General features: G+C 70.6%; 45 protein-coding genes and 1 pseudogene (1 of these 46 running past the window's edge). 21 read left to right on the top strand and 25 right to left on the bottom strand.

Annotated elements, in window-relative coordinates; genetic code table 11:
- From IH45_RS0116015 to IH45_RS0115995, 5 genes are all read right to left on the bottom strand, one after another.
- Positions 1–535 carry the 5' portion of an LLM class F420-dependent oxidoreductase gene (locus IH45_RS0116015; RefSeq protein WP_030667632.1) on the bottom strand. The gene continues 431 nt to the left of window position 1, outside the view, so 535 of the gene's 966 nt are visible here — the first part of the coding sequence; the start codon lies at positions 533–535; its stop codon lies beyond the left edge, outside the window.
- A gap of 166 nt (positions 536–701) precedes the next feature.
- Positions 702–1,460, bottom strand: coding sequence for a polyprenol monophosphomannose synthase (locus IH45_RS0116010; RefSeq protein ID WP_030667628.1), 759 nt, complete (start codon positions 1,458–1,460; stop codon positions 702–704).
- Positions 1,457–3,067 carry an apolipoprotein N-acyltransferase gene (gene lnt / locus IH45_RS0116005; RefSeq protein ID WP_032917557.1) on the bottom strand — a complete coding sequence of 537 codons (1,611 nt, stop codon included), beginning with the start codon at positions 3,065–3,067 and terminating at the stop codon, positions 1,457–1,459. The genes IH45_RS0116010 and lnt overlap by 4 nt, the downstream gene beginning before the upstream one ends.
- 647 nt (positions 3,068–3,714) lie before the next feature.
- Complete coding sequence (locus IH45_RS0116000) at positions 3,715–5,355, bottom strand: amidohydrolase (RefSeq protein ID WP_030667622.1); 1,641 nt, start codon at positions 5,353–5,355, stop codon at positions 3,715–3,717.
- 153 nt (positions 5,356–5,508) lie between these two features.
- Positions 5,509–5,949, bottom strand: coding sequence for an Lrp/AsnC family transcriptional regulator (locus tag IH45_RS0115995; protein WP_003984197.1), 441 nt, complete (start codon positions 5,947–5,949; stop codon positions 5,509–5,511).
- 217 nt (positions 5,950–6,166) lie between these two features.
- Between IH45_RS0115995 and IH45_RS0115990 the strand changes: the two genes are divergently transcribed.
- Complete coding sequence (locus IH45_RS0115990; protein ID WP_030667619.1) at positions 6,167–6,580, top strand: hypothetical protein; 414 nt, start codon at positions 6,167–6,169, stop codon at positions 6,578–6,580.
- Positions 6,581–6,666: 86 nt separating this feature from the next.
- On the opposite strand, the gene IH45_RS0115985 is transcribed toward IH45_RS0115990, so the two are convergent.
- Entirely contained in the window at positions 6,667–7,797 is a 1,131-nt protein-coding gene (locus IH45_RS0115985; protein WP_030667616.1) for a phosphotransferase family protein, read from the bottom strand.
- Positions 7,794–8,954, bottom strand: a complete 1,161-nt coding sequence (locus tag IH45_RS0115980; protein ID WP_030667613.1) for an Rv3169 family protein — start codon at positions 8,952–8,954, stop codon at positions 7,794–7,796. The genes IH45_RS0115985 and IH45_RS0115980 overlap by 4 nt, the downstream gene beginning before the upstream one ends.
- A 303-nt stretch (positions 8,955–9,257) precedes the next feature.
- Here IH45_RS0115980 and IH45_RS0115975 point away from each other — a divergent pair, with 303 nt between their 5' ends.
- Positions 9,258–10,451: a pyridoxal-phosphate dependent enzyme gene (locus tag IH45_RS0115975; protein WP_030667611.1), complete on the top strand. Its 1,194-nt coding sequence runs from the start codon at positions 9,258–9,260 to the stop codon at positions 10,449–10,451.
- 43 nt (positions 10,452–10,494) lie between these two features.
- On the opposite strand, the gene IH45_RS0115970 is transcribed toward IH45_RS0115975, so the two are convergent.
- Positions 10,495–11,667 (bottom strand): acyl-CoA dehydrogenase family protein, encoded by a 1,173-nt coding sequence (locus tag IH45_RS0115970; RefSeq protein ID WP_030667609.1) that lies wholly within the window; start codon positions 11,665–11,667, stop codon positions 10,495–10,497.
- A gap of 447 nt (positions 11,668–12,114) precedes the next feature.
- Between IH45_RS0115970 and IH45_RS0115965 the strand changes: the two genes are divergently transcribed.
- A complete protein-coding gene (locus tag IH45_RS0115965) occupies positions 12,115–13,386 on the top strand; it encodes a glycoside hydrolase family 18 protein (RefSeq protein WP_030667607.1) in 1,272 nt (423 codons plus the stop codon).
- 422 nt (positions 13,387–13,808) lie between these two features.
- Here the strand turns inward: IH45_RS0115965 and IH45_RS1000000151030 are convergent, their stop codons facing one another.
- A complete protein-coding gene (locus IH45_RS1000000151030; protein WP_158813101.1) occupies positions 13,809–14,018 on the bottom strand; it encodes a hypothetical protein in 210 nt (69 codons plus the stop codon).
- A 572-nt stretch (positions 14,019–14,590) separates the two neighbouring features.
- Positions 14,591–15,004, bottom strand: a complete 414-nt coding sequence (locus tag IH45_RS1000000145260; RefSeq protein WP_030667604.1) for a peptidoglycan-binding domain-containing protein — start codon at positions 15,002–15,004, stop codon at positions 14,591–14,593.
- A 307-nt stretch (positions 15,005–15,311) separates the two neighbouring features.
- Between IH45_RS1000000145260 and IH45_RS0115940 the strand changes: the two genes are divergently transcribed.
- Positions 15,312–19,064, top strand: a complete 3,753-nt coding sequence (locus IH45_RS0115940; RefSeq protein WP_050514894.1) for an nSTAND1 domain-containing NTPase — start codon at positions 15,312–15,314, stop codon at positions 19,062–19,064.
- 302 nt (positions 19,065–19,366) lie between these two features.
- Positions 19,367–19,876, top strand: a complete 510-nt coding sequence (locus tag IH45_RS1000000151025) for a transposase (RefSeq protein WP_158813099.1) — start codon at positions 19,367–19,369, stop codon at positions 19,874–19,876.
- A gap of 76 nt (positions 19,877–19,952) precedes the next feature.
- Here IH45_RS1000000151025 and IH45_RS0115930 read toward each other — a convergent pair whose 3' ends face one another.
- On the bottom strand, positions 19,953–20,801 hold the full coding sequence (locus IH45_RS0115930) for a DUF4394 domain-containing protein (protein ID WP_030667598.1): 849 nt from the start codon (positions 20,799–20,801) through the stop codon (positions 19,953–19,955).
- Between the two features lie 356 nt (positions 20,802–21,157).
- Between IH45_RS0115930 and IH45_RS0115925 the strand changes: the two genes are divergently transcribed.
- Positions 21,158–22,402, top strand: a complete 1,245-nt coding sequence (locus IH45_RS0115925) for a PucR family transcriptional regulator (RefSeq protein ID WP_030667596.1) — start codon at positions 21,158–21,160, stop codon at positions 22,400–22,402.
- 317 nt (positions 22,403–22,719) lie between these two features.
- Here the strand turns inward: IH45_RS0115925 and IH45_RS0115920 are convergent, their stop codons facing one another.
- From IH45_RS0115920 to IH45_RS0115910, 3 genes are all read right to left on the bottom strand, one after another.
- Positions 22,720–23,355, bottom strand: coding sequence for a DUF4386 domain-containing protein (locus tag IH45_RS0115920; protein ID WP_030667594.1), 636 nt, complete (start codon positions 23,353–23,355; stop codon positions 22,720–22,722).
- A gap of 207 nt (positions 23,356–23,562) precedes the next feature.
- Positions 23,563–24,213, bottom strand: coding sequence for a response regulator (locus tag IH45_RS0115915; RefSeq protein WP_030667592.1), 651 nt, complete (start codon positions 24,211–24,213; stop codon positions 23,563–23,565).
- Positions 24,210–25,361 (bottom strand): sensor histidine kinase, encoded by a 1,152-nt coding sequence (locus tag IH45_RS0115910; protein ID WP_030667589.1) that lies wholly within the window; start codon positions 25,359–25,361, stop codon positions 24,210–24,212. Before IH45_RS0115910 ends, IH45_RS0115915 begins: the two co-directional genes overlap by 4 nt.
- Positions 25,362–25,616: 255 nt before the next feature.
- Here IH45_RS0115910 and IH45_RS0115905 point away from each other — a divergent pair, with 255 nt between their 5' ends.
- Both IH45_RS0115905 and IH45_RS0115900 read left to right on the top strand, forming a co-directional pair.
- Positions 25,617–26,234 (top strand): hypothetical protein, encoded by a 618-nt coding sequence (locus tag IH45_RS0115905; RefSeq protein ID WP_107058651.1) that lies wholly within the window; start codon positions 25,617–25,619, stop codon positions 26,232–26,234.
- A 556-nt stretch (positions 26,235–26,790) separates the two neighbouring features.
- Positions 26,791–27,906 carry an EstA family serine hydrolase gene (locus tag IH45_RS0115900; protein WP_030667583.1) on the top strand — a complete coding sequence of 372 codons (1,116 nt, stop codon included), beginning with the start codon at positions 26,791–26,793 and terminating at the stop codon, positions 27,904–27,906.
- A 228-nt stretch (positions 27,907–28,134) separates the two neighbouring features.
- Here IH45_RS0115900 and IH45_RS0115895 read toward each other — a convergent pair whose 3' ends face one another.
- Complete coding sequence (locus IH45_RS0115895; protein ID WP_030667580.1) at positions 28,135–29,280, bottom strand: cellulase family glycosylhydrolase; 1,146 nt, start codon at positions 29,278–29,280, stop codon at positions 28,135–28,137.
- A 413-nt stretch (positions 29,281–29,693) separates the two neighbouring features.
- Between IH45_RS0115895 and IH45_RS0115890 the strand changes: the two genes are divergently transcribed.
- Positions 29,694–29,882 (top strand): hypothetical protein, encoded by a 189-nt coding sequence (locus IH45_RS0115890; RefSeq protein WP_030667577.1) that lies wholly within the window; start codon positions 29,694–29,696, stop codon positions 29,880–29,882.
- 25 nt (positions 29,883–29,907) lie between these two features.
- Here the strand turns inward: IH45_RS0115890 and IH45_RS0115885 are convergent, their stop codons facing one another.
- Positions 29,908–30,498 (bottom strand): TetR/AcrR family transcriptional regulator, encoded by a 591-nt coding sequence (locus tag IH45_RS0115885; protein ID WP_030667573.1) that lies wholly within the window; start codon positions 30,496–30,498, stop codon positions 29,908–29,910.
- A gap of 126 nt (positions 30,499–30,624) precedes the next feature.
- Between IH45_RS0115885 and IH45_RS0115880 the strand changes: the two genes are divergently transcribed.
- Complete coding sequence (locus tag IH45_RS0115880) at positions 30,625–31,359, top strand: SDR family oxidoreductase (RefSeq protein ID WP_030667570.1); 735 nt, start codon at positions 30,625–30,627, stop codon at positions 31,357–31,359.
- A gap of 141 nt (positions 31,360–31,500) precedes the next feature.
- Here IH45_RS0115880 and IH45_RS0115875 read toward each other — a convergent pair whose 3' ends face one another.
- Together IH45_RS0115875 and IH45_RS0115870 are read right to left on the bottom strand one after the other, a co-directional pair.
- Positions 31,501–32,535, bottom strand: a complete 1,035-nt coding sequence (locus tag IH45_RS0115875) for a LacI family DNA-binding transcriptional regulator (RefSeq protein ID WP_030667568.1) — start codon at positions 32,533–32,535, stop codon at positions 31,501–31,503.
- A complete protein-coding gene (locus tag IH45_RS0115870) occupies positions 32,532–34,952 on the bottom strand; it encodes a glycoside hydrolase family 2 protein (protein ID WP_030667565.1) in 2,421 nt (806 codons plus the stop codon). The genes IH45_RS0115875 and IH45_RS0115870 overlap by 4 nt, the downstream gene beginning before the upstream one ends.
- Before the next feature lie 268 nt (positions 34,953–35,220).
- Between IH45_RS0115870 and IH45_RS0115865 the strand changes: the two genes are divergently transcribed.
- The 3 genes from IH45_RS0115865 to IH45_RS0115855 all read left to right on the top strand — a co-directional run bounded on the left by IH45_RS0115865 (position 35,221) and on the right by IH45_RS0115855 (position 38,461).
- Positions 35,221–36,540: an ABC transporter substrate-binding protein gene (locus IH45_RS0115865; RefSeq protein ID WP_030667563.1), complete on the top strand. Its 1,320-nt coding sequence runs from the start codon at positions 35,221–35,223 to the stop codon at positions 36,538–36,540.
- Positions 36,541–36,626: 86 nt separating this feature from the next.
- Positions 36,627–37,598 carry a carbohydrate ABC transporter permease gene (locus IH45_RS0115860; RefSeq protein ID WP_030667560.1) on the top strand — a complete coding sequence of 324 codons (972 nt, stop codon included), beginning with the start codon at positions 36,627–36,629 and terminating at the stop codon, positions 37,596–37,598.
- Entirely contained in the window at positions 37,595–38,461 is an 867-nt protein-coding gene (locus tag IH45_RS0115855) for a carbohydrate ABC transporter permease (RefSeq protein ID WP_030667557.1), read from the top strand. Before IH45_RS0115860 ends, IH45_RS0115855 begins: the two co-directional genes overlap by 4 nt.
- Positions 38,462–38,535: 74 nt before the next feature.
- Here the strand turns inward: IH45_RS0115855 and IH45_RS0115850 are convergent, their stop codons facing one another.
- Genes IH45_RS0115850 through IH45_RS0115840 form a run of 3 tightly spaced genes read right to left on the bottom strand, consistent with a single transcriptional unit; the run spans position 38,536 to position 41,107 of the window.
- Positions 38,536–39,759, bottom strand: coding sequence for a beta-ketoacyl-[acyl-carrier-protein] synthase family protein (locus IH45_RS0115850; protein WP_030667556.1), 1,224 nt, complete (start codon positions 39,757–39,759; stop codon positions 38,536–38,538).
- Positions 39,756–40,022 (bottom strand): acyl carrier protein, encoded by a 267-nt coding sequence (locus IH45_RS01000000143675; protein ID WP_032917554.1) that lies wholly within the window; start codon positions 40,020–40,022, stop codon positions 39,756–39,758. The genes IH45_RS0115850 and IH45_RS01000000143675 overlap by 4 nt, the downstream gene beginning before the upstream one ends.
- A gap of 41 nt (positions 40,023–40,063) precedes the next feature.
- Positions 40,064–41,107, bottom strand: coding sequence for a 3-oxoacyl-ACP synthase III family protein (locus IH45_RS0115840; RefSeq protein ID WP_030667549.1), 1,044 nt, complete (start codon positions 41,105–41,107; stop codon positions 40,064–40,066).
- 188 nt (positions 41,108–41,295) lie between these two features.
- Here IH45_RS0115840 and IH45_RS0115835 point away from each other — a divergent pair, with 188 nt between their 5' ends.
- Together IH45_RS0115835 and IH45_RS0115830 are read left to right on the top strand one after the other, a co-directional pair.
- Positions 41,296–43,551: an MMPL family transporter gene (locus IH45_RS0115835; RefSeq protein ID WP_050514891.1), complete on the top strand. Its 2,256-nt coding sequence runs from the start codon at positions 41,296–41,298 to the stop codon at positions 43,549–43,551.
- On the top strand, positions 43,551–44,456 hold the full coding sequence (locus IH45_RS0115830; RefSeq protein WP_030667543.1) for an AurF N-oxygenase family protein: 906 nt from the start codon (positions 43,551–43,553) through the stop codon (positions 44,454–44,456). Before IH45_RS0115835 ends, IH45_RS0115830 begins: the two co-directional genes overlap by 1 nt.
- A gap of 17 nt (positions 44,457–44,473) precedes the next feature.
- Here the strand turns inward: IH45_RS0115830 and IH45_RS0115825 are convergent, their stop codons facing one another.
- A complete protein-coding gene (locus IH45_RS0115825; RefSeq protein ID WP_107058650.1) occupies positions 44,474–45,367 on the bottom strand; it encodes an SDR family NAD(P)-dependent oxidoreductase in 894 nt (297 codons plus the stop codon).
- 379 nt (positions 45,368–45,746) lie between these two features.
- Between IH45_RS0115825 and IH45_RS0115820 the strand changes: the two genes are divergently transcribed.
- Positions 45,747–47,441: a BCCT family transporter gene (locus tag IH45_RS0115820; RefSeq protein ID WP_078897596.1), complete on the top strand. Its 1,695-nt coding sequence runs from the start codon at positions 45,747–45,749 to the stop codon at positions 47,439–47,441.
- Between the two features lie 228 nt (positions 47,442–47,669).
- Here IH45_RS0115820 and eno read toward each other — a convergent pair whose 3' ends face one another.
- Positions 47,670–48,986 (bottom strand): phosphopyruvate hydratase, encoded by a 1,317-nt coding sequence (gene eno, locus IH45_RS0115815; protein ID WP_030667534.1) that lies wholly within the window; start codon positions 48,984–48,986, stop codon positions 47,670–47,672.
- Positions 48,987–49,214: 228 nt separating this feature from the next.
- Between eno and IH45_RS0115810 the strand changes: the two genes are divergently transcribed.
- A complete protein-coding gene (locus IH45_RS0115810) occupies positions 49,215–49,637 on the top strand; it encodes a MarR family winged helix-turn-helix transcriptional regulator (RefSeq protein ID WP_030371107.1) in 423 nt (140 codons plus the stop codon).
- A gap of 234 nt (positions 49,638–49,871) precedes the next feature.
- On the opposite strand, the pseudogene IH45_RS0115805 reads toward IH45_RS0115810, so the two are convergent.
- Together IH45_RS0115805 and IH45_RS0115800 are read right to left on the bottom strand one after the other, a co-directional pair.
- Positions 49,872–52,466, bottom strand: a pseudogene (locus IH45_RS0115805) (PA14 domain-containing protein); the annotation flags it as partial.
- Positions 52,467–52,805: 339 nt separating this feature from the next.
- On the bottom strand, positions 52,806–53,465 hold the full coding sequence (locus IH45_RS0115800; RefSeq protein ID WP_030667529.1) for a TetR/AcrR family transcriptional regulator: 660 nt from the start codon (positions 53,463–53,465) through the stop codon (positions 52,806–52,808).
- 165 nt (positions 53,466–53,630) lie between these two features.
- On the opposite strand from IH45_RS0115800, the gene IH45_RS0115795 reads away from it, so the two are divergent.
- From IH45_RS0115795 to IH45_RS0115780, 4 genes are all read left to right on the top strand, one after another.
- Positions 53,631–54,245 (top strand): DUF6230 family protein, encoded by a 615-nt coding sequence (locus IH45_RS0115795; RefSeq protein WP_030667526.1) that lies wholly within the window; start codon positions 53,631–53,633, stop codon positions 54,243–54,245.
- Between the two features lie 32 nt (positions 54,246–54,277).
- Positions 54,278–55,267: a DUF6114 domain-containing protein gene (locus IH45_RS0115790; protein ID WP_030667523.1), complete on the top strand. Its 990-nt coding sequence runs from the start codon at positions 54,278–54,280 to the stop codon at positions 55,265–55,267.
- Positions 55,264–56,187: a hypothetical protein gene (locus tag IH45_RS0115785; RefSeq protein ID WP_030667521.1), complete on the top strand. Its 924-nt coding sequence runs from the start codon at positions 55,264–55,266 to the stop codon at positions 56,185–56,187. Before IH45_RS0115790 ends, IH45_RS0115785 begins: the two co-directional genes overlap by 4 nt.
- Before the next feature lie 166 nt (positions 56,188–56,353).
- A complete protein-coding gene (locus tag IH45_RS0115780; RefSeq protein WP_030667518.1) occupies positions 56,354–57,613 on the top strand; it encodes a helix-turn-helix domain-containing protein in 1,260 nt (419 codons plus the stop codon).
- The last annotated feature ends 58 nt before the right edge of the window (positions 57,614–57,671 follow it).

Raw genomic sequence — 57,671 nt, 5'->3', positions numbered from 1 at the left:
CGCAGGACCGCTCCCCCGAGACGGCCACGCCGATCGGCGGAGCCTGGTCGGGCAGGTCCCAGAGCTTGGCGGCGTCCACCTCGAAGTGGTTGCCGTGGTAGGTGACCTTGCCGCCCTCGAACAGCGCCCGGATGATCTCCAGGGCCTCGGTGAGCATCTCGTGCCGGGTGTTCTTGCCCGGCCAGCCCTGCCCGACGACGTGCTCGTTCAGGTTCTCGCCCGCGCCCAGCCCGAGCCGGAAGCGGCCCTCGGAGAGCAGCTGCATCGTCGCGGCCTTCTGCGCGACGACCGCGGGGTGATAGCGCACGGTCGGGCAGGTCACATACGTCATCAGCGGGATGCGGGAGGTCGCCTGTGCCGCGGCGCCCAGGACGCTCCAGGCGTACGGGGCGTGGCCCTGGGAGGCCAGCCACGGCGCGTAGTGGTCGGAGGTCACCGAGAAGTCGAAGCCGGTTTCCTCGGCCCGGACGACGTGGTCGACAAGATCACGCGGGCCCGCTTGCTCAGTCATCATCGTGTAGCCGATTTGCACCATATGCCGCGAGTTTCCCGATCATGCGACCGCAAAACTCGGCCTCGCGACGATCACCGGCCGGGTCCGGGCACTCCGCCCGACCGGCCTAGCGCATGCGCTCGCGAACGGACCGCTGCCCTGCTTCCGGCCGCGACGGGCGGGGGCGCGACGGCCCCCGCCGCCCCGCTCAGCGTCCGCGGAGCTTGTTGACCCGGGAGCCGACACCCCAGCCGGTGACCCGCCACAGGGCCTCCACCACGATGTCCTTGCTCATCTTGCTGTCGCCGCGCTCGCGCTCGACGAAGGTGATGGGGACCTCCACGACGTGGAAGCCGCTCTCCACGGCGCGGCGGGCCAGGTCGACCTGGAAGCAGTAGCCCTGCGAGGCGACCTCCTCCAGGCCCAGCCCCTCCAGCGTCTCCTTGCGGAAGGCGCGGTAGCCGCCGGTGACGTCGCGCAGCGGCACGTCCAGCATGGCGCGGCAGTACGTGCTGCCGCCGCGGGAGAGGTACTCGCGGTGCTTGGGCCAGTTGACCACCCGGCCGCCGGGAACCCAGCGGGAGCCGAGCACGAGATCGGCGCCCTTGAGGGCGGTGAGCAGCCGCGGCAGCTCCTCGGGGCGGTGCGAGCCGTCCGCGTCCATCTCCACCAGAACACCGAAGCCGTGCTCGATGCCCCACTTGAAGCCCGCCAGGTAGGCGGCGCCGAGCCCTTCCTTGCCCTTGCGGTGCAGCACCCGGACATGGTCGTCCGCCGCTGCCAGCTCGTCGGCGATCTTGCCCGTGCCGTCCGGGCTGTTGTCGTCCGCGACGAGGATGTGCGCCTCCGGTACGGCGGACCGTACCCGCGAGACGATCGGCTTGATGTTCTCCGCCTCGTTGTACGTGGGAATGATCACCAAGGTGGTCCCGAGCGGACCGTACTTCCGCTGACCGCCGTCTGTCACTGCTGCCCCTTCTCGTCCTTGCCACGCCCGCGCCGGCCCACGACTGCCGCGGCGACGCAGGACAGAAGCCCCACGATAGCGAGCACCCACTCGGGAACGGCACCGACGCGGTCGGCCACGGTCTTTTCGTCACGCAGAGGGAGGCTCGCCTGCAGCACCCCTTGGGTGAACTCCGGGATCTTGTGGGTGACCGTACCGTCCGGGGCCACCACCGCGCTGATCCCGCTGGTGGCCGCCGTGACGACGGCACGGCCGTGTTCGACGGCGCGCAGCTTGGACATGGCCAGCTGCTGCTCCGGCTGTCCGGTGCGGCCGTAGGTGGCGTTGTTGGTCTGTACGACGAGCGCGCGGGCGCCCGCGTCCACCGTGTCGTGGACGATCTCGTCGTAGGCGACCTCGAAGCAGATGACGTCGCCGAGCCGGGCGGGACCGACGGCGAGCACCCCGGTGTGGTCACCGGGGTAGAAGTCGCGCGGCACCCGCTGGAACCGGGTGATGACCTTGCTGAGCTGCTCACGGAAGGGCACGTACTCGCCGAACGGCACCGGGTGCTGCTTCGCGTACGAGGCGCCGGGGCCCTTCACCGGGTCCCACACGATGCCCTGGTTGAAGACGTAGCCGGGCTTGTCCGGGTGGTCGACGAGGGCTCCGACGAGGACCGGCACCCCGATCGCCTTGACCGCCGCGTCGATGCGGTCGTACGCCTGCGGGTAGCGGAACGGGTCCAGGTCCGAGGCGTTCTCGGGCCAGATCACCAGGTCCGGCTTCTTCGCCTTGCCCGCCTTCACGTCGGCGGCCAGCTTCTCCGTCGCCGTGGCGTGGTTGTCCAGGATCTGCATCGGGCGGCCGAGGAAATCCATGCCGGGCCGCTGCACGTTGCCCTGGACGATGGCGATGTCGACGCGGTCGTCCGCGCCCGTGTGCACCGGCACCAGCAGCCCGGACACCGCCACCGCGGCGGCCAGGCCGACCGCCTCCACGGCGGGCAGCGCCGCCCGTACCGACCTTCCCTCCCCGCGCAGCCGCCACAGGACGACGGCCGCGGCGGCCAGCAGCGCGCCGCTGAGGGCGACGGCGAAGGTCACCAGCGGCGCGCCGCCCAGCGCCGCGAGCGGGGTGAAGGGCGAGCCGGTGTTGGCGAAGGCGAGCCGCCCCCACGGGAAACCGCCGAAGGGGACGCGGTCGCGCGCCCACTCCTCGGTGACCCACAGACAGGCGGCCCACAGCGGCCCGTACTTCAGGCGGGAGGTACGAGCGAGACCCGCGCCCAGTAGGGCCACGTACAGGGCCTGCACCAGAGCCAGCCCGAACACCGCGTCCCAGCCGACGACGTGCAGCCACTTCAGCAGCAGGAAGAAGAACGGCAGCCCGAAGGCGAAGCCGGTCCAGGCGCCCTGACGGGCCGTCCGGCCACGCGTCAGCAGACCGAGCGCCGCGACACCGACGAGGGACAGCGGCCACAGGTCGTACGGTGGGAAGGCCAGCGCGAGGGCCAGGCCGCTGAGGACGGCGAGTCCCGTCCTCGGCGCCTCGCGGCGCACCAGCGCCGCGAACCGGCGGCCGCGCCCGGGCCGCGCCGGCCCGTCGCTGTCGGAGCCCGATGGCACGGTCCCGGCCCTTCTTGCAGGTCGTGCGGTGGTGTCGGGCACGGTCGGCCTTCCTTGCAGGTCGTGCGGTGGTGTGCAGCAGACCGTACAACGGTGCCGTGGAATTGCGGACCGGGGGTGCGTGCGGGTATAAGCTCCGCCGCCACCTGTACGCGGCCGGAAGACGTGACGTGGGCGCGCGGCGCGGATGGGGGGCGCACCACCGTGCGCTACGGATCGGGGCCCGGCGCCCTTCGGGCCGACCTGGGACCCGCTGGCTGCGGGTCGACCGAAAGCCGTTGTCTACTGAGCTGCCGGGCCCCACCCGGGTCGCACCGTCCCCCTGGCTCTTGACGAGCAGGGAGGGACCCCCACCCGGCCGAAACCTTTCCGTCGTCCCCGTGCCGCAGGAGCTGGACCTGGCTCCCAGTGGCGGTGTGCCGGTGCGGCACCCCGTCCCATGGCCCAGTTGCGTTCGACGACCGCGCGGAGGTCTCCCGGTCTGACGTCCTGTGGTGGACCCGGCCGAACCTACCGGCCGCCGACCGTCTGCTGTCAACAGTTGCCCGGCCTGCGTGGTTTTCGCGTCGCCCCAGGCAGGCGCCCGCTCTCCCAGGTGGGGCGGGCGCCCGCGGGCGCGTTCCGACGCGGCACGCGCCCCCCGTAAGTCACTCGTTCGGCCGTCCGTACACCGTGCGACCGCCGACCACCGTCCACCGGCATACGGGCAGGTCCCGGCCGGGCGTGAGGTCGGGCAGGCCGGGGGTGCCGGAGCGGGGGTCGGTGGACCAGCGTTCGACGCGCTCGTCGGGGGCCTGGACGACGAGGTCGCCGGTGCGCCAGACCGCGTAGTCGGCGGGCGCGCCGGGCACCAGGACGCCCGCGTCGTCGCGGCCGATGGCGCGCCAGCCGCCGCGGGTGTGCGCGGTGAACGCGGCGCGCGCGGAGATGCCGTGCTCGCGGGTGCGGTGGAAGACCGCGGCGCGCAGGGTGCCCCACGGGTCCAGCGGGGTGACGGGGCTGTCGGAGCCGAGGGCGAGCGGCACGCCGGCGCGCAGCAGGGCGGCGTACGGGTTGAGGGTGCGAGCGCGTTCGGCGCCGAGGCGGGCGGCGTACATGCCGTCGTCACCGCCCCAGGCCGCGTCGAAGGCGGGCTGTACGGAGGCGGTCAGCGCGAATTCGGCGAACGCGGCGACGGTGGCCCCGGTGAGCATCTCGGCGTGCTCGACACGGTGCCGGGCGGCCCGGACACGGGCCAGGCCGACGCGGTCGGCGGCGGCCCGTACGCCGTCGGTGACGGCGGTCAGCGCGGCGTCGCCGATGGCGTGGAAGCCGGCCTGGAGCCCGGCCTCGGTGCAGGCGGCCACGTGCGCCGCGACGGCGTCGGCGTCCAAGTGGGCAGTTCCGGTGTGATCCGCGTCGGCGTACGGGGCGTGCAGGTGGGCGGTGTGCGAGCCGAGGGAGCCGTCGGCGAACAGGTCACCGGCCGCGCCGATGGCGCCGAGCGCCCTGATCCGGTCGGCGTCCTTTGCGTTGGCGACGGTTTCCGCCCAGTAGCCGACGACGCGCGGGCCGGGCTCGCGCGCGGCGCGGGCCAGCAGGGCGGTGAGGTCGTCCTCGCCGGAGATGTCGGGCCCGGCGCACTCGTGGAGGGTGCCGATGCCCCGGGAGGCCGCGTGCGCGAGGGTCGCGGCCTGGGCGGCGTCGCGCTGGGCGGGGGTGACGGTGGCGTGGGCGGCAGCCCGTACGGCGTGGTGCGCGGCGCCGGTCAGCGGTTGCTCGGCGTGGAATCCGGGCAGCTCGCGGATGCCGGGCACGAGGTCGAGGAGGGCGGTGGTGACGACCGCGGAGTGCACGTCGACCCGGGTCAGGTAGAGCGGCCGGCCGCCGGTGGCGGCGTCCAGTTCGGCGCGGGACGGCGGCCGGCCCTCGGGCCAGGCGGTGGCGTCCCAGCCGTGCCCCAGCAGGACCCGGTCCGCCGGGCGGGCCGCGGCGTGCTCCCGTACGCGGGCCAGCGCGTCGGGGAGCGTACGGGCTCCGGACAGGTCCAGACCGGTGAGCGCGAGGCCGGTGGCCGTGGTGTGCACATGTGCGTCCGTGAACGCCGGGGTGACGAGCGCGCCGTCGAGGTGGACGATCTCGTCCACGTCGTCGGCGAAGGAGTCGGCGGCGCCCTCCTCGCCGACCCAGGCGATGCTGTCGCCCTCGACCACCATGGCGGTGGCGAAGGGGTCGGCGGGGCTGTGCACCTCCCCGCCGCGCAGCAGGACGGTACGGGGCCGGGCCGGGTCGGGGGTGCGCTCACTCATAGCGGACAGTTTGGCCCCTGGGCGCGGCTGCTCCGCACGCGGGGTCGGGATCTTGCCGCGGGCGCGCCGGCGTACGGGAGCGGCGCGCGAGCGTACGGAAGTGGCGCGCGCCGCCTCCGTGCGCGCCAGGCCGCCCCCGCGCGCCGCGCCGCCTCAGATACGGGGCGGCCGGGCCTCGTACGGCGTGGACAGCACGACCGTGGTGCGCGTGGAGACCCCGGCCAGCGTGCGGATGCGGGTCAGCAGGTGCTCCAGCTCCAGGGGCGTGGCCACCCGCACCTTGAGGATGTAGTTCTCGTCGCCCGCGACGCTGTGGCACGCCTCCAGCTCGGGTACCTCGGCCAGGCGGTCGGCGATGTCGTCCGGCGCGCTGGGGTCGAAGGGTTTCACCGAGATGAAGGCGGTGAGCGGCAGCCCCACCGCCTCCGGGTCCACGATCGCGGCATAGCCGCGGATCACACCGCGCTGTTCCAGGCGGCGCACCCGCTGGTGCACCGCCGAGGTCGACAGGCCGGTGGCCTTGCCCAGGTCGGTGTAGCTCATCCGCCCGTCCTTGACGAGCAGCTCCACGATTTGTCGGTCCAGCTCCTCCACGCGATCAACCTACTGTGCTCGGGCGCATGTGCGCACCGTACGCCGGATCGTGGACGCTTCCGCGCCGGGCGTGTGACCAATGCCACACGCGTGACCCCGTATCCCTCAGGGCTCGGCGATTATGCGCGGGGCATGGGGGGAATTGCTGCTGTTGGCCGGAGCCGCCCGTCACAGGAAGCCGGCGGCCCGCACGGCCCACCCGAGGGGGAACAACATCATGCGACGTCAGAAGACCGATTCCGCGCCGCTCAGCAACGACGTCCAGGAGGGCGACAGTCTCGTCCTCGCCGTCGAGGACGAGCTCGACGACTCCTTCGAGACCATGGAGATCTTCCGGGTGACGTGCCCGGACTGCGCCCAGCCGATCGCGCTGCTCGCGGACGAGGACACGCTCCCCGAGCACGCGCTGTGCCCGACCCCGTGGAATCCCTTCTGCCTGACGGTGTGCGAGGGCTCCGGACGGCCGGTGGCCGACGCGCCCGCGACGGACGACTCGCTCCGGGCCCAGGAGCGGGACACCGCGGTGCTGCTCACCCTCCCGGAGGGCCTGGACTGGCGGCGGCAGCCGTTCTCGCACGTGGGCGGCCCGGGTACGCGTCCGACGCGGGTACCGCGGATGCGCCGGCCCTGAACCCCGGTGGCGCCAGGGCGTTCCTTCCGGACCATCCCGGCGCCGTCGCCCGGCCGTTCACCCGGAGCGCCCACCGGCGACGCCCTTCACCAGTAGCGGCCCTCGATCATCGCCTCCAGCGCGGCCCGATGCATGATCAGTGCGTCCGGGTCGGCCGGCGCGGGCATCTCGCCGAAGTGGACCTGCCGGTAGGCCACGCGCAGCATGACGACGGCGTGCCGCAGGGCCGCGTAGAGGGTGTGGAAGTCCATGGAGCGCGGCGTGTGGCCGGTGAGCCGGGCGTAGCGTTCCTCGACACGGTCGCGGCGCAGGAGGTCGGGCAGGCCCCGCTGCCCGCCGCTCATCGCCAGGTCCTGGAAGAACCGGTGCAGGTAGATCATCCAGCCGAGGTCGAGTTCGCGCGGCCCGGGGACGGCCATTTCCCAGTCCAGTACGGCCGCGGGCCTGAAGCCGTCGTAGACGATGTTGCCGATCCGGGCGTCGCCCCAGGTCAGCACGGTGCCGTCGGGGTCATCGGCGATGCCGTGGGGATCGTGGGGGCCGTCGGTCCCCGGCGGCCAGTGGTCCGCCAGCCAGGCGAAGCCGCGCTCGATCAGCGGTGACGGCTCGCGCCCCGCGACGACCCAGGCGTAGTACGCCCGTTGGGCCGCCACATGGCGCCGCAGCGCGCCTCCGTGGCCGGGCAGGTCGAGGAACCCCGTCTTCTCCGTGGGCACTTGGTCGTGGATCCGGGCGATGACCGAGACCGTGTCCGCCTCCAGCGCCGCGCGCTCCGCGTCGGTCGCGGCGTACAGCCAGCTCCCTTCGTACGTGTACGGCATGATGTCCGGCGGTACGCGGCCCTCCGCGCGCTCCATCACGAAGAACGGCGCGCCGAGCGGCGCCGGGTCCTCTTCGAGCCAGAGGGTGCGCGGCACCGGCACGTCCGTGTGTTCGGCGACCAGGCGCATCGTCCGGTACTGCCGGGCCATGTCATAGGTGGGGAATACCGTGTAAGCGGCGGGGTCGGCGGCGAGGCGCAGCGCGCAGGAGCGGACGGGCGGACGGGGGTGGTCGATGTCGAAGAGCAGGGTTTCGCTGGACATGCCGTTGGTGGCGGGGACGGTCGCGGCGACCGCCCGCGCACCGGGCAGGCGGGCGCTCAGCCAGGCGGACAGGCGCCGGGTGAGTTCCTCGGGGTCGCGGGTGGTGGTGCGGGGCCGGGGTGTGCTGCTCATGGCCGGTCCTCGCGCGGCTGCGGGCCGGCCGGCCGGGCCGGTGCCGGGTCGTCGTGGCCGGTGAAGCCGCTGAAGTCGTGGCGGCCGAAGCTGCCGTGCTCGAAGATTCCGTGGCCGGTGCGGCCGTCGAGGGTGAAGCGGGCCGCGTGGTCGGTGACGCCGTAGGCGGCGAGCGGGTGGGCGGCGGGGTCGCCGAGGTCGTAGGTGCGGCGGTCGGTCCAGCCGCGTCCGCGCCAGGTGCCGTGCTGCCAGTCGTCGGCGGGCGGGTAGCCCGCGCCGACGGCCAGGGGTGAGGAGGTGAGGATCTCGGCGGCGAGTTCGAGGGGCTTGCGGGCCGGGTCGGTGAGGTGCAGCACGGCCCGCTCGGGCTGCCGGGTGCCCGCCCGGTAGGTGATGTCGGCGTAGGGCCAGCCGAGTTGGACGTCGGGAGCGCCGTTGCGTACGAGCAGCGCCTCGTTGAGCGTACGGTGCCCGTCGGCGTCCTCCTGGACGATGACCATCATGAAGCGGTCGTCGAAGCGGACCGGGCACCAGATCCAGTGGAAGCCCTCGGGCCGTGCCTCCTCGGCGGCGCGCCCGCCGTCCTCGCCGGGGATCGGCCGCACCCCCCAGCTGCGGTCGCGGGTGCCGGTCCACTCCCCTGCCGTGACGGCCAGTTCCTCGCCGGCGGCCCGTACGGTGCCGGTGCAGGTGCCTGCCTGGACGAAGCGGCGTCCCTCCAGGGTGAGCCGCCCGCCGCGGTACTGCGTGTGGTGCGGTTCCCAGACGGCGGGGAAGTCCGCACGCCATTCGATGTCGTAGGAGAGGCCGCCGGGGTCGGCCGGGTCGGCGGCGCAGCGCAGCCGGAGCCGTTCCAGGGGCCGGTCGACGGTGATGGACAGCGGGCCGACGGCGAGCGCGAGGCGGTCGTCGCCCAGCGCGTCGGAGGCGCGTACGGCGTGCAGGCGGTCACCGAGCCGGAGGGTGGCATAGGCATCGATGACACCGGTGTTGGGGTAGACGCCGAGGCCGGCGATGAGCAGTGCGCGGCCGGTGTGGTCCATGACGTGGAAGATGCAGCGGTCGTAGGCGTTGCGGTCGCCGGTGGCGACGTGCCGCATGGACAGCGGCACTTGGTGGATCGGATATTCGTCGAGCGCGATCGGGCGGTCGGTCACGGGACACCTCCTGGGCGCGCGGGCGGCGACGGTCCGATGGCTACGGCGCGCGCGGACCCGCCGCCGTACGGCCGTTTCCACGAACGGATTTGACGGTACGTCAGGTATACGCGCGGGACCATAGCCGTACCCGCCCGGGGTCGGGAAGAACTCCGGCCGCACCCGGCACCACTCCCCCGGCCACCGCCGTGCGCGCGCACGGCGGCCCGGCTCCGCCGTACGGCGTACACGGCACCGTAGAGTGGGGCGCGAAGGTCATCACGGACGCCGGCGACGCGGCGGCGACGGAACGAGGGGGACACCATGACGACGGCAAGCTCCGTACCGGACCCGAGCGGCCTGCACTGTCTGCGCTGCGGCCTGGAGGTCAGGGGCTTCGCCGGCTGCCCCCGGTGCGCGGCGGACGGGATCGGCGTCAACGCGATGCCGCCGCTCGCCGACCTGGACGGCCTGGAACTGGCCGGTTACCCGGGCGGCCCGTGGGGCTGGCCGGAGACGCTGCCGGTCAGCGGCCCGCCGGTGACGCTCGGCGAGGGCGGCACACCGAACGTACGGCTGCGCACCGATCCGGCCGCGCTCGGCGACGGGCGCGCGCCCGAGTGCGGCAGCGAGTTGTGGGTCAAGTACGAGGGCGGCAATCCGACCGGCTCGCACAAGGACCGGGCGATGGCGGTGGGCGTGGCCGCGGCGGCCGAGACCGGCGCCGACACGGTGTGCGCCGCGTCGTCCGGCAACGCGGGCGCGGCGGCGGCCGCCTACGCGGGCCGGGCCGGGCTGCGGTGCGTGGTCTTCACCACCGGGAGCGTGCCGCCGGCGCTGGCCGCGCAGATCGATCTGCTGGGCGCCGAGCTGGTGCGGTGCGAGGGCGGCTTCCTGGAGCGGAACGCCGCGATGGCGCGCGCCGTCGCGGAACACGGCTGGTACCCCCTGACCAGCTACTCCGCGCCGTCGCCGGGCGGCAACCCGTACGCCAACGAGGGCTACAAGTCGGTCGCGTACGAGCTGGCGCGGGACTTCGCGGGGCGGCGGATCGGCGCGGTGGTCGTGCCGACCAGCCGCGCGGACCTGCTGTCCGGGATCGAGCGCGGCTTCCGCGAGCTGGCGGCGGCCGGTCTGGTCTCCGCGGCGCCGCGGATGATCGCCGCCGAACCCGCCGGGGCGGCCCCCTTCACCGCCGCGCTGCGCCACGCCGACCGTGCGGCCCAGGAGCGTACGCAGGTGGAGAATCGCCCCACCGCCGCCTTCTCGCTCGGCGAGAACAGCCCGTGCTGGCAGGGGCTGGACGCGCTGTGGCGGTCCGGCGGTACGGCCGTCGCGGTGGCGGAGAAGGAGTTCCTGGCCGAACAGCAGCGCCTCGCCCAGCAGGGCCTGCTGCTGGAGGCGTCGTCCGCCGTCGCGGTGTCCGTGGCCCGCCGCATGCTGCGCGAGCGGCCGGAGCTGGTCGTGGCGATCGGTACGGCGACGGGGATGAAGGGGCTCGGCCCGGCGACGGTCTGAGCTGCGGCGGCGGACGGCGTCCCGTCCGCCGCCCCGGTGCCCGTCAGCGGGACTCCGGTCCCGCCAGGTGACGCGCGATGACCATGCGCTGGATCTGGTTGGTGCCCTCGACGATCTGCAGGACCTTGGCCTCGCGCATGTAGCGCTCGGCCGGGAAGTCGAGGGTGTAGCCGTACCCGCCGAGGAGCTGCACGGCGTCGGTGGTGACCTGCATCGCGGTGTCGGTGCAGAACAGTTTGGCCATCGCCGCCTCCTTGGAGAACGACTGGCCCGCGTCCCGGAGACGGGCGGCGGTCAGGTACAGCGAGCGGCCCGCCTCGATCTGGGTCGCCATGTCGGCGATCATGAAGCGCAGTCCCTGGAAGTCGGCGATCGGGCGGCCGAACTGCTGCCGGGAGGCGGTGTACGCCAGCGCCTCGTCCAAGGCGGCCTGGGCGATGCCGATCGCGCAGGCGGCGATGCCGAGACGGCCCGAGTCCAGGGCGGACAGGGCGATGGCGAAGCCCTGGCCCTCCTCCCCGATCCGGCGGGCGTCGGGCACCCGTACGCCGTCGAAGTGCAGCTGGGCCGTGGGCGAGCCCTTCATGCCCATCTTGCGCTCGGGCGCCGCGGCGGTCAGGCCCTCCGCGTCGCCGGGCACCAGGAAGGCCGTGATGCCGCGGGGCCCCTTGTCTCCCGTACGGGCGAGCACGGTGTAGAAGTCCGCGACGCCGCCGTGGGTGATCCACGCCTTGGTGCCGTCCAGCGTCCAGACGTCCCCGTCCCGGACCGCGCGGGTGGTCAGCGAGGCGGCGTCGGAACCGGAGGAAGGCTCCGAGAGGCAGTAGGCGCCGAGCAGGCCGCCGCCGAGCATGGCGGGCAGGTGAGTGGCGCGCTGCTCCTTCGTGCCGAAAGCGGCCGTCGCGTGGCAGGCGAGGGTGTGCACGCTGACGCCGAGGCCCACGGTCAGCCGGGCCGCCGCCAGCTCCTCCAGCACCTGGAGGTAGACCTCGTAGGGCTGGTCGCCGCCGCCGAACTCCTCGCTGTACGGGAGGGAGAGCAGTCCGGACTCGGAGAGCAGCGTGAAAACCTGCCGGGGGAAGCGTCCCGCTTCCTCCTGCTCGGCGGCGGTCGGCTTGATCTCACGCTCGACGAGATCCCGCACCAGCGTCAGCAGATCGCGGGCCTCCTCCGTGGGCAGCCTGCGGTCCACCGGCCGGGGGCCGTACTCGGTCATGCGGCGCTCTCCTCCCTGTCGGGCGCTGCGGCGGCACGCGCCAGGGTTGAGGCGGCGCCGCCGGTTGATCACACAGTGCTCAGCAGATGATCGCGCACCGGGTCGCGGAAGGCGGTGACCTGCAGCTGTGGCGCTAGGAGTATGCCCGATCGACAGCGCTACGTCACGGGTTGACCTGCAAGCTCTTCGGAGGCTCACACCGGGCTTCATCGCCACCGGCACCGGACGCCCGGCCTCCGGCCTTCCGCTCCCCCGTACCCGCACCCCACCTGACACAACACCCGGGCCGTCGCGCCGACGGGAAGCTGAACAGGACGGGAAATTGGTCCAAACCATTGACCACACTGGTCTAGTCCTTCTACCTTCTCCCGCAACGCTCAACGCGTCCATGCCCATTCGGAACGCGTTGTCCGCTGCTCCACCTCGACCCCCCTCCGAGGAGACGACATGCCCAGACCGCTCCGTACGCGATCGCCGCGCCGGATGATCGCCGCCACCACCGCGCTGTGTACCGCGGCCCTGGCCGGCACCCTGTTCGCCGGCACGGCCGCCGCGGACCCCGCCGCCTCCGCCACCCCCACGGCCGCTTCCGCACCGGCCGGCGCCCAGGCCGCGGCCGGCAACAAGGTGGTCGGCTACTTCACCAACTGGGGCGTCTACGACCGCAATTACCACGTCAAGAACATCCAGACATCCGGCTCGGCCGACAAACTCACCCACATCAACTACGCCTTCGGCAACGTCCAGGGCGGCAAGTGCGCCATCGGCGACGCCTACGCCGACTACGACAAGGCCTACACCGCGGACCAGAGCGTCGACGGCAAGGCCGACACCTGGGACGCGGGCGCGCTGCGCGGCAACTTCAACCAGCTGCGCAAGCTCAAGAAGCTGCACCCGAACCTGAAGGTCATCTGGTCCTTCGGCGGCTGGACCTGGTCGGGCGGCTTCGCCGAGGCCGCCAAGAACCCGAACGCGTTCGCACAGTCCTGCCTGGACCTGGTCCAGGACAAGCGCTGGGCCGACGTCTTCGACGGCATCGACATCGACTGGGAGTACCCCAACGCCTGCGGCCTGACCTGCGACACCAGCGGCCGCGAAGCGCTCACCAACGTCCTCAAGGCGCTGCGCGGCAAGTTCGGCGGCAAGCTGGTGACGGCGGCCATCGCGGCCGACGCGTCGGCCGGCGGCAAACTGGACGCCGCCGACTACAAGGGCGCCTCCCAGTACGTCGACTGGTACAACCCGATGACGTACGACTACTTCGGCGCCTGGGACGCCAAGGGCCCGACCGCCCCGCACTCCCCGCTCACCTCGTACAACGGCATCCCGAAGGCCGGCTACAACACCGCCGACACCATCAAGAAGCTCAAGGGCATGGGCATCCCCGCCAACAAGCTCCTCCTCGGCATCGGCTTCTACGGCCGCGGCTGGCAGGGCGTGACCCAGAACGCCCCCGGCGGCACCGCGACGGGCGCCGCACCCGGCAAGTACGAGGCCGGCATCGAGGACTACAAGCTCCTCAAGACCCGCTGCCCCGCAACGGGCAAGGTAGGCGGCACGGCCTACGCCAAGTGCGGCAACCAGTGGTGGAGCTACGACACCCCGGAGACCATCGGCTCCAAGATGACGTACAAGAACCAGCAGGGGCTGGGCGGGACGTTCTTTTGGGAGCTGAGTGGTGATACGGCTGGTGGTGAGCTGATCAAGGCGATCAAGTAGCGGCTCTGCGGGCGTTACGGCGCTGCTCCGGCCGGTTCGGGCTGCGCGGCCTGTCCGTCACCGTTCGCGGGGCGGACAGGCCGCAGCACTTCAGAAGATGCCAGGTCACGGCGATACGGCAGCAGCGTACGCGCGCTCGCCGACGAAGCCCGGCCCGTACTTCGCGGGCCGGGCTTCGTCGGCGTACACCTGCACACGCACAGCAATTTCTCGCAGCTTCCGGCACCTACCGGTAGAAGTTCGCAGAGGTCTGCCGTGCCGCGTCCGTGTTTTCCAATACCTGTGGGGCACCGCATGGAGCTTCCACAAGGGCGGCGATTCCGCCGTCGAGGACCGGGTCGCCGCCCTGGCGCTGGAAAACCGTCACTATTGCGAGCGCATGTCTGCATCCGCTACTTCACCGCCAAAGTTCCCCGCCTCTGCTACGAGCGCACACTCACTGTGGACTGTCCCATCGCGACCGGAGTATCGAAGGCATCTGCCGTCACCTGATTGCCGACCGGCTCGACATCACCGGAGCCGGCTGGGGCCTTCCCGGCAACAAAGCCGTCCTGAAGCTCCGTGTGCTGATCAGTAACGGCGGTCTCGATGCCTATCGGCGCTACCACATCACCGAGATCACCGTCGTCCATCACATCCCTGATCAGGACGAATACACCCTGACAGCCTAATCAACGCAGTGCCTGCGACAGCAGCTGAACCCATCACAGTAGAGCACCTCATTTCGACTGACATCTCTAGTTGATGCATATACCGGCAATCGCCATCAATATCGTCCACGCCGTGCAGTGGTCTGCGGAACCGCCGTCCGTACTGATGGCCGCCGTACCGTTGATGCTGGTCTGGCCGATACCGCTCGCACCGGTGTCATCCATCTCGTGCGTGTGATCCAGCGTGTGGGTGTGGGACTGGTGCCGGCCGCCGGTCGTGCCGCCGCCCGGAACGCTGTGCGCATGGGTGTTGAATGCGCCGCCCGTTGTCCCCGACGTTCTGGCGATGGGCCGTGACGCTGTCAACGACCAGCCGCACGGGGACGTATGCTCCCTCGTCAACGCGCGGGTTCCCACACAGAGCAGTAGTCCGTCGATGTCCGGTCACTCCCCGGCGAAGCCGCCGGGGAGTGACCGACTTGCCCGCCACCTGTGCTACCGGCAGGCCGCCGATGCGGTTACCGGCGCACGGCGCGGGTTCGGCGTTCGTGGTGTCAGTTGTGGCCGCCTGCGCGCAGACAGCGCCAAGTCTTCGGCCCGACGATCCCGTCGGCCGCAATGTTGCACGCCTTCTGCTGCTCCCTGACGGCCTTTTCGGTCTTGCTCCCGAAGACGCCGTCAATCGGGCCGGGGTCAGAGCCCCAGTACTTGGCCAGGCACTGGATTTCGCGGACGCGGTCGCCGCTGGCGCCCGGGTAGACCGTGTCGTTCCAGGCCCAGCTGTACCCGGCGGTGTAGCCGTGGTAGTTCGTGCTGACCCGCCAGTGGACGTTGCAGGACGCGGCGACGGCCGGCGCCACGGGGGCGGTCGCCGGTGCGGCCGTGGTCGCAGGGGCAGCGGCGATCAGACTGCTGCCACCCAGCAGTACAGCACCGGCCAGCAGTGCTCCGCGCTTTCGTATCGACATGTCTTCTCCCTGGTGAGGGCCGGTCGTGACCGGCGGACGGCTCTTGGCCGCGCCCAGTCCGGCGGTGCCGGGCCGGCGCGCGGGACAGCGAGGCAACCTGTGCTTCCCAGACCACATGGTTGGTTCCTCGCGGCTCTCAGGTTTGGCCTGCCCTGCGTTGTATGGCTGCTGCCTTTCGACCGCCGGACAATGGCCGGACCACCCGGGTCAGGCCGTTCGGCCAGGAACGTTCTTGCCGCACGGTTAGGCGCTGCCTAGCCTGGCCGCCCCAAAAGCACCGGGCGGCGGCAGTTCGCGGGGAGGCTCGATGGCGGGACGCAAGGAGAAGCCGCTGGACCCGACAGCGGGCCCGGTCGAGCGGTTCGCGTATGAGTTACGCACGCTGCGCCGGGAAGCGGGCGGGCCGACCTACCGCGAGATGGTCAAGCGGGCGGGCTATTCGGTGGCGACGCTGGCCCAGGCCGCTTCGGGCGATCAGATACCGTCCCTGCCGGTCGTCTTGGCGTACGTGCGGGCCTGCGGCGGCGACACTACGGCGTGGACGGCACGCTGGCACCGCCTCACCGAAGAGACCGCGCCCCGGGACGAGGCGGAGGAGAGCGAGCCGCCCTACCGCGGCCTGGCCCGGTACGAACCGGGCGACCACACGAGATTCTTTGGCCGCACGCAACTCACCGACGACCTGCTGCGCCTGGCGGTCGGCCACCGGATCACCGTGGTCTTCGGCCCGTCCGGCAGCGGCAAGTCCTCCTTGCTGCGCGCCGGCCTCATACCGCGCCTGCGGACCGCCGACGACCCGGCCCTGCGCCCGGCGGCGATCCGCATCTTCACACCCGGCGCCCGCCCCCTGCACGAGCACGAACGACGGTTCGTCCCGGCCGACGGCGCCGGGGACACCTGGCTGGTGATCGACCAGTTCGAGGAGGTCTTCGCCCTGTGCACCGATCCGGCCGAGCGCACCCAGTTTCTGGAACGGCTGCTGGCCGCCCGGGGCGCGGGCAGTCGGGTGCGGGTGGTCCTGGGGGTGCGGGCCGATTTCTACGCCCGCTGCCTGGAGCACCGGGGCCTGGCGGTCGCGGTCCGTGAGGCGAGCCTGCCGGTCACCGTGATGACGCCGGCCGAGCTGCGCGAAGCGATCGTCAAACCGGCCGCCGCCGAGCGCCTGATCGTCGAACGTGCCCTGACCGCCCGCCTCATCGACGAGATGAGCGACGCACCCGGTGCCTTGCCCCTGCTCTCCCACGTCCTGCTGGAGACCTGGCGCCGCCGCCGCGGCCGCACCCTGGCCCTGGACAGCTACGAGGCTGCCGGCGGCCTGCGCGGCGCCATCGCCCGCACCGCCGAAACCCTCTACGCCCGCCTCAACCCGCCCCAGCAACAGGCCGCCCGCCGCATCCTGCTGCGCCTGATCACCCCGGGCCAAGGCACCCGCGACACCCGCCGCCCCGCGCCCCGGGGAGAGCTGGCCTACGACGAGACACAGGCCACCGACACGGTGCTGGCCCTGCTGGCCGCCGCACGTCTGATCACCCTGGACGCGGACACCGTCGACCTGGCCCATGAAGCACTGATCACCGGCTGGCCGCGGCTGCAGCAGTGGATCGAGGACGAGCGTGGACGCCTGGTGCTGCACCGCCGGCTGACCGAAGCCGCCACCGCCTGGCAGGAACTCGACCGCGACCCGGGAGCGCTGTATCGCGGCACCCGCCTGGCCGCAGCCGAGGAAGCCTTCACCTCCCCGGCCGCCCGTCGCGGCCTGACCGGACTCGAACGCGACTTCCTCACCGCCGGTATCACTGCCCGCGACCGCGAACAGCACGCCGCCGCCCGCACCACTCGCCGCCTGCGCCGCTCCACCGCCGCCCTGGCCACTCTGCTCGCCCTCGCCCTCACCGCCGGGCTGGTGGCCTACTTCCAATACCGCACCAGCGAACAACGACGCCGCCAAGCCCTGAGCGCCCAGCAGACCGCCGTGTCACGCCAGTTGGCCGCACAGTCGACCGGACTCTTGGCCGACAACCCCGACCTGGCCTCTTTGCTGGCCCTCTACGCCTACCAGGCCCGGCCCACCCCCGAGGCCGCGGCCAGCCTCCATGCCGCTGCCGCACTCCCCCTCAAACGCCGTATCACCGGTCATCGGGGCAGCGTCCGCACGGTGGCGTTCAGCCCCGACGGGCAGCTTCTGGCCGTCGCCGGCACCCAGGACAACACGGTGCAGCTCTGGAATGTCCCGGCCGGCACACTGCACGTCTCCCTCCCCGGACACACCGGTGGGGTGGGGGCGCTGGCCTTCAGCCCGGACGGGCGCACCCTGGCCAGCGGCGGCAGCGGCCACAGCGACCGCGACGACACCACCGTGCGCCTATGGGACGTCGCAACCGGCAAGACCCGCACGGCATTCCGGGACGTCTTCGGCCCGATCACTGCGCTGGCGTTCAGCCCTCACGGGCGAACCTTGGCCATCGGCAGTGAGTGGGGCGCCCTGGACCTGCGGGACGTATCCAGCGGCAAGCCCCATGAACTTACCCTTGAAGGACCCGGGTCTTCGATCGGCGGGGTGGGGGCGCTGGCCTTCACCCCGGACGGGCACACCTTGGCCATAGGAGCATCGGACGGCGCGGTGCGGCTGTGGGATCTGGAGAACGAGGAAGTCCGCACGATCATCGGCCGGCCTACCGCCGGCGCGACGACGTCTGTCGAGCACACGCGGCCCTTTGCGTTCAGCCCGGACGGCCGCTGGCTGGCGACCAGCCACAACGGGGTGCGATTGTGGGACGCGGCCACGGGGCAACCCCACGCGTCTTTCACCGGGTCCACCAAGAACGTGACATCGGTGATGTTCGCCCCTGGCGGGCGCAGCCTGGCCGGCGGCAGCGTGGACGGCACGGTGCGGCTGTGGAACGTGGCCTCCGGCAAGGTCCAGGCCACCCTCACCGGACACAGTGCGCGCGTCGGCACGGTGGTATTCAGCCCGGACGGCCAGACACTGGCCAGCGGCAGCGACGACACCACCGTACGGCTGTGGAACGTGACGACCCAAAACCTCCGGGCCACCCTCACCGGACACAGTGCGCGCGTGCGCACGGCGGCGTTCAGCCCGGACGGCCAGACGCTGGCCAGCGGCAGCGACGACACCACCGTACGGCTGTGGAACGTGACGGCCCACAACCTCCGGGCCACCCTCACCGGGCACACCGGACGGGTCGCATCCGTAGCGTTCGCCCCCAGCGGACGCACGCTGGCCAGCAGCAGCACCGACGGCACAGTACGACTGCACGACGCCACGACCCACCGGACGCAGGCCGTGCTGGCGGCTCCTACCGGCGTCGAGCGGACTCTCGCGGGGCCCATAGCCTTCAGTCCCGACGGAAAGACGCTTGCCACCGCAGGCACGGGGGACACCCCGGTGCAGCTGTGGGACATAGCCACCCGAAAAATCCGCGAGGTTACAACGGCCCCGGCCCAGTCGCTGGCCTTCAGCCCCGACGGGCACACCCTGGCCGGCGGCAGCAAGGACGGGACCATCCGGTTGTGGGACCCCGCCACCGGCAAAGCCCACAGCGAGTTCGAGGGCCCCACCGGGACCTCCGCGGCGCTGGCCTTCAGCCTGGACGGCCGCACCCTGACCAGCGGCAGCGTGGAAGGCAATGTGCAGCTGTGGGACCTGGCCACCAACAACGTGCGGGCCGCGTTCACCGGACACAGCCTCGGGCCCCTCGCGGCCGCAACCTTCACCCGCAGGGGAGAACTCCTGGTTGCCGGCGGACGCGAGGACGGCACGGTGCGCATCTGGGATGTCGCCACCGGCAAGAAGCGCACCACCCTCCCCGGACACATCGGCCCGGTGACCGCGGTAGCGTTCAGCCTCGACGGGAAGACCCTCGCCAGCGGCAGCGCGGACGGACGCCTGCAACTTTGGGACATCTCCCTGCCCAGCCCGGCCAAAGCGATCAGCACCATCCGCCATGCGGTCAACCGGGACCTGACACGCCAAGAACGCGAGGCGTACGTGACCGGCGAGCGATCAGCCTTCATCGAAGGAATCATTCCTGAGAAGTGAGCCGCACCCAGGCCCGGACGGCCACTCGTCAGGAACTGCCGACGCCTCTGGCCCTCAACTGGTGGCTGCGGCCAGGGCGCGGCTCATGTCCCGATGCGGCGTGAGCCCTGGAGACCCCGTGAAGATGCTGAGCTGCTGTTCCGGCCCTCGATCACGGGGTGGGGTCGGAATTGTGGGCATGATGGGGCGGACGTCCGAGGAGCCGGTCGGGCCCAAGGTCTTCTCCGTATGCCGGGAGTTGATTCCTGCCGCGAGTGTATTCGCGGTGCCGGCCGAGCACCGAGTTCTGCTGTTCCCAGGGGATGTTCGCAGGCACGTACCCGTCGTCGGACGGGCGTCCGTCGGTGCCGTCGGGCGAGCCCGCCTGCATTGTGGTGCTGCAGGTGCCACGCAGCATGTCGGACGTCGAAGCCGTTCAGCACCTACGGTATGACCTGCGATGGCAGGCCGCGTGTGGGCTGGGCCAGAACGATCCGGGGTCCGGTCCCTCACTGTCGGTGTACTTCCGGTGCCAACCGGCCTGCTCGACGCAGCCGGATCGGATCGCCGAGAAGGTGCGTGAGGTGGTAGCCGCCACCGGCGTACTCCAGGGCACCGCCAGCGCCTCGCCCCACACCGCCACCTTGCCGCTCCCGAAGGCCTGCATCCCGCCCCGGCCTGGCTCACCGCCGCAGCCAGCCGTCCACGACCAGCGGCCACGTCCATCCCGAAGCGTCTCCCCGGTAATCGCAACAGACGGCGTGATGTACGTCGTCACCGGAGTCGGCCCGCACCGCGAGCAGTGGCGGGACTACGTGCCGGATCTGCCGTAAGAAGCCCCGTGTCCGTAGCGGTGACACGCCGCGGTCCGGTGGTGGCCAGGCCGCGGCGAGGACAAGACCGACGGAATCAGGTGCCGGTGAGGGCGATGGCCAGGTCGGTGATGTTCAGCGGGAACTGGGCGATGGGGGTGGCCTGGCCGGTGAAGACGTTGATGCTGTAGAGCGACGGGGTGCCGGCGCCGTACGGGGTGAGGGAGGCGAAGGCGGCGTTGTCGACCGCCTTCCCGCCGGACAGCGTGCTGTAGATGTCCATGCCGGCGTTGAGCCCGGCGTCGATGCCGAGGCTGCCGGTCGGGGCGAGTGTGCCGTTGTTGGCCGGGGACTGGAGGACGACCTGGTCGCTGCTCGTGTTGATGTCGGCCAGCGCGGTCGCGGTGGCCGTGCTGAGATCGTTGTTCGTGTACGCGGCGGCGGTGACGCCCTTGGTCGTGCCCTCCGCCGGCGGGGTGGTGAGGTTCAGGTCCTGGATGGTCGTGTGGTCGTTGAGGTTGTGCCGCAGGTTCTGGCCGTTGTCGCTGATCACGCGGAGCCGGTCGGCCGCCGGGTTGAAGTCGACGCCGAACGCCGTACCGCGCAACTCGTACTGAAGCTGGGACACCTTGGTGACCACGACGTCCTCGGTGCCCTGCGGAGTCCTGATCGTGTAGATGCCGCCCTTGTTGCCGACGCCGTACAGGATTCCGTCCTGCACTCGGAAGTCGATCCCGACCAGGCTCGTGTCGCCGCTGAGGCCGGTGACGGCCCTGACCCAGTCGAGGACGTTCGGCCGGTCGGTCTTGAACGCGACCATCAGAGTGCCGTCGCCACTGATCCCGAACGCACGCAGGCCCGGGGTGGCGGCGGGCGCGGCGGAACCGGTGCCCGACGTGCCGAGCATGAGCGCCACGGACGTGACCGTGACCGTCACTGCCGCCATGATTCTCTTTCTCGTGCCTGCTCTCATCGGAGCCCCCTCCGGTTTGAGCGAGCGCCATTGCGCGGCGCCCGGCTGAGATTTTCCGTACGATCGCCCGTACTCATTACGGAGTCATGCCGGAGTCACGCCCAGAATGACTGCCACGGTGTTCCCTACGAGCGTGTACGCGGTTCTCATTAAGGCCGCTTCACGGCTCCTGCACAAGCGGAAGAGGTGACGAGAACGCCCCGATCCGGGAATTTTGCGCACTGTGACAAAAGCCTGGTCGCATGCTTGCCGCAGATTTATGCGCAGTGATGAACGCCGTCCGGAATTCACCTGTCGGCCAGTACGCCTGAAATGGCATGCTCGCATCCGTGGGGAGCCTCTTCGCCGAACTGGCCCGGCGGGCGTCGGCCAACGCCCGCCGGGAGGTCGAGGCGTACACGCGCGAGATCCCGGAGATCGGACTCCTGGACAGGAGCCCCCGGGCACGGGCCGCGACGCTGGAGCACTCGCTGTGGCTCCGGCGCCGGACCGTCGAACTGTCGCCGGACAACCAGGCGTTGACCGATGACGATCTCGACCACATCGCATCGATGGGCGAGCTGCGGGCCGGGGCGGGAATGTCGCTCGACGCACGGCAGCGGGTCCTGTGGCTGCACACCGCGCTCATGCTGCGCGAGATCAACGAGGCGACCGAGGCTCAGCGCGGCGGCGGTGTCGAGGAAATCATGCGCATGATGACCTGGTTCGCCCCACAGGGTGAACGTGGCATCGGCGCCTACTGCCAGGGATTCGTACGGGTACTGCGCCGCCGGACACAGTACGTCGAGCAGGTCGCCCTGTTGACCCGGTCACTGTTGAACGGCGATCCCATATCGGTGGAACTCGCTTCGGCCGTCGACATGGAACTGCCGGATCACTGGGCCGTGACGGTGTTCCGGATGCCGGACCGTCCCGGCGATGACCGTTTCCTGGAATACGAGATCGAGACGCTGGTGAAGAGCCACCGGGTGCCGGTCATGTGGGGTGCGGAGACCGGAGACGGCAGCGGTGAGCTGATCGCCCTGATTCCCCTGGGTTCCGGCGCGACGAAAGCGGAAACCGTAGCGCCGCACGCCGTTCTCGACCTCTTGCCCGATCTCGCCCCCGACCATTTCTCCGAGCTCGTACGGGACTTCGCCCGGGCCCTCGGTCAGCCCTGCGCCGTCGGCACCGCCACCGCGCCGCTGCCCGAACTGGCCGACGCCCTCGACCGGGCCCGGCGGATCAGCCGGGCGGCCCCGCTGCGCCGGGCGTCCGCCCGACTCCGGCCGCATACCCTGGCCGATGTTTTCGTCGAACTCGCCGTCGTGGATGTGCCGTTCGTTGACGCATGGCTGCGCGACGTGGCCCGACGGCTGGACTCCGGCCCGGACCTGCTCGTCACCCTCGACGCGTACTACCGCCACGACATGCACCGCGGCGCCACGGCGACCGCCCTCAACGTCCACATCCGCACCCTGGACTACCGCCTTCGCCGCGTACGGGAACTCACCGGCATCGACCCCGGCTCGGCGCGGGGCGTGCGCACGCTCAGCGCAGTCGTCACCCGGCGCCTGTCGGGAGCATGGCGCTGACCCCATCGGGCGCGCCGGACCGGAGTGGCCGCCGTCCCGCCCGTACTGCCGATCCGGCAGGCGGGGCGGTAGGCGAATCCAGCGGCTCCCAGCAACCGCCCCTCTCCCTGCTGCGCCGTACCCTCACCCCGAGCGGCATCCTGCTCCGCCTCGGCCGGCCGGACATCTTCGGTGAAAGGGGCTCGGCCGGACCTGCGCAACCGCGATCAGCCAAGCGATCTTGGGGCGCCCCGGGTTTGCATGCCCCACGCCTCCGGCACATTGGCGTCCTCACCGCGCCATGAGGGCGCCCATGACCGCGCCCATGGCAACAGATGTCACCTGTGAGGCCCGTCTGACGTGGCTCCCGGGCCACGGTCCTTCGTGCCGGCGCCCGGCTCGACGGAGCGCCAGCCCCTGAAGATCAACAACAGCGGAAACACCAGCTCGAACACGCCACCCGGAACGAGGAACGCGGTTCCGGCACCGGTATCGAGATCGGCTGCTCCCAACGCATCCGTCAGGACCCCCGCCAGCAGGGCGGCGTAGCCCACCACCCCCAGCAGCGACAGCCACCTGGCGATCAGCCCGGAACGCAGCAGCAGGTGGGACAGAATGAGTCCGCCGGTGCCGGACAGAGCGTAGACGAGCAGGTGGTAGTCCCCGAATTGCCGTCGGCTCGCCAGAAAACAGGCTCCCACGACGAGGATCGCCGTGCCCTCCGTGGTCCGGAGAACCAGATAGCTTTCTGACAGGCGCTTCCCGTGTGGCTTGAGTACGGGAAGCAGGGCGATGCCGATGGCAATGACCGCCAGAGCCGTGTACCACTCCATGAAGACCCCGCCGAGCAGCGTCCCGCTGCTCGGCTCCGCATCGGAGAAGTACGTTTGCACGAGGGAGCTGCCGACGGCAAAGGTGATGGTCGACGAGATGAAGAGCAACCCCACAAGAATGGCGGTCCTCCTGTGCGACATGCGTATTCTCCTCTGCGTCATGCTCGTGGAAACCGTGCCGGCGTGAGTTGGTGACCGGTACCGGCGTGCGTTCCCCGATGCGGGCCCAGTCCTTGGGCTGTCCCGCAAAATCCCTGTAGTAGCGCCGAGGGCCCCGAGCCCCGGCAGGCGTCGCCGGCATCCCGTGCGTCGGCCTGAGCCCCATTCGGCCGGTGCCGGGGCCGGCGTTCACAGCAGGCCCAGGTCCCGGGCGCGTAGTGCGGCCTGGGTGCGGTCGCGCAGGGCGAGGCGGCCGAGGATGCGGGAGATGTGGTTCTTCACGGTGCCCTCGCTGAGGTAGAGCTGCGTGGCGATCTCCCGGTTGGTCCTGCCCTGTGCCACCAGGCGCAGGATGTCGATCTCGCGCGGGCTGAGGGCGACGGCCGGCCCTGCCCCGGAGACCGGCGAGGGCAGGCAGGCGGCGAGGTGGCGGGTCACGGAGGCGTCGAGCTGGGTGACGCCCGCGTGCGCGAGGCGCACCGCGTGGGCGAGTTCGTCGGCCGGCAGGTCCTTGAGCAGGTAGCCGCAGGCGCCCGCGCGCAGCGCCTGGACGACGTACTCCTCGTCGTCGAACGTCGTCAGCATCACCGCCCGGCACTCCGGCGCCTCGCGGCACAGGACGGCGACCGCCTCGACACCGTCCATCCCCGGCATCCGGACATCCATCAGCACGATGTCCGGGCGCAGTTCGAGCACCTTCGCGACGGCTTCGCGGCCGTCCACCGCCGTGCCGACGACCGTGATGCCCGGCCGGAGGGACAGCAGCGAGGCGATGCCGTCCCGGATGAGCCGCTGATCGTCCACGACCAGTACGCGAACCGGCGTCGCCTCCTTGCTCATGTCACGCCGTCCCCGCCGCGGCCTCGCGGCACCGTCACCGTCAACCGGGTGCCCCGGCCAGGGCCGCTGTCGATGTGCACGCTCCCGCCCGCCAGGTGCACCCGCTCCCGCATCCCGAGCAGTCCGAATCCGGCGCCGGGCCCGCCCGGGGTGAAGCCGCGGCCGTCGTCGGACACCACAAGGCGCGCCGCGTGTTCTGTCAGGCGGACCGCCACCGTCACCCGCGAGGCCTGTGCGTGGCGTCGCGCGTTGGTCAGACCTTCCTGCGCGGCCCGGTAGAGCGCGGTCAGCGCCGCTGGACCGTAGCCGTCCTCGGATCCCTCCACCTGCACGGTGACCCGGGGGCGGGCCTCGCCGTCGCGCGCCAGCCCCGCGAGCATCGCCGTCAGCGACGCATGCCTCTCCTCGCCCCGCAGTGCCTGTACGGACTGCCGTACATCGCCCAGCGCGCGTTTCACCGACAGCCGCGCCTCATCGACCGCCCGCTGGGCGGAATCGGGTTCCGTGGCCCGGAACTCGGAGGCGATCTCCAACTGTACGCAGACGGCGGTGAGGTGGTGCCCGAGGCTGTCGTGGATGTCCCGCGCGAGACGGTTGCGCTCGGCCGTGGCGGACAACTCCGCAACCTGCGCGGCGTACTGCTCAAGGGCGCGCCGCACCCGTTGTTCACCGATGGCGACGGCCGCCGTGGAGAGCGCCAGGACCAGGCCGACGCAGAGCATCAGCAGGTCGGACACGTGCTCCGCGTCGCGGTACCAGCCAGGCGCGGACACCACGTACCTGGTGAGGAGCGCGGCCACGCACAGCACGGCCAGCGCGAATGCGGTGCAGCGTCCGAGAGCGAAGTAGGCGGTGAACGGCAGGAGCACGAAGAGGACCTGGGCCAGCCCGGACACGTCGAGGGCGGCCACCACCGCGATCAGGGCGCCCCGCGCGAGCAGCGGCAGGCACGCCCGGGCCAAGGTCCCACGCCGCTCCAAGGCTTCCACGGCGGCCAGCGCTACGAGCCCCGCGGCGAACCCGGCCGTGCGCCAGAGCGTTGGGCCGGGGCCGGGGGCGAGGCCTGCCAGCGTGTAGTAGAGGCCGCCCGCCAACACCGCGGCGTACAGCAGGGGCGACACCCACGGCACCGGTACGTACGCAGCCATGCGCCACCCCCTCCTGCGTGCCGCCCAGGCTAGGCGGGCCGCGGCCGGTGGGCGAGGGCGCGAAGCGGCTGCAGGCGGGTGTGGCCGTTCGGCACGTGCCGAACGGCCGTACGGCAGCGGTGAACCAGGTGACTCCCGGCGACGGGTCTCGCCGTTCTTCACCTGCCGCGGGCAGCCGACGGCTGTTTAACGTTCTCGGCCCCGGCCCGCGAGGCTCTGGGCCGGGCCGCCCTTCGACACCAAGGAGTGTCCCCCATGCCCACCACCCTGTCCGACCGGGCCGCCCGCATCGGCGCGCTGGCCGGTGCGCTGGCCGGCCTGCTCGTCGCCCTGCCCGCACTCGTCGAGACCTTCACCGGAGAGACCGCGGCGACCAGTTTCTTCCTCGCCCTGTCCCCCGCGTTCTCGCTGCCGCTGCTGACCGCGCTGCACCGGCGTCAGAGCGCGGTCACGGGTCACTTCGGGGAGACGGCCTACGTCGTCAACCTCATCGGCCTCGGTCTGTTCGGCGGCGCCGCGTTCACCTCGAACCTCGTGCTGTTCTACTTCGACGATACGGTCGTCGACAAGACCCTGACGGGCCCCACGGTCCCCACGCTGATCGGCTCCGCAGCCGTCTTCGCCGCAGGCTGCGCCCTGTTCGGGGCGGCAACGCTGCGCGCCCGGGTATTCCCGCGGCTCGCGTCATGGGCGTACGCGACCGTGCTTCCGCCCTTCGCGTTCCTGACCGCCCTGCCCGAGTCCGCGTTCACCAGGGCCCTGCACATCGTGGTCGGCGCCATCTTGGCCTGCCTCGCACGCGCCCTGTGGCGGTCCACCGGGACGGTGGTCCCACGGGCGGGCACCCTCACAGGTCACGTCGGCCGCAAGTGATTCCGGCGACGCCCGCCGCGGTGAGTCCTGGTTGAGACCCAGTCGGGTAGCTGCCGAGGTGCCCGGGTCAGGGCGGCAGGCGGCGGGGTGTCGCGCAGCCGGGGCCGCGGGTCAGCCGGAGCTGCGGGTCAGCCGGGGCCGGCACCCGTAGCAGCTTGGCGAGCCGGGGGACCTTCGTGAAGCGGCCGGTGTAGTACCGGTGTAGTGCATCCCGGCTTCGGTGCCCGAGCGGGATCGGCGCGCAGAGCCGGGCTGGGCCAAGCAGCGCGGGCAGGGTTGACGTTCGACGTCGCCGGCGCCACTCCCAACGGATCTCGGTGGGTCGCCATACTCGTAATGCTTTCACCGAGTTTCGCGAAATCGGGGCCCGGCTCCGGCCGAGCAGAATCGATTTCCAGAAGGGGTGCGTTCGGTCAAGCTGCTGCGGACCTCTTTTTCGATCTCCCGCCCGAAGAATTTCATCCATGAGAGGCACAGGACATATTGATCGGCATTCTGAATCTTCCGGTCGCAATTCGGTTGACCCGGGCAGTGGCCAGGTCCGAGACTTCCGCGCATGACTGAAATTCACGGAATGTGCGAGCCCCGGTTCGCCGGGGTACGGGAGGCTCTTGAAGCCTCACTCGGCAAGGATGACGTGGGCGCTTCGGCGGCCGTCCACATCGACGGCGAGCCAATGGTCGACATCTGGGGCGGGTACGTCGATGCGGCCCGTTCCATCAGGTGGGAGCGCGACACCATCACCGCAGTGATGTCGACGACCAAGACCATGACCGCCCTGTGCGCGCTGATCCTTGCCGACCGGGGCGAACTCGATCTGTCCGCGCCGGTCGTCACCTATTGGCCCGAGTTCGCAGCGTCCGGCAAGGAGGGCGTGCTGGTGCGGCATGTGCTGTCACACACCGCGGGACTGCCGGAGCTGTCCGGCGTGAAGACGGTCGATGAGATATACGACTGGGAGAGCACGACGGCGCGGCTGGCCGCACAAGCACTCGCATGGGAACCGGGATCGGCCGCCGGCTACCACTCGCTCACCTTCGGGTTCCTCGTCGGCGAGATCGTCCGCCGTGTCACCGGCCGCAGCCTCGGCGCATTCTTCGCCGAGGAAGTCGCCGAACCGCTGGGCGCGGACTTCCACATCGGCCTCTCCGCGGAGCACGACCCCCGCGTCGCGCCGCTCATTCCGCCACCTGGGCAGAGCGAGGAGTACGCTGCCGGCGCGCCGCCCGGATCGGACAGCGCGCCCCGGGAGAACTCCGCTGCCGCGGTCCGGGTCAAGGACGCGAACTCCGTGGCCTGGCGCCGTGCACAGATCCCCGCGGCGAACGGCTTCGGCAACGCGCGTTCCGTCAGCCTCGTCCAGTCGGTGCTGGCGAGCCACGGGGCGGTCGGTGGCGTGCGGCTGCTGTCGCCCCGGGGCTGCGAGCCGGCGTGGCAGGAAGTCTTCCGCGGTGACGACCGGGTCCTGGGGACGCGGATCTGCTACACGATGGGTTTCGGCGACTTCGGCAACACCTTCGGCTGGGGCGGCTGGGGCGGCTCGATGGTCGTCAGTGATCCTGGCCCGCGCATGACCGTGGCCTATGTCATGAACCAGATGATCGACCGGGGGCGGCAGGAGGACAACCGCGCCCTGGAGATCGTGATGGCCGCCTACGACGGATTGCGCTGACAGCGGGCGGCCTGTACCCGCGTACGGCCGCCCCCTCCGACAGCTTCATGCCCCTGCCGTCCCAGCTGTTCCAGCGCCACGTTGATCAGGACGGCTGGGTTGTTCTTCGACAAGGCCCCCGTCCGGAATTCCATACCCGGGACAGGCAAAATCAGATATCGGCGGTCGCCGGCAACGCACATCAGCCGCCACAGCCGATGTCCCGGCCTTCTGCCGCCCGAGAGTCCGTCAGCGGTCTGCGGCGCCGCCGCGGACCACACAGGACCGGCTGTTCTCCCAGCCCCAGCCGTCACCGTCAGGGTCCGAGGCGCCGCCGTGGACGCAGTAGGGGTATCCGTTGGGAGCTGTGCCACCTCCCGTGTTCCCGCCGTAGACGGTGGCCGGCTTGGACGTCGTCGAGATGCCGTTACTGCCGTAGAAGAAACGCCTGCCCCAGTTGGTCAGCGAGTTCGCGTCGAAACCGTTGACCATGTCCAAGTATTCGACGCCGCTGCCGTTACCGCTCCAGGACCAGCCCATGTAGCCCATCTTCAGGGATTGGGCGGTTTCCATGATGGCGTCCTCGTCCGGGTCGCCGTCGCTGTGCCGACTGCCGAACTCACCGACCACGATGGGAAGGTGCTTGTCGATGAAGTGGTTCAGGTAGTCCCGCACCTCGGCGGCGGTGTCGTAGACCCCGTACATGTGGACCGAGAAGACGGTGTTCCTGTCGGGATCCGCGTTGAAGACGGACGCGGCGTTGTCCCGCATGGTGTGCGACCAGTCCTGCCCCCAGTTGGGTGCGTCGACCATCAGGGCATGGTGGATACCCGCGTTGCGCAGCTTGCTGACTGCGTTCTTCGTGGCACCGGTCCAGGCGCCGTAGTTGGTGTTGCCGAACGGCTCGTTGCCGATGTTGATGACGACGTAGTTCTCCTGACCCTTCAGCGCGCCCTTTACGCTGATCCAGTAGTCCGCGGCTCTGCTCAGGGATGTGGCGGCGCCGTCCTCGCCGTAGCCGGTCGTGTCATGCACCTCCAGCACGCAGATGAGCTTGTTCGCTTTGCACCGGCCGATGAGCGAGGAGATCTCCGAGGCGCTCGTCCTGGGCCATCGGTCGCCACTGCCGAGGACGATGCGGACGGTATTGGCTCCCTTGGCCGCGATATGGGTGAGGGAGCTGGTCCGCTCCGGGTGCCAGGCGTGTGCGTGGCTGACACCACGTATGACGAACTCGTTCCCGTTGGCCTCGTACACGCGCCCGTTGCTGACACGGATACCGGTTGCCGCCGCGGCCTCGCCGACAGGACCGAGGACGGAGAGCAGGAGCCCGGTCACCCCGGCGACCACAGCGCCGGCTTTCGTGATGGCGACGCGTCCATGTGATGTGTCCATGCCACTCCTGAGGGGATAACGGGTGAAGCCCTGTCCGGTCTTGGTCCGGAGGCGGGCGGAGATCACCCTGGGTACAGCGCACTGACCGGTGTCGACCGGTGGCGCTTGCGACCGCGCACTGCGCGGCGGAGACGCTCTTGGTCGCCGTAGCACGAGGGATCGAAGCACTTACCCGGTTCAGCGTCAACGGTTCCGACCGAGCGCGTTTGCCTCCTGGTTGCCGCGAGTTGAGGCGGCCTGCAGTCGGAGGCTGCATGTATGTGCTAGTCAGAAGCGTGACACTTGGCGGTCATAAGTCGAGCGAAGTTCTTCCAGTTACTTACCCGGTTAAGTACCCATGGCGGCAACAGCGACGTCAAGCAGTCGGCGCTCGGCACGGACGGTTCGCCGGCCACAACCGGGAAGGAGCGCCTGTGGGGAGATGCCTCGACGAGGAGATCGAGCTGTACCGCCGATGGTGGGCGGAAGGCTGGATGGACGGCGCGCTGGTGGTGGACCTGCACGACCATGACGCCCGGATCACCGCCCTGGGACAGGCCAGCGCCCTGCTCGATGAGCACAGAGGTCACCAGCCTGCTCGCCCCGGCGACGGCAGACGCTGAGGCAGGGTCTTCGCCGCTCGCGCCGTCAGCTCTCGGGGAGTTGTGGTGGCGCAGGTTTCAGCCCGTCCAAGGTGAGGTCAAGCAGGCGTTCGGCCTGGTCGCGATGCTCGGGCTTCGCCGAAGTGAGGGCGATGCCGGCAAGAACGGCGAACATGTCGGTCGGGCGGATGTCGGAGCGCAGGGCACCGGCGGCGATACCGGCTTCCATGAGGGTGGAGATTGCGGTCTGGATCATCTCGTGGCTGTGGCCGTAAGGGTCGGCTCCCGAGGCGACGACGGCTCGCAGGGCGTCGGCCATGCCGAGTTTGGCGGTGGCGTAGTCGATGAAGCGGCCCATCCAGGCGCGCAGGGCCTCACGCGGCGGCATCGACGCCAGAAGGCCGGGGACGGCGTCGCACAGCCGCGCCACTTCGTTGCGGTAGGCCGCCTCGATCAGGATCTCCCGGGTCGGGAAGTTGCGGTAGAGCGTGCCGGTGCCCACACCCGCCTCCCTGGCGATGCGTTCGAAGTGGGCGTCCAGCCCCTCCTCGGTGAACACACGCACCGCGGCGGCCAGGATCTTGTCCCGGTTGCGCTGTGCGTCGGCCCTCAGCGGGCGCCCCGTATCCCGTGCCATCGACGGCTCGCTCCCTCATCCTCAGTTGCGAAGTGGAGGCGCGCCCACTTACAGTCCATTAACTGGCGGCGCCTCCACTTTCACTGTAGGTCGTGCGCTGCACTCATTCCACTTTCGGAGGATCTCGTGTCGGAAATCGAAGGCAAGGTCGTCGCGATCACGGGCGCCAGCAGCGGGATCGGCGAGGCGACGGCGCTTCTGCTGGCCGAGCGGGGCGCGAAAGTGGTGCTCGGGGCACGCAGACCGGAGCGTCTTGAGGCGCTGGCCGCCCGCATCGAAAAGGCCGGCGGCCAGGCCGCGTACGCGCGCGCGGACGTGAAGCGCCGCGAAGATCTGTCCAGTCTGGTCGGGCTGGCCTGCGACCGGTACGGCAAGCTCGACGTCCTCGTCAGCAACGCCGGGATCGGCCTGATCTCCCCGCTGGACGACCTGCGCGTCGAGGACTGGGAGGAGATGATCGACGTCAACCTCAAAGGGGTCCTCTACGGGATCGCCGCAGCGCTGCCCGTCTTCCGGGAGCAGGGCTTCGGGCACTTCGTCAACACCGTCTCCACCGCCGGACTGCGCATCGTGCCGCTCCAGGCGGTGTACGCCGGCACCAAGAACGCCGTACGCACCATCTCCGAGGGCCTGCGCCAGGAAGCCGGCGACAGCCTGCGCGTCACGGTCGTCTCGCCAGGTGTCACGCGCACGGAATTCACAGACTCCATGGCTCCGGAGATGAGAGCCAAGATCCTCGACAGCATGGGCGAGATCGCGATTCCGCCGGAAGCCATCGCCCGCGCTATCGCCTTCGCCATCGAGCAGCCGGCCACCGTCGACGTGGGCGACATCGTCGTCCGCCCCACAGCGCAGAACTAGGTCACACACCAGCACGGGCCTTCGTGCCTCACGAGCCGTCACGTCCCTCGGAGCGTCACGGCTCGTGAGCTTACGTCCATTCCACCGACCAGGCCTGACGCCGGGGGGCACCCTGCCGCCTGAGCAACGACGCCTACGCTCTCATCGCCCCCTGGGCGGTGGCGCGGTGGACGCACGCGGAGTCAGCGACGGTGTCGGCGCCGGGCGTGAGGTGACCGCCTTTCCGGCGATCACGTCGAAAAGCATGTTCGCCACCTCGGTGCCGAAGTTGTGCACGTCGTGGCTCATGGCGGAGAGCGTCGGATGCGTCAGGCGGCACAGCTGCGAATCGTCCCATGCCAGCAGCGACAGGTCGTCCGGGACGCGGATGCCCATCTCGGAGGCGACCCCCAGGCCGGCCACGGCCATGATGTCGTTGTCGTAGATGACGGCGGTCGGCCGGTCCTCCCGCAGGAGCAGGGAGCGGGTGGCCCGGGCGCCTTCCTCACCCGCGAAGCCGGTCGCGACCTGCCGGCTGCCGTCCAGGCCCAGTTGCGTCATCGTCGCGGTGAACGCCTCGGTCCGGATGGCGCTGTGCCCGAGCTCCTCCGGGCCGCCCACCCGGGCGATGCTGCGGTGTCCGAGCGCCGCGAGGTAGCGCACGGCTTCGCCGACGGCCGTGGCGTCATCGGTCCACACGGAGGGGATTCCGCCGGTGAGGGCGGGGTGTCCGACCGCCACCGCCGGAAGTCCCAGGCTCCGTAGCGGTGCGACGCGTGGATCGTCGTGGCGGAAGTCGACCAGAACGGAACCGCCGACCTGGCGCTCTCGCCACCAGGTCTCCTGCAGGGCGATCTCCTCCTGCCTGCTGGTGACCAGCCGCAGCAGCAGCGCACAGGAGTGTTCCACCAGCACACTTTCGATGCCGGAGATGAACTCCATGTAGAACGGCTCCAGCCCCAGCAGGCGTGCCGGCCGGCAGATGGCCAGGCCGATCGTGTCGACCGACTGCCGGGAGAGGCTGCGTGCCGAGGCGTTCGGTGCCCAGCCCAGCGCGCGGGCGACGCTGAAGATGCGTTCCCGGGTCGCTTCGGAGACCCCTGGCTTGTGGTTGAAGGCCAGGGACACGGCTCCCTTGGACACTCCGGCGGCCGCTGCGACGTCCTTGATGGTCACGCGTTCGGCGGGAGTGTTCACATCGGTTCCACGCTGAAGAGCGCGGCCCGGACCGCGGATACCGTCACCTTGTGCGCGCCGTGCAGGCGGATGCGCGTCCGCTCACCGGGCAGCAGGGTGACCAGCCCGCGGTCGGCCACGGCGTCCGGGGCGATCCGGTCGGCCTGGAGCAGGAGGTCCCGTACCAATGTGTGTGCTGTCACCACGACGTCGACAGTACCGGCAGGGCTGTCGTCCGGGAGTTCCAGGGCCACGTCGTAGCGCGGTTCGGGATAGGCGAAAGCCTTGTCGGGCACCGTGAAGTGGTACGCGCGCAGTCCGTCGGCCTCGGCCACCAGGTACTCCTTGGCCGAACCGGGCGCGGGTGCGGTCCCGGGCGGCACGGGCAGCCGGAGCACCGAGCGCGGCTCGGCGGCCAGCGGCAGGGCCTGCTCGAAGACGCACGAGCCGTCCGCGTCCATCAGCCGCAGCCGCACCGTGGTCCGCCAGGGCTCCGCCGCCTGGTTGACGAGCGCGAGTACGGTTTCGTCGCCCTCGGGCTGGAGGGTGAGGAGGCGGTCGGCGTAGACCCGGCGCAATTCGTGGTGGAGCGGTTTGAGGCGGCCGTCACCGTCGACCGCGGACCAGGAACTGACCGGCCAGCAGTCGTTCAGCTGCCACACCACGGTGCCGGCGCAACGTGGCCAGTGGGAGCGCCAGTGCTCGATGCCGGTGGCGACGGCCCGGGCCTGGACGACCTGGGTGAGGTAGTGCCAGCGGTCGAAGTCCCCCTCGGGAAGGGTGAAGTGCCGGGCCACGCCGCGGTTGAGTTTGCCGTTGCCGTCCTCGGCCTTCTGGTGGTGCAGCATGCCGGGCGAATCGGGGGCGAGGTGCTCGCCGGGCAGGGCCCGGCGCAGGGTGGCCATGGTGGGAGGGGCCTGCCAGCCGAATTCGGCGACGAAGCGCGGCACATGGGCGCGGTACTCGGCGTAATCGAGGCGGTTCCACACTTCCCACGAGTGGTAGGTGCCGTGATCGGCGTCGTTGGGGTGATGGTCCCAGGACCCGGACCACGGGCTGCCCGCGGTGTAGGGGCGGGTGGGGTCCAGCTCGGCGACCACCCGGGGCAGCAGCCCGAGGTAGTAGCCCTCTCCCCAGGAGTCGCCGGCGAGCTTCTCCTCCCATCCCCAGTCGCGGAACCCCCACAGGTTCTCGTTGTTGCCGTTCCACAGGACGAGGCTGGCGTGCGGCATGAGGCGGACGACGTTCTCGCGGGCCTCCGCCTCCACCTCTCCGCGCAGCGGCTGCTCCTCGGAGTAGGCGGAACAGGCGAAGAGGAAGTCCTGCCACACCATCAGGCCCAGTTCGTCGCACGCGTCGTAGAAGGCATGGTCCTCGTAGATGCCGCCGCCCCACACCCGTACGAGATCGATGTTCGCGGCGGCGGCCTGGGCGAGTCGGGCGCGGTAGCGCTCGGGCGTGATCCGGGAGGGCAGGACGTCGTCGGGGATCCAGTTCACGCCACGGACGAAGGCGCGCACACCGTTGACGACGAAGGTGAAGCCGGTGCCGTCGGCATCGCGGGCACGGTCCAGCCGTACCGTCCGGAAGCCGACGCGGCGCTGCCACCGGTCGAGCGGATTCTGCGGGGCCAGGTCGTCGACGAGGGTCACCGCCAGGTCGTACAGGGGCTGACGCCCGTACCCCCGGGGCCACCACAGCTCCGCATCGGGTACCTCCAGTACGAGGACAGCGGTGTCGCCCTCGATGCGCGCCCGTCCTTCGACGCCCGCCACCGTGGCGTGTGCGCTCAGGTGACGGGCGGCGCCCTGCCGGGTCCGCTCGACATCGATCCTCAGCTCGACGCGTCCTGTCGTGCCGTCCACGGTGACCAGCGGGCGTACGCGTGAGAGGCGCGCGGTCGACCAGTGCTCCAGGCGGACCGGCCGCCAGATCCCGGCCGTGACCACAGTGGGGCCCCAGTCCCAGCCGAAGCTGCACGCCATCTTGCGGAGGTACTGGGAGGGCTCCGGGTAGACGTTCGGCCGGTCGCCCGTGAGCGCGCGCACCGCCGCGGCCTCCTCGTAGGCGGAGGCGAACTCGACACGCAGTTCCCCGCCGCCTCCCGTCACATCGAAGCGGTAGCTGCGGTGCATGTTGCGTGTCCGTCCCAGCTCTGCACCGGCCAGCGTGATCCGGGCAGCGGTGTCCAGCCCCTCGAAGACGAGGTCGGTGCGCTCGTGATCGGTGCCGGACTCCCCCTCGTCCAGCGCGCGACGGTACGTCCAGCCACGTCGGCCGACCCAGCCGACCTGCTGCTCGTTGAGCCCGACATAAGGGTCGGGGATCAAGCCGGAAGCCAGCAGGTCGGTGTGGACGCAGCCGGGGACCCGGGCGGGAACCTGCGTCCCGTCATGGGTGAGACGCCAGCCCTCGTCGAGCTGGATGACGTCCTTCATCGTGCGACTCCTATAGGACCGAGGCGGATCGGGTTGCGGGCGAGACGCCGACAACTTAGCCCTCGATTACTGAACCGGTCTAGTGCTCTGCCTCGCCTTACGTGCTGGCCATGAGGGGACGTCAGCGGCCTGGGCGCGCTTAGCGCGTGGAGCAGCAGGTAACGATTGCGTATCTCGCAGGAAATCACTGCTTTACCGGTTCACTGATCGCTGACATAGTGCCGACAACCGCCGGAGCCTGAGCCGCAACACCGAAGGAGTTGGGCCCATGAGCAGAAGACCGCTCACTGCCGTGCTGGTCGCCATCGCGATGCCGACGTTCGCGGGATGTGCAGGAGGAGGGGCCGCCTCGGGCGGGACGGCCACCGCCCCGTCCGACCCGGATCGGGTATCGGGCACCGTCAAGGTGCTGACGAACCGCACCGATCTCGTGCAGGACGGCACGATGAAGAAGTACGCCCGGGAGTTCAACAAGATTTACCCCAAGGTGACCGTCGCATTCGAAGGCATCACCGACTACGAGGGGGAGGTCAAGATCCGCATGAACACGGAGAACTACGGCGACGTCCTCCTGATCCCCTCGGTGATCGCCAAGGGTGACTACCCCAAGTTCTTCGCGCCGCTGGGCGCGACCGGTGAGATGGCGAAGAAATACCGCTTCACGGACAAGACCGATGTCGGCGGCAAGACCTACGGAATCGCCAACTTCGGCACCGCCGGCGGATTCGTCTACAACAAGGCCCTGTGGAAGAAGGCCGGCATCGGCGACTGGCCCACCACTCCTGAGCGTTTTCTCGACGACCTGAAGGCCATCAAGGAGAAGACCGGCGCCACTCCTTACTACACCAACTTCAAGGACGGCTGGCCACTGACCACCCCCTGGACCAACGGCATCGGCTCGGTCAGCTGTGACGCCAAGGCCGCCGACGCCCTGGCCACATCGCATCGCCCCTGGGCGGCCGGCAGCGATCTCCACGTGATCGACACACTGCTGCACGACATCGTCCACGAAGGGCTCTCCGAGAAGGACCCGGCCACCACCAACTGGGAGCGCTCCAAGGTGCTCCTGGCCAAGGGCGAGGTCTCCAGCATGCTGCTCGGCTCCTGGGCCGTGAACCAGCTGCGCGACGCGGCCACGAAAGCGGGCGAGAACCCCGACGACATCGGCTTCATGCCGTTCCCCACCCAGAAGGACGGCCATTTCTGCGCCACCCTGCTGTCCGACTACCAACAGGCCGTGAACGTCCATTCCGAGCACAAGGAAGCCGCTCGCGCGTGGATCGACTGGTTCACCGAGAAATCCGGCTTCACCGACAAGGAGGGGTCCGTCTCGGCCCTGCGGGCCAAAGGCATGCCCGACACTCTCAAGCCTTACCTTGACAACGATGTCAGACTCATTGAGCGTTCCGAGGCCGAGACCGCGCTCGTCAACGCCATCGACAACGCCTCCGAGATCGGGCTGACCAAGCAGGACTACCGCCAAAAGCTCATCGACATCGCCCGCGGCGCCCAGCGCGGAACCCTCCAGGGCTACTTCTCCGAACTCGATGAGCGCTGGGCCGACGCGGCCGAGACCGCCGGTTCCTGACCGGCGGGCACCCACGGCACGCCCCGCCGGCCCCGGCACCGGGCGAGCCCTGCCGGCCACCGTGACGAAGAAAGGCCCTGGCCGACATGACTGACACCACCCGCAAAACACCCCCGCCGGCGCCCGGCCGGGCCGCAGTGTCCCCCCGGTACCGCGTCCGTCGTCCCGCGGCCCCCGCGCGCTCCTGGCAGAACCGTCCACTGCGCCGGATCACTCCCTGGCTGTTCCTCCTCGTCCCGCTCGCGCTGCTGATCACGTTCACCTACGTACCGGTGGGGAACATGCTCTACTACAGCTTCACGGACTGGGACGGCGTCAGCCCCCGGCGGAACTTCACCGGCGCCGACAACTACGTCCAGCTGTTCACCAGGCCCGAGCTGTTCCGGGTCTTCGCCGTGAGCCTCTACTATCTGGCGGCTTCCGCGGTGCAAATCACCATTGCGCTGTACTTCGCCACGGTACTCAGCTTCGACCTGCGATTCCGCAACCTGTTCAAGGCAATCCTCTTCTTCCCCTACCTGATCAACGGCGTCGCCATCGGCTTCGTCTTCCTGTACTTTTTCCAGGACGGCGGCACGCTCGACTCGATCCTGTCCTGGTTCGGTGCCGGTGGCGGCCATGCCTGGCTCGGCGACCCCGCGTCGGCCAACACCTCGCTCGCGGGGGTGTCGGTGTGGCGCTTCACCGGCCTCAACTTCGTCCTCTTCCTGGGCGCCATCCAGTCGGTCCCGGGTGAACTGTACGAGGCGGCGCAACTGGACGGCGCGGGCAAGTGGCAGCAGTTCCGGCACATCATCGCGCCGAGCATCAGGCCCGTACTCGGCCTGAGCGCCATTCTGGCGGTCTCCGGCTCGCTGTCCGTCTTCGAAATCCCCTACATCATGACCGGCGGCGCGACCGGCACTTCGACCTTCGTCATCCAGACTGTCAAGTTCGCCTTCCAGTTCAACAAGACCGGGCTCGCGTCCGCGTGCGCCGTCGTGCTCCTGTTGATCATCCTGTTGATCACCTGGATCCAGCGCCGTCTCGTACCCGACGACAAGGTGGACCTCGTATGACCGTGACCACGCCGACCCCCCGTACCGCGGCGCGCCGACGGCTTCGGGCCGGACCGGTCCTGATCCATCTGTCGCTGATCGTCGCGTCGCTCGTGGTCCTCACACCGCTCGTCGTCGTCTTCCTCACCTCGCTGAAGACGTCCGAGGAGGTGGCGGACACAGCGGGGGCGCTCAGCCTGCCCAACGACTGGCTCAACATCGGCAACTACGTCACCGCGTTCGCCGACGGCCATCTGCTCGCGGCGCTCGGCAACACCGCGTTCATCCTGTTCTTCTCCATCACCGGCACAGTCGTCATCGGCTCCATGACCGCCTACGCGATCGACCGCTTCGACTTCCGGTTCAAGAAGCTCATCATGGGCCTTTTCCTGATCGCCACGCTCGTGCCGGGCGTCACGACACAAGTCGCGACCTTCCAAGTGGTCAATGCCTTAGGGCTGTTCGACACACGCTGGGCGCCCATCGTCCTCTACCTGGGCACCGACATCGTCTCCATCTACATCTTCCTCCAGTTCATCCGCTCCATCCCGACCTCACTCGACGAAGCCGCACGTCTGGACGGGGCCAATGCCTTCACCGTCTACCGCAGGATCATCCTGCCCCTCCTGAAGCCCGCCATAGCGACCGTCGTCATCATCAAGGGAATCACCACCTACAACGACTTCTACATTCCCTTCCTCTATATGCCCTCCGAAGGCCACGGCACGATCTCCACCGCCCTCTTCCGCTTCAAAGGGCCTTTCGGCGCACACTGGGAGAACATCTCCGCCGGGGCGGTTCTGGTGATCGTTCCCACGCTGGTGGTCTTTCTTTTCCTGCAGCGCTACATCTACAACGGATTCGCGCAAGGAGCCACCAAGTGAGCCGTTGTCCTACGTCCCTCGTGCTGAGGCGGCCCACCCTCGACACCGGCCCGCCCCACTTCCTGCTTACGAGGTCAGGCCCGTCGCAGGATCAGTACGGTGTTGTGGCCCCCGAAGCCGCAGGAGTTGCTGGCGACAGCGTCCATGCGGTGCGGGCGCGGGGTTTTGGCGACGACATCGAGGGCGATGTCGGGGTCGAGGTTCTGGAGGTTGGCAGTCGGCGGGATCGTCTGGTGGCCGAGGGACAGGACGGCCAGGGCGGCCTCGATGGCTCCTGCTGCGCCGAGGGGGTGGCCGGTGACTCCTTTGGTGGAGGTGACGGGCGGCGGGTGGCCGTCGAAGACGTGGTTGAGGGCGGCACCTTCGATGCGGTCGTTCAGTGGTGTTCCGGTGCCGTGGGCGTTGACGTGCCCGATGTCGGAGGTGGTGAGCCCGGCGTCGGCGAGGGCGGCCGTGAAGGCCTGCTCGATGCCTGCGCCGTCGGGGTGGGGGGCTGCGTAGTGGTAGCCGTCGGTGGAGGTGCCGTACCCGCTGAAGTGGGCGCTGGTCCGGGCGCCGCGGGCCCGGGCGTCGGCCGCGCGTTCCAGGACCAGCAGACCGGCGCCCTCGGCGAGGACGAATCCGTCGCGGTCCACGTCGAAGGGGCGGCTGGCGCCCTCGGGGTCGTGCAGACGGGTGGACAGGGCTCCCATCTGGGCGAAGCACGCGGAGGGCAGGGGGTGGCAGGGTGCTTCGGCGCCGCCGGCGAGGGCGATGTCGCAGCGGTTGGCCAGGAGCAGGTCGCGTGCGGTGCCAAGGGCCGTCGCACCGGAGGCGCAGGCGGTGGTGACGGCCATGCTGGGGCCGTGGGCGCCGAGGGCGATGCAGATCTCCGCCGCCGCGGCGTTGGCGGTGGTGCGGGGAATCAGAAGCGGGGAGAGCTTCTCGTACGCGCCGTCGATGAGTTTGCGTACGGCGGGGATGACGAGGTCCTTGCTGTCGTAGCCGACCCCGACGACCACGGCGACCCGGGCGCCGTCCCAGGTGGCGGGGTCCAGGCCGGCGTCGTCGACGGCCTGCCGGGCGGCGGTCAGGGCCAGGTGCGTGAAGCGGTCCATGCGCCAGACCTGGGGGCCGAGCACGGCTTGGGCGTCGAACGGCGGGACACGGCAGCTGATGGGCACCGGCACGTCGCCCAGGGACGGGTCGACAGCGGCGGTGGGGGTCCCGGAGCAGACCGTGCCCCAGGTGGCGTCGGCGCCGACCCCGGCGGGGGTGACCAGGCCGATGCCGGTGACGGCGATGTCGTCCCTCCTCATGCGAGTGTCTCCGGCACCGGGGCGGGCTGGGCCTGGTCGACCGCGGCCGCCGCCTGGGCGAGGGTGACATGGAGGGACTTGAGCGCATCGTCGCCGGTGGGCACGTGCAGGCCCAGTTCGTCCTGGAGGACGCAGAGCAGTTCGACGACGGCGAGCGAGTCCAGGCCGATGTCCTCCAGGGTGGCCTCGGGCCGGACGGTGTCTTCGGGGATGTTGAAGTGGCTGGTCAATACGGACTTGACTGCTTCGTAGACAGGCGTCATCGAACATTCCTCCAACGTCGGGACGGGGGCAGCGGCCGGGTTCACAGGCGCAGCGCCATCAGGCCGGCGCTGCTGCCGGCGGCCAGGCCGATGAGGGCGACGAGGTCACCGGGGCCGGCCCGGCCGGTTTCGAGGGCGCGGGTGAGCTGAAGGGGAAGGGAGGCGGAGGCGAGGTTGCCGTGCTCGGGGAGGGTGAGGATCAGTTTGTCGCGGGGGACGCCGATCGCCGGCCCGCACAGTTCGTCGAGGTCGGCCAGGGCGACCTGGTGGACGCCGATGAAGGCGAAGTCGTCGAAGGCCAGGCCGAGTTCGTCCAGTGCGTGGTGCAGGTGGGTACGGCCGAGCGTGCGCAGGCTGTCGCGCATCCGGACGCTGTCCATGCGGAAACAGGCGGCTGCTTCCGGGCCGGAGCGGTGGCGCAGGGAGGCGATGCCCCCGTGCAGCACGGTCGCCGACGGCCAGGCCGCCGAGTCGGCGGCGAAGCGGCAGCCGAGGATGCCCCGGGGCGGCAGCGGGTGGGAGGCCTCCCGGGCCGTCCACAGGAGCGCGGCACCGGCGTCGGAGAACCCGTAGGCGGGCAGAGCCCGTGCGAACGCCGCCGCGTCGGGGACCCGCAGCTGGGCGGAGACGGAGGGCGCCTCACCACAGGTGATCAGAACGGTGCGGTACCGACCGGACGCGATCAGGGCCTGAGTGATCTCCATGGCGTTGAGCACACTGTTGCAGGCGTTCTTCACGTCGAAAACGGGGCAGGTCAGGGCGAGCTTCGCGGCCACGACGTGGGACGTCGCCGGTTCGATCATGTCCTGGCTGGCCGCCGCGAAGATCATCAGGTCGATGTCGGCGGGGTGGATCCCGTGGTCGGCCATGAGCTTGCGGGCGGCGCTCACCGCGAGATCGGACGCCTGCTGGTCGTCGCCGATCAGGTGCACGCCGGTCACTCCGGTCAGCTGGGTGATCAGCCCGGGAGGCGGGGTGAAGCCGCGGCTGGCGGCCGCGATCTGGGCTTCCCGTTCGCTCATGCTGACCCAGTGCTCGGGCAGGTACGTGGTGGCCCCCGCCAGGCAGGCCCGAAGGTCGCTCATGGCCTCACGCTAGGGCGGCACCACCGGGCGCCGCGGCGTCCCACGCCGTTGATGTGTTTAAGTGCCCGCGTTTGGCGCTGCCGGGTGTTCCCCCGAAGAGGTGGCGTTGTGTAGCCGCGCCCGTCCTCCGTCTACACATGGAGGCGACAGAGGAGCGAGGAAGCCCGCCCGGCCGAGGGGGAGGCACGATGATGCGCAGTCCCCGGTGCCGCGTTCAGTGGGCCGTCCTCATGGTGGCCGCGGGCCTGGCGGGCGCGTGCGCCTGGTTCGGTGCCGCGGTGGACGGGCGCCTGTCCCCGGGCGGGATGGTGCCGGCGGCGACCGAGGCCGCCCGTGCCGACCGGCTGCTGCATGAAGGTTTCGCCTCCGGCCCGCCCCACCTCGTCCTCGTCACCCGCGTGACGGGAGCCACCCGGTCGGTCGAAGACCGCGCCGCGGCGACCCAGGGGGAACGGCTGGCGCGGCGGCTGAGCGCCGACCGGTCCGTCTCCCACGTGGTTTCCTACTGGCGGTCCCGGTCGCCGTCGCTGCGCTCGGCGGATGGGCGCAGCGCCCTGGTCCTGGTACGGCTGCGCGGACGCGAGCCGGAGGCAACGGGAACGGCCGGACGGCTGGTACCGCAGCTGGCCGGGCGCCACGGCCCACTGCAGGTCGAGGTCACCGGTGAGGCCGCCTCGCGTGCCGAGGCACTGCGGTTGGCCGGGCAGGACCAGCTGCGCGCGGAATTGCTGGCCCTGCCGCTGACCGCGCTGCTGCTGCTCGTGGTGTTCGGCTCGGCGACGGCCGCCCTCCTGCCCGTTGCCGTCGGGACGCTGGCCGTACTGGGTGCCCAGGCCGTCCTGCGACTGCTCACCGTCTGCACCGAGGTGGCGGCGAGCGCGGCCAACGTCTCCTCCGCGCTCGGTTTCGCCCTCGCCGTCGACTACAGCCTTTTCCTGCTGGCCCGCTACCGGGAAGAGACCGCTGCGGGCGCCGGCCCCGACACCGCTTTGCGCACGGCGCTGCGGACCGCGGGCCGAGCCGTGATGTTCTCCGCGGGCACGGTCATCCTGTCCCTGGCCTCGCTGCTGGTCTTTCCGCACGCCGTCCTGCGCTCCATCGCCTACGGCGGCATCGCGGTCGCCGCCTTCGCGGCCCTGGCCGCCCTGGTCGTCCTCCCGGCCCTCCTCACGGTCCTGGGCCCACGCATCCACCGGCCGGGCGTCCTCACCCGCCGGCTCCGCCGTACACGTCCCGGCCCGCTCCCCGGAAGCCGGGCCGACGGGCTGGGAAGGTGGGGGCGCTTGGCCCGGACCGCGCAACGGCGGCCGGGCCTGGTCGCCGTCGCCGTCACCGCGGTACTGCTGGTGCTCGCCTCCCCCTTCACCCGCGTGCAGATCGGCCTCTTCGACGACCGCGTCCAGCCTGCCTCCTCCACCGTCGCCAAAGCCGGTGCCGTACTGCGCCACGACTACCGGCTCGGGACGGTGATCACCCCGACCACCGTGGTCCTGCCCCGTTTCGACCTCCGGCGGCAAGCCGCCGGCCTCGACGCCTACGCCCGGCGCATCTCCCTCCGGTCGGGTGTGCAACAGGTGGAAACAGCCACCGGCTCCTACACGCGCGGCGTCCGCACACCGCCGGCGGGCGCCGCGGCGTCCGCCTTCGCCTCGCCCCGCGGTGCCCGGCTGGCGGTCGCCACCCCCGGCGAGCCCTACTCCACCGCCAACCGCGACCTCGCCCGGGCCCTGCGCCGTCTGCCCGCGCCCGCTCCCGTACTCGTCGGGGGCCCCGGAGCCGTCCTCAACGACGTCCAGCAAGCGCTCCTCTCCCGTCTGCCCTGGTGCCTGTCCCTGGCAGCAGCCGCGCTCCTGGCCCTGACCCTGGCGCTGACCCGGCGACCGGTCATGGCGCTCACGGCGCTGCTGCTCAACGCGCTGAGCCTGGCAGCCAGCTTCGGTGCCCTGGTCTTCGTCTTCCAGGAAGGCCACCTGGCCGGCCTGCTCGGCGGCTTCACCGTCACCGGCAGCACGGACGTGCTCATGCCCACGCTGATCTTCGGCATCGCCTTCGGCCTGTCCATGGACTACGAGATCCTTCTTCTCGCCCGCGTCTGCGAGGAGTACGAACGGTCCCCCGACGCCGCCACCGCCGTGGCCCGGGGCCTGGACCACACCGCGCGTCTGTTCACCTGGGCCGCGCTCACCCTCGCCGTCGTCATGGCCGCACTGGCGACGTCGGACCTGGTGATGCTGAAGATCATCGGCGTCGGCCTCGCCCTCGCGGTCCTGCTCGACGCCACCGTCGTCCGCGGGCTGCTCGCCCCTTCCGTGCTGGCCCTGGCCGGACGCGCCGCGTGGTGGAGCCCCTGGCCCCGGCCGCCGGTCCCCGCCCCGCGGCCCCTGCCGCAACGACAGCTCCCCATGGGGCCGGTCCCTGCGAAACACCCGAGGAGTGATCCCTGATGGCCGACCGGGCACTGCGGCTCTCCCGAACCCCCCACACCATCGCTCAGCGTCTGCTGAGCGCCTCCGCGGCCCGCTCCTACGACCCTGCCACGGACATCGACTGGGACGCCCCCTTGCTGGACGACGCCTGGTTCTGGCCGCCCGAACGCCTCGCGCTCTACGGCACCCCGCTGTGGAAGCGCATGGACCACCGCCAGCGCCTCGAACTCTCCCGCCACGAAGCGGCTCACATGGCGCAGATGGGGCACTGGTTCGAGCTGGCCATCATCCGTATGCTCGCCCGCCATCTGATGAACCGTGACGTCCTGGACGCACGCGCCTTCTACGCGCTGACCGAGATGGGTGACGAAACCCGGCACATCACCATGTTCGGACGGCTGCTGAACGCACTCGGCTGCCCAGCCCACCGCGTCCCGGCCCACGTCCGGCTCCCCTTCCCGCCGACCGCGGCCGCGTTCCAGGACATCACCACCTTCAGCAGCGCCCTGATCATCGAAGAGGTCCTCGACAGGCTCCAACGCGCGACCGCCCAGGACGAACGCGTCCAGCCGCTGGTGCGGTCGGTGTGCCGCCTGCACGTGGCCGAAGAAGCACGCCACGTCAGCTTCGCCCGCGCCGAACTGCGCGAAGCCGTGACGCACGCCCACCGGGGCCGCCTGGCCTTCCACCGCGTCCTGACCGCCCTGGTCGCCTCCCACACCGTCCCGCCGCTCCTGTGCCCCGACCGGTACGGCGACCTCGGGCTGCCCTCCGGCGAGGCCCGGCACCAGGCACGCCACAACCCCCACCACCGCGCCACCATGCTCTGGTGCGGGGAAAAGCTGATCGCTTTCCTCACCGAGGCGGATCTGATCAGGCGCCCCCAGCACCACCTGTGGCGCCGCTCCGGCCTGATGGCCTGACCGTCACCACGGCACCGTCACCACGGCGTACACCAGCGCCGCGCCGCGTACTCGACCACCGGATGGGCCTCCGACGCACCCATCGCCACCCGCTTGAAGTGGTCCCTGGCACGTACCGGCACCAGCGCGTCGGCGAGCAGACCCGCCTTCGCCTGCCTGCCGACCACATACCGGTGGCGCGGCCGACGGGCGACGAGCGCCCGGCAGACGGCCGACACGACCGGCTCCGCGCTCGGCAGCCGTGTACCGGACTCCCGCAGCGCCGACTCCGCCACCCGGTACATGTCGCCGAACAGCGTCTGCCGACCCGCCAGAGCCGCCAGACCGTCGGCGGCCCGGCCTTGGATGGCACTCGCGTACGCGCCTGCCTCGATGACGGCTACCCGCACTCCGCCGGGCCCGGCCTCCATCCTCAGCGCGTCGTTCAAGGCCCCCAACGCCGCCTTGCCCGCGCAGTACCAGCCCATCCCCGGAGCCGTGACACGGCCCGCGAGCGACGACACATTGACGATGCGCCCCGCTCCGCGCTCACGCATCCCCGGCAGCACCAGCCGGGCCATACGCGCCGCTCCCACCACGTTGACTTCCAGCAACTGCCGCACCGCCGCGTCCTCCAGGTCCTCCACCGCGCCCACCAGGGGGATACCGGCGTTGTTCACCAAGGCCCACGGTCCGCCCCCGGTGGCCGCCACGACTTCCGCGTACGCTGCGCGGCAGGAATCGGAATCCGCCACATCCAGCAGCACCGTCCGCAGGCTCACTTCGCGTTCAGCCGCCGCGGCCCGCAGTTTCCGGGCCTTCGGCTCGTCACGTGCCGTGGCGAAGACATCGAACCCGGCGCCTGCCAGACGCAGCGCCACCCCCAGCCCCACACCACTCGTCGCACCCGTGACCAGAACACTTCGACGCACCACACACCTCCGCAGAAGCGACACCCGACCACCATGCGCGTCCACCGCCTCCCGACCGACGGAGGTCACGGCGGTGTGTCGCACAACCACCCACTCGGTTCAGCCGTTCACCTGTGTCTTCCTCTTCACCACGGCGAGGCCGGGAGCTACGGGGAACGGGCGGGGGCCGTCCTGCAGTGGTCAACCTGCGGTGGCCGTCCGGCTCCCCCGTCACCGCGATCATCGAGCACCCGCCCGACCCGACCCGAATTTGACCGGAACGCCCATGGATAGCACCCTGTGCTGCGCCCCGCACACCGAGCGGTTCGGCGTCTCGCGGGCGCGTGTGTCCTTGCGCTGCGTCGCTCCTGTGCGCATGCCCCCTGCAGCAAGGAACCCCATGCCGACTCTCCACGACCGAACCGCCACCGCCGGAGCAGCCGCACCAGCCGGGGCGGAATCGACCACGGATGGCGACGAAGGGTGCCATACCGCGGCCGCACCACCCGCCGGGCCCCGTAGGCGCACCGACATCCTCGTCCTCGGGACCAGCGGCGGACTGCTCACCGCGTTCGTCCTGGCCGCGTTGATCGCGCCGACGGCCACGGGCGACGTCGTGAACTCCGTCTTCACCTTCGTCGCGCGCTGGTTCGGTCCGCTGTGGCAGGCGCTGCTGCTGGCGACGTTCGGCGTCGCTCTGTGGCTGGGGTTCTCCCGGTACGGGAAGGTGCGGCTGGGCGGCTCCGGGGCGCGCCCGGAGTACGGCAGGTTCCAGTGGGTCGCGATGATCATGTCGACGCTGCTCGCCGGCGGCGGAGTCTTCTTCGCGGCCGGCGAGCCCGTACAGCACTACATCGAGACCCCTCCCTATTACGAGGGCGTCGAGAGCGGGACCCGGCAGGCGGCCGACGCCGCGCTCTCCCAGAGCTTCGCGCACTGGGGCTTTCTCGCCTGGGCCGTCCTCGGGACCCTCGCCTCGATCGTGATGATCCGGGGCCAGGAGCGCGGCATGCCGCTGCGCCCGAGGACGCTGCTGTACCCGTTGCTCGGTGAGCGCGTCCGGCACTCCCGGCTGGGCGCCGCCGTCGACATCGTCTGCGTCATCGCCGTGGTGGCCGGAACCGTCGGGCCGATCGGTTTCCTCGGGCTCCAGGTCTCCTACGGCCTGTCCGAGGTGTTCGGCATCTCCGGTGGCTACCCCGTACAGCTCGGCGTCATCGTCCTGCTGACCGTCGTCGCCGTCGTGTCCGTCGCCAGCGGCATCGACCGCGGCATCCAGTTCTTCAGCAGGGCCAACATCTGGCTCGCCGCCGCCCTGGTGGCCGTCTTCCTCGTGCTGGGCTCCCTCGGCTTCGTGCTCGACTCCTTCCTCGGCGGACTCGGCCGGTACGCGAAGGACTTCGTGCCGCTGGCCCTCAACCGGGGCGACCACGCGTGGCTCGGTTCCTGGACGGTCTTCTTCTTCGGCTGGTTCCTCGGTTACGGACCGCTGATGTCGATCTTCGTGGCACGCATCTCCAAGGGCCGTACGGTGCGCGACCTCGTCATCTCCACCGCGGTCATCCCGCCGCTGGCCACCATGTTCTGGTTCACCGTCTTCGGGGGCACCGGCATCTTCCTCGAACAGCAAAGTCCCGGAAGCGTCTCGGGCCCGCTCAAGGCCGTCGGCATGGACGCCGCGGTCATCTCCATGGCCGAGCAGCTTCCGATGGGGGCCGTCGTCGCGGTGGCGCTGCTCCTGCTGACCGTGACGTTCGTGGTGACCACCACCGACTCGATGTCGTACAGCATCGCCGCGGCCGGGACGGAGACCGGTGAACCCACCCGTGCGGCACGCGTCTTCTGGGCCCTGCTCATGGGCGCCGCGGCGGCCGTGCTCATCCTCGTCGGTGACGGCGGTATCACCGCACTGCAGTCCTTCATCGTCGTCACGGCCGTGCCCGTCGGCTTCATCATGCTCCCGACGCTGTGGACCGCTCCACTCGTGGCCAAGGACATGGCCATCGAACAAGGTCTCGTCCCCGCTGGACCGGCAGTTGCCGCCCCGGAGTCCGAGCAGCCCTCGGCACCAGGACCACGCGAACAGCAGACCTGACGGCGAGAGCTGTGTGCCCGCGCCGGAGAGGCCCGGCTAGTTCTTCACGGGCCGGGCTTCGTCGGCAGCGTACGCACTCCCACGTACGGCAGCTTCCCGCGGTTATGTGGATGCCGGACGACCGGGTGGTGGACCCACACCGGCGTATCTCACGTGACTGACGACGGCCGAGGGCGGCATTCCCCGGCGCCGGGGAATGCCGCCCTCTCGTTGTGCGTGAACCGTCAGCTAAGACTTTTCTGCCCGACGAAGCACCGAGCCGCCCGCGAAGCGTGCCGAGGCACCCAGTTCCTCCTCGATGCGGATCAGCTGGTTGTACTTGGCCGTACGGTCGGAGCGGGAGAGCGAGCCGGTCTTGATCTGGCCGCAGCCGGTCGCCACCGCCAGATCCGCGATGGTGGTGTCCTCCGTCTCGCCCGAGCGGTGCGACATGACAGCCGTCCAGCCCGCCTGGTGGGCGGTCGCCACCGCGGCCAGCGCCTCGGTCAGGGTGCCGATCTGGTTGACCTTGACCAGGACCGAGTTGCCGACGCCGGTGCGGATGCCCTCGCGCAGCAGCGTCTCGTTGGTGCAGAACACATCGTCGCCGGTGAGCTGGCAGCGGTCGCCGACGCGGGCGGTCAGCTCGCGCCAGCCGTCCAGGTCGTTCTCCGCCATCGGGTCCTCGATGGAGACGACCGGGTAGGCGTCGATGAGCTTGGCCAGGTGGTCGGCGTGCTCGGAGGGGGTGCGGCGCACTCCCTCGCCCGCGTAGTCGTACATCCCGTCGCGGAAGAACTCCGACGACGCCGGGTCCATGATCAGGCCGATGTCCGTGCCGGGGCGGTAGCCGGTGCGCTCGATGGCGGCCATCACGAAGTCGAGCGCCTCCTCGGCGGTACGCAGCGCGGGTGCGAAGCCGCCCTCGTCGCCGACGCCCGTGGAGTGCCCGGCGGCCAGCAGATCGCGGCGCAGGGTGTGGAAGACCTCGCTGCCCATGCGGACGGCTTCGGCGAAGGTGTCCGCGCCCACGGGCGCGATCATGAACTCCTGGAAATCCAGTGGATTGTCGGCGTGGGCGCCGCCGTTGACGATGTTCATCATCGGCAGCGGCAGGAGGTGGGCGTCGGGGCCGCCGAGGTAGCGGTAGAGGGGCTGGCGGTGGGCCGCCGCGGTGGCCTTGGCGGCGGCGAGGGAGACGCCGAGGATCGCGTTGGCGCCGAGCCGGGACTTCGTGGCGGTGCCGTCGAGGGCGATCAGCGCGGCGTCGAGACCGGCCTGGTCCACCGCGTCCCGGCCGCGCACGGACGCCGCGATCTCCCCGTTGACGTGGGCCACCGCGCGGTCGACGCCCTTGCCGTGCCAGCGCGCGGAGTCCCCGTCGCGCAGTTCCACGGCCTCCCGGGCGCCGGTGGAGGCACCGGAGGGGACCGCCGCGCGCCCCAGGGATCCGTCCGCCAGGACGACATCGACCTCGACCGTGGGGTTGCCCCGGCTGTCGATGATCCGGCGGGCGGTGACGGTCTCGATGGTGGCGTCGACGGTTCCGACTGCCTGTGCGGACATGGGGGAGGTCCTTCCCGTTGTCGTATGCCGTGGCCCCGGCTGCGACAACGCTGGCGCTGAGCCCGACAACCAAACCGTACAGCATTGCTGCACAGTTTCGCTGCTCAGTTTTGCTGCTCAGCTTGGCTGAGCAGTTCAGCTGCATAGATCAGCGGAACAGCATCGCCGCGGAGGGCAGACGCGCAGGTCAGATGCGCGGCTCGGCCGGCGTACGGGGTAAAGTGCCCTATGCCCAACCCGGAAGCCGCCGCCATCGCCGCCGAACTGCGCACCGCGATGAGCAAGCTCACCCGACGCGTCAAACACGAGGACCGCATCCCCCTGGGCCAGGTCGCCGTGCTCGGCGCGCTCGACCGCGACGGCGCCATGACCACCAGCGACCTCGCCGCCGATCAGCGCGTACGCCCGCAGTCGATGGCCCGGGCGGTGGGACTGCTCATGGAACAGAACCTGATCACGCGCCGGGCGCACCCCACGGACGGCCGCAAGTCGCTGGTCGAGCTGTCGGACGCGGGCCGGGCCGCGCTCGAAGCGGAGCGGGGCCGCAGGGTCGGCTGGCTCGCCCAGGCCATCGAGGCCGAGCTGACGGATGAGGAGCGGGCGCTGCTGGCACGGAGCGCGGCCCTGCTGGAGCGGCTCGCAGCACGCTAGGGCTTCGGCTGACAACGTTCGTTCGATCACCGGTCACCGGTCGCCGGTCACCGGTCCTGGCCCGTGCTCCCGGGCTCTCGGCTTCGTTCGCATGGAAAGGCCCCCTTCGCCACACCGGCCGGAGGTCCGGGTACGTCCTGTCCCTACGAGGACTTCCGGCCGGCTCGCCGAGAGCGGGCTCCCGCGCGTCCCGATCCCGGCCGAGGGGGCCCGGGACGCGCGGGATGATCAGCCTCCTGCCGCGGCTCCGGCGGCGATGACCTCGCGGTTGACGGCGCGGACGCGGGCGGGGTCGACCTTGAGCTTGCGGCGGTCGTACGTCCAGAAGCCGTTGAGTTCGTTCTCCAGGTCGGAGACCTGCGTGTAGACCGAGCCGGACAGTTGCCCACCCGCCTGGCGCAGGTAGAACTTGCGGGTGTTGTCGACGTACTTGCGGGTCAGCGCCTCCGTGTCGGCCACCCCGCTGTAGATCACGGTGGGGGCGCCGGGCCACATGTGGCCAGGGGTGCGCAGGGTGAAGCCGCCGTGTTCGCCGTCCATGGCGGCACGGCGGTCGTCGGGTGCGGGCGGGTCCTCGTTGTTGTAGTCGTGGTGATCGATGATCTCGCCCTTGCCCGAGTCACCCTTGGAGTTGCAGCAGTTGACGCCGCTGTGCGCGTTGACGACACGCGAGGGGTCGGCGGCCTTGACGGACTCGGCGAGGCGGCCGGTGGCGGCGCGGTCCCACTCGCCCCAGCCCTCGTTGAAGACGACGTAGCCGCCGACGGCCGGGGAGTTGTGCGTCAGGTCCATCATCTCCCTGGCCTGGTCGGTGAACGCCCGCTGCCCCTGCTCGCCGGTGATGTCGCCGGAGACGAAGTCCTGCCACACCAGCAGTCCGAGCCGGTCCGCGTGGTAGTACCAGCGGGGCGACTCGACCTTGATGTGCTTGCGTACCGCGTTGAAGCCGAGCCGCTTCTGCCCCTCCAGGTCGAAGCGCAGCGCGTCGTCGCTGGGCTGGGTGTAGAGGCCGTCCGGCCAGAAGCCCTGGTCCAGCATGGCGAGCGAGAAGAAGGGCTTGCCGTTCAGTACGAGCTTGGGGTGGCCGCCGACCTTCTGTACGCCGAGGGAGCGCATCCCGAAGTAGCTCTTGACGACGTCCTTCGGCCCGCCGTCGCGCAGGGTGACTTCGAGGTCGTAGAGGTAGGGGTCGTCGGGCGACCACAGGTGCTGGTTCCGCACCTTCAGGTCGAGGTTCGTGTTGGCGGCTCCGGTGATCCTGCCGACCTCCTTGCCCTTCTTGTCCCGCGCCACGGCCGTGACCTTCGCCCGCGCGGAGGCGTTGCGGGATTCCGCCTTCACCTTGAGGGTGCTGCTGCCGATGTCGGGGGTGCTGACGATCCTGTCGACGGCCGTCCTGGCGACGGGTTCCATCCAGACGGTCTGCCAGATACCGGAGGACTGGGTGTAGAAGATGCCCCCGGGGCGCGACGTCTGCTTGCCCTTCGGCTGGTCGGCGCCGGCGGTGTCGGTGACCCCGACGATGATCTCCTGCTTGCCGCCCCTCTTCAGCGCGTCGGTGACGTCGGCACTGAAGCCGGTGTAGCCGCCGGTGTGCCGGGCCACCTGCTTGCCGTTGACCCACACCCGGGCCTCGTAGTCGACGGCGCCGAAGTTGAGCTTGACTCGCTGTGTGTTGCCGACGTGCCAGCTCCCGGGGACGGTGACGAGCTTGCGGTAGAACATGTGGTCCTCGTGCCGCTCGATCCCGGAGAGCTGCGACTCGACGGGGAACGGCACCGTGATCTTCTCGGCGAGCTTCTTGCCGAACGGGGGCTGTTCGTCCTTACGGGCACCGGCGAATTCCCATGGGCCGTTGAGGTTGCGCCACTTCGCCCGCTTCTCCTGTGGGCGGGGGTATTCGGGCAGCGGGTTGTCCGGGTCGACCTTGTCGCCCCACGTGGTGGTCAGCCGGTGGGTGGAGAGGTTCCCGGCAGAGCGGATCACCATCGGCACCTGCTTGCCGCCGCTGGTCAGCCCGCCCTTGCCGTCGTAGACGAAGCGCACCCGCTGGCCCTTCTGTACGGGCCCGGCCGGCGTGAGGACCACGGAGCGCGGGTCGTCCTCGTCCCTGACGACCGACGCCACGGGCATGTCCGTGGCGTCGACGTCCAGCGTCAGATGGTCCTTGACCGCCTCGGTCACACCGGCCTCGTCCTCGAACGTCGCCCGCAGCCGGCGCCCGTCGGTGCCGACCGTGAGGTCCACCGGGTACGGCTCGAAGCCGTCCGGCGGGGTGAAGGCCGACTCGGGGACCGGCTGCCTCTTGACGTCCGGGCTCTGCCAGCTCAGCACCATGTTGGAACCGCCGCTGTCCTGGAACATCTCGTACCGGAAGTCGTACTGCCGGCCGGCGGTGAGTTCGAGGGGTTCGCTCTTGACCTCGACGTCCCAATCGGGCACCCAGTGATCGATGACCGGCTTGCCGTCGATGAAGAACCGGAAGCCGTTGTCGCCCTTGGCGAAGAAGGTGAACTTCCCGCTCCCGGGAACCTCGATCTTGCCGCTCCATCGCGCCGTGGTGTGCTCGGTGCGGCCCGTGGTGATCCGGAAGGTGGAGCTCAGGTCGGGGAAGTCGACGGCCGGCTCCAGGGTTGTTCCGCCGAGTTCGGCGAAGTCGCGGGCCCCGGGCTTGGACATCCGGAAGTACTCGCCTTTGAGACCGTGTCCGCCTGCGTGCAGGGCCTTTGCCGCGCTGCCGGCGGCCTGACCCGCCGCCTGCGCGGGGAGCGCGAGGCTGCTGACGGGCAGCGACGCGGCGAGGGCGAACAGAAAGGCACAGAGCAGCATTTGGGGGTACGAGCGCCGGGGTCTCGCGCGGTATCTCCGGTGCAAGACGCCTCTGGCGCGCAGGCTCAGGCGATACGAAGAAGGAAACATAGTCAAACAGTTAGGCACAGTGAGCACCGTAAAACAACAGTTCTGCACGGGAATTGGCCGGCGGACGGCGCTGTTCCGCCCCGACCGGTCGAGGGGCGCGGCACGGCAGGCGCATCACCACGTAGAACACATCGCACTGCGGATGTGCGCGGTAGGCGCGCACGGCGGGCGCCCTCGGCAGATGCACTGGAGGGGCGGGACGCCACGGCATCCCGCCCCTCCAGCACCTCCGGCGCATTCCGCCCCTGATCAGGGAATGGGCGGCCGGGTCGGCGCCGGGCAGGTCGGCTCGTACTCCTCGATCAGCCGCAGGGTGTCACCCAGCCCCCGGACGAGCAGCGAACAGACCGTGCCCCGGCCCAGTTCCCGCCGCGCGATCCATTCGAGGGTGACGCCCTCGACACTGGAGAGCCAGCCGACCAGCGCCGTACGGGCCAGCGCGGGTATCTCCGCGCGGCCCCAGGCGGCGTGCGCGATGGTGCCGATCAGCTGCTCGCGGACCGCCTCGCGGATGGCGAGCACTTGCGCGTCGAAGCCGACGCCGCCGGTGACGATGGCACGGTAGGCCGCCTGGTGGTGCTCCGCGTACCGCAGATAGCCGTCGATCGTGTGCTGGACCCGCTCCATGGGCGGCAGGTCGTGGGTGCTGGAGGCGCGCTGGACCAGTTCGGCGACCGCGTCCTCGATGATCGCAAGGTAGTAGCCGCGCTTGTTCTTGAAGTAGTAGTAGATCAGCCCCTTCGCGACACCGGCCTGGCGGGCGATGTCGTCCATGGACAGGGCGTCGTAGGAGGTGTCGGCGAACAGCTTCCTTCCGACGGCGATCAGTTCGGCACGCCGCGCCTGCGAGCGCTCGGTGGCGCGGGCGGTCCGCGGGGCACCTGGTCCGCGCTGTTGACTATTATTCAATTCGAGCCCTAGTCTCCAACTGCCACGGGTTTTCCGCAGTATGGCAGAGGTACGCCACCTGCGGCTTCGTCCCGTAGCCGCTCCACACAGGCACTTCCCTCGCGCGCTCGCACGTGTCCACGGCTGCGCTCGCAGCCGGTCCATCGCTGCCCCGGGGAGGAAGCAGTGAGCAAGAACAAGCGGCCGTTGCCTCAGGGACGCACTTCCTGGAGAAAGACCGCGGTGACGGCGATCCCCGCGGTGCTCGCCGTCGGCGCGATGGCCTCGGTGATGGCCGAGGGCGCGCTGGCCGCCTCCTTCGCCGTCTCGGGCACCAACTTCCAGGTCTCGTCCGGCAAGCTGACCAGCCAGGGCCTGGCCTCGTACGTGCACACCGACCGCGACGCGGGCGGCACGGGGCACCCGGTGGCCCTGCTCGGCCTGGGCAAGGCCGTCCTGAGCGACATCTGCCAGGCGGCCGAGGTCAAGACGCCCGTCGGCACGGTGGTGTTCAAGCTGACCGCGGGCGGCGACGCCGGCCAGGTCACCGCCGACAACCTCGTCATCGACGGCGAGGACCTGGTGGGTGACGCGCGGTTCGGTACGGCGCAGATCGGGCGGGACGCCTCCACCCTCGACCAGGTGCCCGGAGTCCAGGGCGAGAAGGGCAAGTTCGGGCTCCAGGCCGGGAACATCGAGGTCGCCGGAGTCCGGTCGCACGCCTGGTCCGCCACCGGCGGCAACTTCCGCCTCAAGGGCCTGCGGCTCGATGTGAGCCTGGGCGGCAAGAAGTGCTTCTGAGCAGCCGGCGCCCGATCGCCCGGCGCCGGCCCGTGCGGCGCCCGGCCGTCCGGCCACCGGCCGTCCGGCTCCCCTGGCCCGAGCGGCGCGCGGCGTTCCGCGGCTGGCGGCGGACCCGGCCGTTCTGGGCCGGGCTGCTGCTGGTCCTGGGCGGCGCGGAGCTGCTGCTCGTACCGCTGTCACCGCTGACCGTACTGATCAACCTCGGCCTGGGCGGGCTGGCCGCGATCGGCATCGGTCTGGCCCTGATCGTGGCCGGGCTGTTCCTGTGGCTGCGCCCGGCCGCCCACCACTATGTGAGCCTGCACGCGCTGATCCTATCCGTGCTGTCCTTCGCGGCGACCAACCTGGGCGGATTCCTGGTGGGGATGGGGCTGGGCATCGCGGGCAGCGCGATGGGGTTCGGGTGGACGGTGGTGGAGGAGGAGGGTGGTCGTACGGGGCGCGCCTCGGCCGATCCCGAGTCCGATGCCAAGCCTGATTCCGACAACAGCACGCCCGGCCCCCGAACCCGATCCCTCGCCGTAGCACTGCCGGTCGCCCTCATCACGGTCATCGGCACCCCGGCCCCACCCGCGCGTGCGGCGGCCGGCATCCCAGCGCCGCCCACCCCGCCCACCGTGACCACCACGATGTTCGCACCGAAGGGCTTCACGCTCGCCGGTGTCACCACCGTGCCCACCGTCAACGGCCCCGTCAAAGCGATGGTCCTGCACATGAAGGCCGCCTCACTCACGGACTACCGACTCATCACCCGTGACACAGGCGGCCCTCAACTGGGCCTCAAAGCCCGCACCTTGGACCTGAGCGGCAACGTAACGCTCTACCTGACCAAATTCAGCGGCTGCCTGGAAGGCATCATCTGCCTGACCTTCACCCCCGACACGCTGCCGGTGCCGCCGGTCATACCGCCGTTCGTCTTCATGACCGACGTCGACGCCGAACAGGCCCTGGTCACCTCCGACCTGATCGTCGCGGACGGGCTCACGCTGGACGCCGGGGCGGCAGCGGGGTCGGCATGATCGGGCTGCCGGCCGCGCTGTTCTGGGCGTACGGCATCGGCTCGACGTTCGCGCTCGCCGCCGCCCGGCAGTTGCAGTTCCTCGAACGCCGCGCCGCCGACCGTACCGGGCTGCCCCGGCTGCTCGCCCCACGCTTGATCAGCCGCGCCGCGAACCCGTACCTGTGTCTGACGCTCCTGTACGCCGCGGTGCTGCTGGTGCCGACCGGGCTGTTCCTGATGTGGCAGAACCCGTCCTGGTCGACGATGCACATCGCGGACGGCCACCGCGGCGTCTGGGCGGGCCTGCCCCTCCTCTACGCGGGCGGCGTCGTGACCGCCACTCTCCTCGGTTTCCTGTTCGCCCAGGCCCTGTGCCTGGTCGGCGCGGGCTACTGGGCGTACCTGAATTGCGTCGTCGGTCACTTCCTGCTCTTCGGCACCCTCGTGCACGGCTGGGACGGCCAGGGCTACCGCCGCTTCCTCAGTACGGACGGTGCCGCCCTGCGCGCCTGGCCGAAGGACAGCGTGGTCAACAACGTCCTGCGCTTCCTGACCTCCGGCACCTTCCTCGCCCTCCTGGTCCTCGGCGCCGCCGTCATCGGCGTACTGCTGCTGACCGAGATCGGCTGGCTGGCCGAGGGCTGGCTCCTGCCGGGCGGCGCACAGGACCTGAAGGTCCCGCGCTTCCTCGCCGTCGCCATCGCGGGCGCGGGACTGTACGGGCTGCCGCTGCTCGGCGCCCTCCTCGCGAGCACGCTGGTCCGCTTCCTCGGTTTCCCCGTAGGCCTGGCGGTTTTCGCCGTGGTCGCGGGCGGGCTCCTACTGCCGCGCCGCTCCCCCGTCCGGTGGCTGTACGGACTGGTGGGCCTCCCGAAGGGCCATTGGCGGGCGATGGCGGACCTGCTTCCGGAGGGCGGGGCGGCAGTGGCGCGGCCCTGACGGTACCGCCACGCCCCCACGCCACCCTCCAGCGGGCTTTACTGCCCAGCGCCGTACGAGCACCATCGGTTACGGGGGCGGGGGCAACAGGCAGTCGGCAGTCAGCAGTCGGCAGTCGGCAGTCGGCAGTCGGCAGTCGGCAGCAGCCGCAACGGAGAGGTGACGCGTGGTCAACCCTTGGCTGGCGATGGAGTCGGGAGCCGACCCCGTGGAACGCACCCGTACGGTACGGCGGGCCCACGAGGAATTTCTGGCGGGCGGGTCGGTGGCCCAACCGGTACGCCAAGTGGTGGCCGACTCGTGGCGCCGGTCGGCGTCCGCGCGCGCAACGCTCGACGGACCGGCCCCGATCGACCTCGACGAGTCCGAGCTGCGCGCCTACCGCGACGCGCACCCGCTGGCCCGCGCCATGCCCGTCTTCCGCGAGCTGCTGGGCACCATCGCCCACGACGGCGCCCACCTGCTCGCCGTCTGCGACCCGCAGGGCCGGCTGCTGTGGGTGGAAGGCCACCCCGGCGTACGGCGGCACGCGGAGCGCATGAACTTCGTCGCCGGGGCCCGCTGGGACGAACGGCACGCCGGCACCAACGCGCCGGGCACCGCGCTGGCCGCCGACCACGCCGTACAGATCTTCGCGGCCGAGCACTACAACAAGCGTGTCCAGAAGTGGACCTGCGCGGCGGCTCCCCTGCACGACCTGCGGACGGGCCGGCTGCTGGGAGCCGTGGACATCACCGGCGGCGACCACCTCGCCAGCCCGCACAGCCTGGCACTGGTCCAGGCCACCGCCCGCGCCGCGGAGGCTCACCTCGCCGCGTACCCGGAACGGACCGCACCCGCCGCCCACCTGACCGTCCTCGCCCGGGACGAAGCGGTCCTGACCACGGACGGCCGAACCCTGCGGCTCGGCCCCCGGCACAGCGAGATCTTGCTCCTGCTGGCCCGGCATCCGGAGGGCCTGACCGGCGACCGACTGGCCGCGCTTCTGTACGGAGAACGCGATGTCCGGCCGGTGACCCTGCGCGCGGAACTCTCCCGCCTGCGCCAAGTGGTCGGACCCCTGCTCGACTCACGCCCGTACCGCCTGACCAGAGCGGTGGAGACGGATCTGGACCTGGTCGAAGCGGAGCTGGCGTCCGGCAACCTGACGGCAGCGCTGCGCGACTACCGCGGCCCGCTGCTCCCCCTATCCGAAGCCCCCGGCGTCCGACGCCTGCGCTCCGTACTGGAAGACCGGCTACGGCGAGCCGTCCTCACCCACCGCGACCCGGAGGCCCTGCGCCTGTGGGCCGATACGCCCTGGGGCGAACACGACCTGGCGGTATGGGAGGCACTGGAAGCGACCACCCGACCTGAGGACAGGCGGGCATCCCGCACGGCGACACGGCTCCGTACGGCCTACGACCTTCCGTCAGCGTCCCGGTAGGTCCCACCACCAACTCCCCACCAGTCCCCCCCCACCAGTTCCGCCACCATCTCCGCCC

Source organism: Streptomyces rimosus subsp. rimosus, from assembly GCF_000720725.1.
GTDB classification, from domain to species: domain Bacteria; phylum Actinomycetota; class Actinomycetes; order Streptomycetales; family Streptomycetaceae; genus Streptomyces; species Streptomyces rimosus_A.
This window is presented reverse-complemented; position numbering and strand designations above follow the sequence as displayed.

Coding starts and splice junctions, on each gene's coding strand:
- IH45_RS0116000 (WP_030667622.1), bottom strand. CDS start 5,355: ATGAGTGAGCGCACCCCCGACCCGGCCCGGCCCCGTACCGTCCTGCTG.
- IH45_RS0115990 (WP_030667619.1), top strand. CDS start 6,167: ATGCGACGTCAGAAGACCGATTCCGCGCCGCTCAGCAACGACGTCCAG.
- IH45_RS0115985 (WP_030667616.1), bottom strand. CDS start 7,797: ATGAGCAGCACACCCCGGCCCCGCACCACCACCCGCGACCCCGAGGAA.
- IH45_RS0115975 (WP_030667611.1), top strand. CDS start 9,258: ATGACGACGGCAAGCTCCGTACCGGACCCGAGCGGCCTGCACTGTCTG.
- IH45_RS0115970 (WP_030667609.1), bottom strand. CDS start 11,667: ATGACCGAGTACGGCCCCCGGCCGGTGGACCGCAGGCTGCCCACGGAG.
- IH45_RS0115965 (WP_030667607.1), top strand. CDS start 12,115: ATGCCCAGACCGCTCCGTACGCGATCGCCGCGCCGGATGATCGCCGCC.
- IH45_RS1000000151030 (WP_158813101.1), bottom strand. CDS start 14,018: ATGGACGACGGTGATCTCGGTGATGTGGTAGCGCCGATAGGCATCGAG.
- IH45_RS1000000145260 (WP_030667604.1), bottom strand. CDS start 15,004: ATGTCGATACGAAAGCGCGGAGCACTGCTGGCCGGTGCTGTACTGCTG.
- IH45_RS0115940 (WP_050514894.1), top strand. CDS start 15,312: ATGGCGGGACGCAAGGAGAAGCCGCTGGACCCGACAGCGGGCCCGGTC.
- IH45_RS1000000151025 (WP_158813099.1), top strand. CDS start 19,367: ATGTTCGCAGGCACGTACCCGTCGTCGGACGGGCGTCCGTCGGTGCCG.
- IH45_RS0115930 (WP_030667598.1), bottom strand. CDS start 20,801: ATGGCGGCAGTGACGGTCACGGTCACGTCCGTGGCGCTCATGCTCGGC.
- IH45_RS0115920 (WP_030667594.1), bottom strand. CDS start 23,355: ATGTCGCACAGGAGGACCGCCATTCTTGTGGGGTTGCTCTTCATCTCG.
- IH45_RS0115915 (WP_030667592.1), bottom strand. CDS start 24,213: ATGAGCAAGGAGGCGACGCCGGTTCGCGTACTGGTCGTGGACGATCAG.
- IH45_RS0115910 (WP_030667589.1), bottom strand. CDS start 25,361: ATGGCTGCGTACGTACCGGTGCCGTGGGTGTCGCCCCTGCTGTACGCC.
- IH45_RS0115905 (WP_107058651.1), top strand. CDS start 25,617: ATGCCCACCACCCTGTCCGACCGGGCCGCCCGCATCGGCGCGCTGGCC.
- IH45_RS0115900 (WP_030667583.1), top strand. CDS start 26,791: ATGACTGAAATTCACGGAATGTGCGAGCCCCGGTTCGCCGGGGTACGG.
- IH45_RS0115895 (WP_030667580.1), bottom strand. CDS start 29,280: ATGGACACATCACATGGACGCGTCGCCATCACGAAAGCCGGCGCTGTG.
- IH45_RS0115885 (WP_030667573.1), bottom strand. CDS start 30,498: ATGGCACGGGATACGGGGCGCCCGCTGAGGGCCGACGCACAGCGCAAC.
- IH45_RS0115870 (WP_030667565.1), bottom strand. CDS start 34,952: ATGAAGGACGTCATCCAGCTCGACGAGGGCTGGCGTCTCACCCATGAC.
- IH45_RS0115865 (WP_030667563.1), top strand. CDS start 35,221: ATGAGCAGAAGACCGCTCACTGCCGTGCTGGTCGCCATCGCGATGCCG.
- IH45_RS0115860 (WP_030667560.1), top strand. CDS start 36,627: ATGACTGACACCACCCGCAAAACACCCCCGCCGGCGCCCGGCCGGGCC.
- IH45_RS0115855 (WP_030667557.1), top strand. CDS start 37,595: ATGACCGTGACCACGCCGACCCCCCGTACCGCGGCGCGCCGACGGCTT.
- IH45_RS0115850 (WP_030667556.1), bottom strand. CDS start 39,759: ATGAGGAGGGACGACATCGCCGTCACCGGCATCGGCCTGGTCACCCCC.
- IH45_RS01000000143675 (WP_032917554.1), bottom strand. CDS start 40,022: ATGACGCCTGTCTACGAAGCAGTCAAGTCCGTATTGACCAGCCACTTC.
- IH45_RS0115840 (WP_030667549.1), bottom strand. CDS start 41,107: ATGAGCGACCTTCGGGCCTGCCTGGCGGGGGCCACCACGTACCTGCCC.
- IH45_RS0115835 (WP_050514891.1), top strand. CDS start 41,296: ATGATGCGCAGTCCCCGGTGCCGCGTTCAGTGGGCCGTCCTCATGGTG.
- IH45_RS0115830 (WP_030667543.1), top strand. CDS start 43,551: ATGGCCGACCGGGCACTGCGGCTCTCCCGAACCCCCCACACCATCGCT.
- IH45_RS0115820 (WP_078897596.1), top strand. CDS start 45,747: ATGCCGACTCTCCACGACCGAACCGCCACCGCCGGAGCAGCCGCACCA.
- eno (WP_030667534.1), bottom strand. CDS start 48,986: ATGTCCGCACAGGCAGTCGGAACCGTCGACGCCACCATCGAGACCGTC.
- IH45_RS0115810 (WP_030371107.1), top strand. CDS start 49,215: ATGCCCAACCCGGAAGCCGCCGCCATCGCCGCCGAACTGCGCACCGCG.
- IH45_RS0115785 (WP_030667521.1), top strand. CDS start 55,264: ATGATCGGGCTGCCGGCCGCGCTGTTCTGGGCGTACGGCATCGGCTCG.